This window comes from Janibacter zhangyanbonis, assembly GCF_050507325.1.
GTDB lineage: Bacteria > Actinomycetota > Actinomycetes > Actinomycetales > Dermatophilaceae > Janibacter.
Map to the genome: position 1 here is coordinate 1,461,365 of NZ_CP191481.1, position 56,249 is coordinate 1,517,613.

General features: G+C 72.3%; 54 protein-coding genes and 1 riboswitch (2 of these 55 running past the window's edge). Of the genes, 37 read left to right on the top strand and 17 right to left on the bottom strand.

Annotated elements, in window-relative coordinates:
- The 6 genes from ACQBJO_RS07125 to ctaE form a co-directional block, all read right to left on the bottom strand.
- Positions 1-248: the 5' portion of a metallopeptidase family protein gene (locus ACQBJO_RS07125; RefSeq protein ID WP_255186063.1), read on the bottom strand. It extends 133 nt beyond the left edge of the window; only the first 248 of its 381 coding nucleotides appear in the window; the start codon lies at positions 246-248; the stop codon falls past the left edge of the window.
- A gap of 1 nt (position 249) precedes the next feature.
- A complete protein-coding gene (locus tag ACQBJO_RS07130) occupies positions 250-1,512 on the bottom strand; it encodes a multidrug effflux MFS transporter (RefSeq protein WP_255186064.1) in 1,263 nt (420 codons plus the stop codon).
- A gap of 111 nt (positions 1,513-1,623) precedes the next feature.
- The gene (gene qcrB, locus ACQBJO_RS07135) at positions 1,624-3,330 is read right to left on the bottom strand and encodes a cytochrome bc1 complex cytochrome b subunit (protein ID WP_255186065.1); all 1,707 of its coding nucleotides are present in this window, start codon (positions 3,328-3,330) and stop codon (positions 1,624-1,626) included.
- Between the two features lie 2 nt (positions 3,331-3,332).
- The gene (qcrA, locus tag ACQBJO_RS07140; protein WP_421008572.1) at positions 3,333-4,457 is read right to left on the bottom strand and encodes a cytochrome bc1 complex Rieske iron-sulfur subunit; all 1,125 of its coding nucleotides are present in this window, start codon (positions 4,455-4,457) and stop codon (positions 3,333-3,335) included.
- A gap of 39 nt (positions 4,458-4,496) precedes the next feature.
- Entirely contained in the window at positions 4,497-5,279 is a 783-nt protein-coding gene (gene qcrC / locus ACQBJO_RS07145) for a cytochrome bc1 complex diheme cytochrome c subunit (protein WP_255186067.1), read from the bottom strand.
- A 53-nt stretch (positions 5,280-5,332) separates the two neighbouring features.
- Positions 5,333-5,938, bottom strand: a complete 606-nt coding sequence (ctaE, locus tag ACQBJO_RS07150) for an aa3-type cytochrome oxidase subunit III (RefSeq protein WP_421008571.1) — start codon at positions 5,936-5,938, stop codon at positions 5,333-5,335.
- Positions 5,939-6,085: 147 nt separating this feature from the next.
- Here ctaE and ACQBJO_RS07155 point away from each other — a divergent pair, with 147 nt between their 5' ends.
- Complete coding sequence (locus ACQBJO_RS07155) at positions 6,086-6,538, top strand: hypothetical protein (protein ID WP_421008570.1); 453 nt, start codon at positions 6,086-6,088, stop codon at positions 6,536-6,538.
- Positions 6,535-7,596, top strand: a complete 1,062-nt coding sequence (trpD, locus tag ACQBJO_RS07160) for an anthranilate phosphoribosyltransferase (protein WP_421008569.1) — start codon at positions 6,535-6,537, stop codon at positions 7,594-7,596. The genes ACQBJO_RS07155 and trpD overlap by 4 nt, the downstream gene beginning before the upstream one ends.
- A gap of 25 nt (positions 7,597-7,621) precedes the next feature.
- Here the strand turns inward: trpD and ACQBJO_RS07165 are convergent, their stop codons facing one another.
- Positions 7,622-7,900 carry an Lrp/AsnC family transcriptional regulator gene (locus tag ACQBJO_RS07165; RefSeq protein ID WP_255186070.1) on the bottom strand — a complete coding sequence of 93 codons (279 nt, stop codon included), beginning with the start codon at positions 7,898-7,900 and terminating at the stop codon, positions 7,622-7,624.
- Positions 7,897-9,588, bottom strand: a complete 1,692-nt coding sequence (locus tag ACQBJO_RS07170; RefSeq protein WP_421008568.1) for a DEDD exonuclease domain-containing protein — start codon at positions 9,586-9,588, stop codon at positions 7,897-7,899. The genes ACQBJO_RS07165 and ACQBJO_RS07170 overlap by 4 nt, the downstream gene beginning before the upstream one ends.
- 65 nt (positions 9,589-9,653) lie before the next feature.
- Between ACQBJO_RS07170 and ACQBJO_RS07175 the strand changes: the two genes are divergently transcribed.
- Entirely contained in the window at positions 9,654-10,691 is a 1,038-nt protein-coding gene (locus tag ACQBJO_RS07175) for a DUF2332 domain-containing protein (protein ID WP_421008567.1), read from the top strand.
- A gap of 263 nt (positions 10,692-10,954) precedes the next feature.
- Positions 10,955-11,230: a hypothetical protein gene (locus ACQBJO_RS07180; RefSeq protein ID WP_255186072.1), complete on the top strand. Its 276-nt coding sequence runs from the start codon at positions 10,955-10,957 to the stop codon at positions 11,228-11,230.
- Between the two features lie 39 nt (positions 11,231-11,269).
- Here the strand turns inward: ACQBJO_RS07180 and ACQBJO_RS07185 are convergent, their stop codons facing one another.
- On the bottom strand, positions 11,270-13,063 hold the full coding sequence (locus ACQBJO_RS07185; RefSeq protein ID WP_421008566.1) for an AMP-dependent synthetase/ligase: 1,794 nt from the start codon (positions 13,061-13,063) through the stop codon (positions 11,270-11,272).
- A 170-nt stretch (positions 13,064-13,233) separates the two neighbouring features.
- On the opposite strand from ACQBJO_RS07185, the gene ACQBJO_RS07190 reads away from it, so the two are divergent.
- The 7 genes from ACQBJO_RS07190 to ACQBJO_RS07220 are packed head-to-tail and all read left to right on the top strand — an operon-like array spanning position 13,234 to position 17,931.
- Positions 13,234-13,593, top strand: a complete 360-nt coding sequence (locus ACQBJO_RS07190; protein ID WP_255186074.1) for a hypothetical protein — start codon at positions 13,234-13,236, stop codon at positions 13,591-13,593.
- A 10-nt stretch (positions 13,594-13,603) separates the two neighbouring features.
- Entirely contained in the window at positions 13,604-14,050 is a 447-nt protein-coding gene (locus tag ACQBJO_RS07195; RefSeq protein WP_255186075.1) for an SRPBCC family protein, read from the top strand.
- A gap of 7 nt (positions 14,051-14,057) precedes the next feature.
- Complete coding sequence (locus ACQBJO_RS07200; RefSeq protein WP_421008565.1) at positions 14,058-14,978, top strand: ArsA family ATPase; 921 nt, start codon at positions 14,058-14,060, stop codon at positions 14,976-14,978.
- A complete protein-coding gene (locus ACQBJO_RS07205) occupies positions 14,971-15,291 on the top strand; it encodes a hypothetical protein (RefSeq protein ID WP_255186078.1) in 321 nt (106 codons plus the stop codon). Before ACQBJO_RS07200 ends, ACQBJO_RS07205 begins: the two co-directional genes overlap by 8 nt.
- Positions 15,288-16,247 (top strand): ROK family glucokinase, encoded by a 960-nt coding sequence (locus ACQBJO_RS07210; protein WP_421008564.1) that lies wholly within the window; start codon positions 15,288-15,290, stop codon positions 16,245-16,247. Before ACQBJO_RS07205 ends, ACQBJO_RS07210 begins: the two co-directional genes overlap by 4 nt.
- Positions 16,244-17,230, top strand: a complete 987-nt coding sequence (locus ACQBJO_RS07215; protein ID WP_421008563.1) for an ROK family glucokinase — start codon at positions 16,244-16,246, stop codon at positions 17,228-17,230. The genes ACQBJO_RS07210 and ACQBJO_RS07215 overlap by 4 nt, the downstream gene beginning before the upstream one ends.
- The gene (locus ACQBJO_RS07220) at positions 17,227-17,931 is read left to right on the top strand and encodes an endonuclease/exonuclease/phosphatase family protein (RefSeq protein WP_255186080.1); all 705 of its coding nucleotides are present in this window, start codon (positions 17,227-17,229) and stop codon (positions 17,929-17,931) included. The genes ACQBJO_RS07215 and ACQBJO_RS07220 overlap by 4 nt, the downstream gene beginning before the upstream one ends.
- Positions 17,932-17,937: 6 nt before the next feature.
- Here ACQBJO_RS07220 and ACQBJO_RS07225 read toward each other — a convergent pair whose 3' ends face one another.
- A complete protein-coding gene (locus ACQBJO_RS07225; RefSeq protein ID WP_421008562.1) occupies positions 17,938-18,465 on the bottom strand; it encodes a hypothetical protein in 528 nt (175 codons plus the stop codon).
- Positions 18,466-18,573: 108 nt separating this feature from the next.
- Here ACQBJO_RS07225 and ACQBJO_RS07230 point away from each other — a divergent pair, with 108 nt between their 5' ends.
- The 7 genes from ACQBJO_RS07230 (at position 18,574) to ACQBJO_RS07260 (ending at position 25,941) form a co-directional block, all read left to right on the top strand.
- Positions 18,574-19,383, top strand: a complete 810-nt coding sequence (locus ACQBJO_RS07230) for a lysophospholipid acyltransferase family protein (protein ID WP_421008561.1) — start codon at positions 18,574-18,576, stop codon at positions 19,381-19,383.
- 3 nt (positions 19,384-19,386) lie between these two features.
- Positions 19,387-20,577 carry a MacS family sensor histidine kinase gene (macS, locus tag ACQBJO_RS07235; RefSeq protein ID WP_421008560.1) on the top strand — a complete coding sequence of 397 codons (1,191 nt, stop codon included), beginning with the start codon at positions 19,387-19,389 and terminating at the stop codon, positions 20,575-20,577.
- Positions 20,574-21,254: a response regulator gene (locus tag ACQBJO_RS07240; protein WP_421008559.1), complete on the top strand. Its 681-nt coding sequence runs from the start codon at positions 20,574-20,576 to the stop codon at positions 21,252-21,254. Before macS ends, ACQBJO_RS07240 begins: the two co-directional genes overlap by 4 nt.
- A gap of 64 nt (positions 21,255-21,318) precedes the next feature.
- Entirely contained in the window at positions 21,319-22,671 is a 1,353-nt protein-coding gene (locus ACQBJO_RS07245) for a class II 3-deoxy-7-phosphoheptulonate synthase (RefSeq protein ID WP_255186085.1), read from the top strand.
- A gap of 398 nt (positions 22,672-23,069) precedes the next feature.
- Positions 23,070-23,184: riboswitch (SAM riboswitch) on the top strand.
- Positions 23,185-23,456: 272 nt separating this feature from the next.
- Positions 23,457-24,056: an NADPH-dependent FMN reductase gene (ssuE, locus tag ACQBJO_RS07250; protein WP_421008558.1), complete on the top strand. Its 600-nt coding sequence runs from the start codon at positions 23,457-23,459 to the stop codon at positions 24,054-24,056.
- The gene (locus ACQBJO_RS07255; protein ID WP_421008557.1) at positions 24,056-25,099 is read left to right on the top strand and encodes an ABC transporter substrate-binding protein; all 1,044 of its coding nucleotides are present in this window, start codon (positions 24,056-24,058) and stop codon (positions 25,097-25,099) included. The genes ssuE and ACQBJO_RS07255 overlap by 1 nt, the downstream gene beginning before the upstream one ends.
- Positions 25,096-25,941, top strand: a complete 846-nt coding sequence (locus ACQBJO_RS07260; protein ID WP_421008556.1) for an ABC transporter ATP-binding protein — start codon at positions 25,096-25,098, stop codon at positions 25,939-25,941. The genes ACQBJO_RS07255 and ACQBJO_RS07260 overlap by 4 nt, the downstream gene beginning before the upstream one ends.
- A gap of 82 nt (positions 25,942-26,023) precedes the next feature.
- On the opposite strand, the gene pknB is transcribed toward ACQBJO_RS07260, so the two are convergent.
- Complete coding sequence (pknB, locus tag ACQBJO_RS07265; protein ID WP_421008555.1) at positions 26,024-27,973, bottom strand: Stk1 family PASTA domain-containing Ser/Thr kinase; 1,950 nt, start codon at positions 27,971-27,973, stop codon at positions 26,024-26,026.
- A gap of 35 nt (positions 27,974-28,008) precedes the next feature.
- Positions 28,009-29,151: a LysM peptidoglycan-binding domain-containing protein gene (locus tag ACQBJO_RS07270; protein ID WP_421008554.1), complete on the bottom strand. Its 1,143-nt coding sequence runs from the start codon at positions 29,149-29,151 to the stop codon at positions 28,009-28,011.
- 206 nt (positions 29,152-29,357) lie between these two features.
- Here ACQBJO_RS07270 and ACQBJO_RS07275 point away from each other — a divergent pair, with 206 nt between their 5' ends.
- A complete protein-coding gene (locus ACQBJO_RS07275; protein ID WP_421008553.1) occupies positions 29,358-29,735 on the top strand; it encodes an Rv2175c family DNA-binding protein in 378 nt (125 codons plus the stop codon).
- Between the two features lie 3 nt (positions 29,736-29,738).
- Here ACQBJO_RS07275 and ACQBJO_RS07280 read toward each other — a convergent pair whose 3' ends face one another.
- Positions 29,739-30,824 (bottom strand): polyprenyl synthetase family protein, encoded by a 1,086-nt coding sequence (locus ACQBJO_RS07280; protein WP_255186332.1) that lies wholly within the window; start codon positions 30,822-30,824, stop codon positions 29,739-29,741.
- 161 nt (positions 30,825-30,985) lie between these two features.
- Here ACQBJO_RS07280 and ACQBJO_RS07285 point away from each other — a divergent pair, with 161 nt between their 5' ends.
- From ACQBJO_RS07285 to ACQBJO_RS07315, 7 genes are all read left to right on the top strand, one after another.
- Positions 30,986-31,303, top strand: a complete 318-nt coding sequence (locus ACQBJO_RS07285) for a DUF6504 family protein (protein ID WP_421008552.1) — start codon at positions 30,986-30,988, stop codon at positions 31,301-31,303.
- Between the two features lie 6 nt (positions 31,304-31,309).
- Positions 31,310-31,837 carry an SAV_6107 family HEPN domain-containing protein gene (locus ACQBJO_RS07290; protein WP_421008551.1) on the top strand — a complete coding sequence of 176 codons (528 nt, stop codon included), beginning with the start codon at positions 31,310-31,312 and terminating at the stop codon, positions 31,835-31,837.
- The gene (locus ACQBJO_RS07295; RefSeq protein WP_421008550.1) at positions 31,834-35,577 is read left to right on the top strand and encodes a DNA polymerase III subunit alpha; all 3,744 of its coding nucleotides are present in this window, start codon (positions 31,834-31,836) and stop codon (positions 35,575-35,577) included. The genes ACQBJO_RS07290 and ACQBJO_RS07295 overlap by 4 nt, the downstream gene beginning before the upstream one ends.
- Positions 35,578-35,713: 136 nt before the next feature.
- Entirely contained in the window at positions 35,714-36,073 is a 360-nt protein-coding gene (locus tag ACQBJO_RS07300) for a DUF4440 domain-containing protein (RefSeq protein WP_421008549.1), read from the top strand.
- A gap of 103 nt (positions 36,074-36,176) precedes the next feature.
- Complete coding sequence (locus ACQBJO_RS07305; RefSeq protein ID WP_255186099.1) at positions 36,177-36,956, top strand: class I SAM-dependent methyltransferase; 780 nt, start codon at positions 36,177-36,179, stop codon at positions 36,954-36,956.
- 7 nt (positions 36,957-36,963) lie between these two features.
- Positions 36,964-38,232 (top strand): DNA polymerase IV, encoded by a 1,269-nt coding sequence (dinB, locus tag ACQBJO_RS07310; RefSeq protein ID WP_255186100.1) that lies wholly within the window; start codon positions 36,964-36,966, stop codon positions 38,230-38,232.
- 80 nt (positions 38,233-38,312) lie between these two features.
- Positions 38,313-38,750 (top strand): DUF3040 domain-containing protein, encoded by a 438-nt coding sequence (locus ACQBJO_RS07315; protein ID WP_421008548.1) that lies wholly within the window; start codon positions 38,313-38,315, stop codon positions 38,748-38,750.
- A gap of 70 nt (positions 38,751-38,820) precedes the next feature.
- On the opposite strand, the gene ACQBJO_RS07320 is transcribed toward ACQBJO_RS07315, so the two are convergent.
- Both ACQBJO_RS07320 and ACQBJO_RS07325 read right to left on the bottom strand, forming a co-directional pair.
- The gene (locus tag ACQBJO_RS07320; RefSeq protein WP_255186102.1) at positions 38,821-39,336 is read right to left on the bottom strand and encodes a DUF456 domain-containing protein; all 516 of its coding nucleotides are present in this window, start codon (positions 39,334-39,336) and stop codon (positions 38,821-38,823) included.
- 13 nt (positions 39,337-39,349) lie between these two features.
- Entirely contained in the window at positions 39,350-39,574 is a 225-nt protein-coding gene (locus tag ACQBJO_RS07325; RefSeq protein WP_072624437.1) for a DUF7455 domain-containing protein, read from the bottom strand.
- 206 nt (positions 39,575-39,780) lie between these two features.
- On the opposite strand from ACQBJO_RS07325, the gene ACQBJO_RS07330 reads away from it, so the two are divergent.
- Both ACQBJO_RS07330 and ACQBJO_RS07335 read left to right on the top strand, forming a co-directional pair.
- Positions 39,781-41,916 (top strand): DNA gyrase/topoisomerase IV subunit B, encoded by a 2,136-nt coding sequence (locus ACQBJO_RS07330; protein ID WP_421008547.1) that lies wholly within the window; start codon positions 39,781-39,783, stop codon positions 41,914-41,916.
- A 142-nt stretch (positions 41,917-42,058) separates the two neighbouring features.
- Positions 42,059-43,498: an APC family permease gene (locus tag ACQBJO_RS07335; protein WP_255186104.1), complete on the top strand. Its 1,440-nt coding sequence runs from the start codon at positions 42,059-42,061 to the stop codon at positions 43,496-43,498.
- A gap of 59 nt (positions 43,499-43,557) precedes the next feature.
- On the opposite strand, the gene ACQBJO_RS07340 is transcribed toward ACQBJO_RS07335, so the two are convergent.
- Positions 43,558-45,993 carry a DNA gyrase/topoisomerase IV subunit A gene (locus ACQBJO_RS07340; protein ID WP_421008546.1) on the bottom strand — a complete coding sequence of 812 codons (2,436 nt, stop codon included), beginning with the start codon at positions 45,991-45,993 and terminating at the stop codon, positions 43,558-43,560.
- Between the two features lie 133 nt (positions 45,994-46,126).
- Between ACQBJO_RS07340 and ACQBJO_RS07345 the strand changes: the two genes are divergently transcribed.
- The 4 genes from ACQBJO_RS07345 to ACQBJO_RS07360 are packed head-to-tail and all read left to right on the top strand — an operon-like array spanning position 46,127 to position 51,280.
- Positions 46,127-48,811 carry a GNAT family N-acetyltransferase gene (locus ACQBJO_RS07345; RefSeq protein WP_421008545.1) on the top strand — a complete coding sequence of 895 codons (2,685 nt, stop codon included), beginning with the start codon at positions 46,127-46,129 and terminating at the stop codon, positions 48,809-48,811.
- Positions 48,812-48,823: 12 nt separating this feature from the next.
- Positions 48,824-49,429: a DUF5998 family protein gene (locus ACQBJO_RS07350; RefSeq protein ID WP_421008544.1), complete on the top strand. Its 606-nt coding sequence runs from the start codon at positions 48,824-48,826 to the stop codon at positions 49,427-49,429.
- Between the two features lie 8 nt (positions 49,430-49,437).
- Entirely contained in the window at positions 49,438-50,598 is a 1,161-nt protein-coding gene (locus ACQBJO_RS07355; RefSeq protein ID WP_421008543.1) for an alkaline phosphatase family protein, read from the top strand.
- A 1-nt stretch (position 50,599) separates the two neighbouring features.
- A complete protein-coding gene (locus tag ACQBJO_RS07360; RefSeq protein WP_255186109.1) occupies positions 50,600-51,280 on the top strand; it encodes a thymidine kinase in 681 nt (226 codons plus the stop codon).
- Positions 51,281-51,448: 168 nt separating this feature from the next.
- Here ACQBJO_RS07360 and sepH read toward each other — a convergent pair whose 3' ends face one another.
- Positions 51,449-52,786 (bottom strand): septation protein SepH, encoded by a 1,338-nt coding sequence (gene sepH, locus ACQBJO_RS07365; protein WP_421008542.1) that lies wholly within the window; start codon positions 52,784-52,786, stop codon positions 51,449-51,451.
- Positions 52,787-52,878: 92 nt separating this feature from the next.
- On the opposite strand from sepH, the gene ACQBJO_RS07370 reads away from it, so the two are divergent.
- The 5 genes from ACQBJO_RS07370 to ACQBJO_RS07390 all read left to right on the top strand — a co-directional run.
- Positions 52,879-53,988 carry a ferrochelatase gene (locus ACQBJO_RS07370; protein ID WP_421008541.1) on the top strand — a complete coding sequence of 370 codons (1,110 nt, stop codon included), beginning with the start codon at positions 52,879-52,881 and terminating at the stop codon, positions 53,986-53,988.
- A 1-nt stretch (position 53,989) separates the two neighbouring features.
- Entirely contained in the window at positions 53,990-54,865 is an 876-nt protein-coding gene (locus ACQBJO_RS07375) for an inositol monophosphatase family protein (RefSeq protein ID WP_421008540.1), read from the top strand.
- A gap of 129 nt (positions 54,866-54,994) precedes the next feature.
- Positions 54,995-55,294 carry a DUF4193 domain-containing protein gene (locus tag ACQBJO_RS07380; protein WP_068317285.1) on the top strand — a complete coding sequence of 100 codons (300 nt, stop codon included), beginning with the start codon at positions 54,995-54,997 and terminating at the stop codon, positions 55,292-55,294.
- 3 nt (positions 55,295-55,297) lie between these two features.
- Positions 55,298-55,780 (top strand): dUTP diphosphatase, encoded by a 483-nt coding sequence (dut, locus tag ACQBJO_RS07385; RefSeq protein WP_421008539.1) that lies wholly within the window; start codon positions 55,298-55,300, stop codon positions 55,778-55,780.
- Positions 55,780-56,249, top strand: the 5' portion of a protein-coding gene (locus ACQBJO_RS07390; RefSeq protein WP_421008538.1) for a DUF3710 domain-containing protein. It continues 262 nt past the right edge of the window; the window shows 470 of its 732 coding nt (coding positions 1-470); the start codon lies at positions 55,780-55,782; its stop codon lies beyond the right edge, outside the window. The genes dut and ACQBJO_RS07390 overlap by 1 nt, the downstream gene beginning before the upstream one ends.

A 56,249-nucleotide genomic window follows, 5' to 3' on the forward strand; every position in this document is an offset into this window, starting at 1 on the left:
AAGAGCACGATCCGGTCGGGCAAGGACCCGGCCCACCCGTCGGTGCGCTCGGTGAGCGGCACCCCGAGGTAGATGCCGAGCAGCTCGGCGTTGTCCTCGTCGGACAGGTCCGGGTCGGCGTGCTCGGGCCCCGGCTCGTCCTCGACGAAGAAGGCGACGTTGTCGAGCACGTCGAGCAGCTCGCGGGGCACTGCGTCGAGGGCGTCCTGCACGGCGAGCTCGAAGTCCTCGGCACTGATGTCGACCACGTCAGACCACCTCGGGCGAAGGGGGCGGCGCCGGCACCGCGCGCACGGGGCGTCGCGTCCCGTGCCGGTGCACGTGGAAGAGCACGATGCCGAGGGAGAGCAGCCCCAGGCTCGTCAGCGCCAGCCGCACGAGGGAGGTCGCGGCGACGGGCACGACGAGCGCGGTGAGCAGCGAGTTGAGGACGAGCATGCAGAAGGTCGACACGGAGGCCGCCGTGCCCCGGGCGTGCGGGACCGCGTCGAGCAGGGCCAGCTGGTAGACGGGCATCGAGATGCCGGTGCCGAAGGCGATCGCCGTGGAGCCGACGACGGCCCACGGCAGCACCGCTGTCGCGGGGAAGGTCGCCAGCGCGACACCCACGACGGCGCCGCTGAGCGCAACCGCCTGACCCCCGACGATGAGTCGCTCGCCGCTCACCCGCTCGGCCAGGCGGCCGTTGGTGAAGGAACCGAGGACCATGCCGGCGACCATCGGCACGAAGAAGACCCAGAAGTCCTGCGGTCCCTGACCGAGCAGGGTGACGACGAAGATCGGCGCCGCCCCGATGTAGAGGAACTGCCCGGCGAAGGAGAAGGCCGAGGCGGCTGTCAGGACGAGGAAGGGGCGCATCCGGGCGACCTCGACGACCCCGCCGACGACGGAACGCACGTCGAGGGGAGTGCGCCGCTGCGGCGGGTGGCTCTCCGGCAGGAGCAGCAGCACGCTGATCGCGATGACCGCCCCGAAGAGGGTGAGGAACCAGAAGACGAGCTGCCAGGGGCCGAGGAGGAGCAGCCAGCCGCCGACGATGGGGGCCAGGGCCGGGCCGATGCCGAAGATCATCGCGATCGTGCTCATCAGCCGCTGGGCACGTGGGCCCTCGAAGAGGTCGCGCACGACCGTGCGCGAGACGATCGTGCCCGCCCCGGCCGACATGCCCTGGAGCACGCGGAAGGCGAGCAGCACGGGCAGGGACGGGGCCAGGGCGCACCCGACGGAGGCCAGCGCGTAAACCGCGGCCCCTGTGACCATGACCGGCTTGCGTCCCACGGCATCGCTCAGCGGCCCGTGGAAGAGGCTCATCACGGCGAAGGCCCCGAGGTAGGCGCTGACGACGAGCTGCATCGATGCCTCGGAGGCGTCGAAGGCCTCGCCCATCTCCTGGAAGGCAGGGAAGGGGGTGTCGATGGAGAAGGGGCCGAACATGCCGAGCAGCGCGAGCAGGACGGTCGTGACCGCCAGGGGTGCGGTGCGCCGGCTGGCGGGTGCGTCGGTGGTGAGCATGTCGGGGACATCCTCGCACTGGCCGTGGACCCCCTTCGCGCTGGTCCGTGCCCGGGAACGCCGCAGGCCCCGGAGGAGAACCTCCGGGGCCTGCGGGCTGCGCTGACCAGGTCAGTGCGTGGAGACCTTGTCTCCTGACTCGATGGCCTCGTGGTGGCCGTGGTCGTGGTGGGCCGCCTCGAGCTCAGCCGGGGTGACCGGTGCGACGACGCCGCCGAAGTAGAAGTCGTGCAGACGCGCGCGCAGCTTGCGCTTGCGGGCACCCTTCTTGTCGACGCCGTTGGCATCGGTGGCGGACTCGAGCTCCAGCGGGGGAGCGCCCTCGTGCTGGACGAGAGTCCAACGGGTGTACTCGTCGAGCGGCTCGTGGATCTCCTCGAAGTCGCCCGCAGCACCGCGGTGGATGCGGCCGGTCTCGCGACCGTGGAGGACGAGGTCGCGGTCGTGCCGCTGCAGGCTCAGGCAGATCCGGCGGGTCGCCCAGAAGGCGACCACCGGGCCGATGAAGACGAGCGCCCGCAGAATGAGCGTGATGTCGTTGATCGACATGCCGAACTTGATGGCGATGATGTCGTTGCTCGCGGCGAACATGAGCACGCCGTAGAGGGTCATCGCCGCCATGCCGAGGGCGGTGCGGGTCGGGGCATTGCGCGGGCGGTCGAGCAGGTGGTGCTCGCGCTTGTCACCGGTGACCCACGACTCGATGAAGGGGTAGGCGATCATGCCCGCGTAGAAGGCCGGCATGACGACGAGTGCACCGATGACGACCGGCAGGGCCCAGGTGAAGCCGAACGTCTCGAACTCGAGCCAGCTCGGCAGCAGTCGCAGGGCGCCGTCGGGGAAGCCCATGTACCAGTCCGGCTGGGCGCCGGCCGTGGTGGCATTGGGCTCGTAGGGGCCGTGCACCCACACCGCGTTGATCTGGACCAGCGAGGAGATGAGGGCGATGCCGCCGAAGACGATGAAGAAGAAGCCACCGGCCTTGGCCGCGTAGACCGGCATCACCGGGAAGCCGACGACGTTGTCGTTGGTCTTGCCGGGCCCGGGGTACTGGGTGTGCTTGTGCACGACGACCAGCAGCAGGTGGACGGTGAAGAGGATGATCAGGATCGCCGGCAGCAGCAGGATGTGCACCGAGTACAGGCGCGGCATGATGTCCTCGCCCGGGAAGGTGCCACCGAAGAGGAAGTAGCTCAGGTAGCTGCCGATGACCGGTGCGGCGACCATGAAGCCCTGTGCCGCGCGAAGACCGGTGCCCGAGAGCAGGTCGTCGGGCAGGGAGTAGCCGGCGAAGCCCTCGACGAGAGCCAGCAGCGACAGGACGCAGCCGATGATCCAGTTGATCTCACGCGGCTTGCGGAAGGCGCCGGTGAAGAAGACGCGCAGCATGTGCACCGACAGCGCGACGATGAAGAGCAGCGCCGCCCAGTGGTGGATCTGCCGGACGAGCAGACCGCCCTTGACGTCGAAGGAGATGTCGAGCGTCGAGGCGTAGGCGCGGGACATCTCGACGCCCTGGAGCGGCGCGTAGCTGCCTTCGTACGTCGTGTGGCCCATGGACGGGTCGAACCAGAAGGTCAGGAAGACCCCGGTGAGCATGCACACGATCATCGAGTACATGGCGATCTCGCCGAGCATGAAGGACCAGTGGTCCGGGAAGACCTTCTTCATGAAGTAGTTGATGCCCTTGGCGGCACCGGTGCGGTCGTCGATCCAACCGGCGACCCCACCGACCTTCTTCATGCCGGGGGAGACAGGCGCCTTCGCCGGTGCGTCACCGGTGCGCAGGCCGTCTGCGGGACGAGCATTGGCGGTCACGATCAACCACGCTCCCAGAAGCTCGGGCCGACCGGTTCCTGGAAGGGCTGGTCAGCGATGAGGTAACCCTCGCTGTCGACGGTGATCTTCAGCTGCGGCAGGGGGTGCCCGGCGGGACCGAAGATCACCTCGCAGTCGTTGGTCACGTCGAAGGTGGACTGGTGGCAGGGGCAGAGCAGGTGGTGCGTGGTCTGCTCGTAGAGGCCGACGGGGCAGCCGACGTGGGTGCACACCTTGGAGTAGGCGACGATGCCCTGGTAGCCCCAGTCGCGGGCCTTGCGGCCCTTGTCGGTGTCCTGGAAGTCCTCGGGGTTGAGGCGCATGAGGAGCACGGAGGCCTTGCTCATCTCGTTGAGCTTGTCGTGCTCGAGCGTCAGCAGGCCCTCGGGCTGGATGTGGAAGACCGAGCCGATGGTCACGTCGCCCGGCTTGATCGGGGTGTCCTCGGGGTCGCGGTGCAGCCGCAGCTTCTTCGGGTGGTACTTGCCGTCCGGGCCCTTCTCGCCGTTCCAGAAGGTGACGGAGAGGTCGTTCTTGGGCAGCGGGCCGAGCGAGCCGACGAGCTGGACGAGCAGGGGGAGGGCGAAGAGGCCCATCGCGCCGGCGAAGGTCGCCTTGAGCAGCGGACGACGCGTCAGCTGCGCGGACTCGGCGCCACCCTGCATGACGTCGACGAAGTCGTCACGGTCGGCGTCGGCCGAGCGGATCGGGTGCCGCATCTCGACGCTCTCGGTGTCGGGCATGAGGGTCTTGGCCCAGTGGACCGCACCCAGACCGATGCCGAGCAGAGAGAAGGCCAGCCCGAGACCCAGCACGAGGTTGGACAGGCTCATCTCGTTGGTGAAGGGCACCCAGACCTGGTCCTCGACGTCGACGAGGAAGTAGGCGACGAGGAAGACCACGGTGCCGACGATCGACAAGCCGAAGAGCGCAGCCACCTGGCGCTCGGCACGCTTGGCCGCCTTCTCGTCGCGGTCGGCGTTGCGCAGCACGTGGGGCGGCAGCCCCGGGTTGCTGAATCGCTCCGGGATACCACCGGAGCCCTGCACGTGGCCCTGGTCGAGACGCACCGCATCGGAGCCCGAGGGCTCCTGCGGCGTCGCCCCTGTCGGGGGGTGCTCACTCATCTACGTCGTTCCTGTCTGTGTGGCGAGTTGTCAGGTCTGTCAGGCGGACTTCTGGCCGAGCCAGACGGCGATGCCCACGAAGAGGCCCAGGCCGGCGGTCCAGGCGAAGAGGCCCTCGGGCACCGGGCCGAGGCCACCGAGCGGGTTGCCGCCGGGGCTGCCGGCCTCCTGCTGGGCCTCGAGGTAGGCGATGACGTCGCGCTTGTTCTCGGGGGTGAGGTTCTTGTCGTTGAAGACCGGCATGCTCTGGGGGCCGGTGACCATGGCCTCGTAGATGTGCTTGCCGGAGACCCCGGTGACCTTGGGCGCGTCCTTGCCGCGGGTCAGGGCGCCACCCGCGCCGGCGCTGTTGTGGCACATGGCGCAGTTGACGCGGAAGATCTGGCCGCCCTTGCCCGGGTCGCCCTGCGCGCCGTCGGTGTACTCCTCGTCCGGCACGGCCGGGCCGGCGCCGAGGGAGGCGACGTAGGCGGCGATGTCGGAGATCTCCTCGTCGGTGAACTTCACCTTGATGTTGCCCGGCGCCTGCACGCCCGGCTCGGCCATCGGCATGCGGCCGGTGCCCATCTGGAAGTCGACCGACGCGGCGCCGACGCCGGCGAGGCTCGGGCCGGAGTCCTCGATGCCCAGGCCGTTGGCCCCGTGGCAGGTCGCGCAGTTGGCGACGAAGAGCTTCTTGCCGTTGGCGACGTCGTCGGAGCTGGTCACCGTGGCCTCGGCCTGCTTCGGTGCGACGGCCGCGTAGGCGGTGCCGGTGACGAAGAGGCCGAGCATGAGCAGCAGGGCGATCGCCGCGGGGTGACGGCGAGAGAGGGTCGGCATGGACGATCCTGTCCTCTGGGAGCGGGTACGGAGCAGGGGGAGGCGCATGGGGGTCACGCGCCCAGGAGGTAGATGGCGGCGAAGAGGGCGATCCACACGACGTCGACGAAGTGCCAGTAGTACGACGTGACGACCGCGCCGGTCTGCTGCGCGTGGCTGTAGCTGCGGGTCGTGTAGGTGCGGCCGATGATCAGCAGGAAGGCGATCAGGCCACCGGTGACGTGGATGCCGTGCAGGCCGGTCGTCAGGTAGAAGATCGAGGACCAGGAGTCGGTCGAGATGGTCACGCCCTCGGTGACGAGCGTGGCGTACTCGAGGATCTGGCCGGAGACGAAGACCGCGCCGAAGATGTAGGTGAGGACGTACCACTCACGCATGCCCCAGCCGGCGACGTTGAGCAGGGAGCCCGTGCGGGACTTCTGACCGTGCTCTGCCTTGAGCACACCGAGCTGGCACCACACCGACGAGACCACGAGGATCAGGGTGTTGGCGGCCGCGAAGGGCACGTTGAGCATCTCGATGTTGTGCTCCCACAGGTCCGGGCGCATCGACCGGACCGTGAAGAAGATCGCGAAGAGCCCGGCGAAGAACATCAGCTCGCTGGACAGCCAGACGATGGTGCCGACGGACACCATGTTGGGGCGGCTGACCGGACCCATCGCAGGATCGGCGGCGGTGTGCCCGGACACGTTTGAAGGCAGGGAGGTTGCAGTGGCCACGGGCCCATTATGTCCTCAACCGTGAGCGCGTGTGCGCCACCCCCCTCCGCGAGTCTCGTGGGGTGGGTCACCGCTACGCTCTGGGGCATGACCGGTACCTCGTCAGCCACCTCTTCCGCCCCGGCAGCATCGGCCGGAGAGGGCGCCACCGTCTCCGTGCAGGTGCTCCTGCACAGCGACAACATCACCACCCGTGACGCCGTGCGCGCCGCGGTGGGACGTCGCCCGGCGCGCGACGTCGAGATCTCCGGCTGGCGCGAGTGCGCCACGCCGGCGGCGGTCGTCGAGGCCGTCGAGGCCGGTGGGGTCGACCTGCTCGTCCTGGACGGCGAGGCGGCCAAGCTCGGTGGTCTGGGGCTGTGCCGTCAGCTGAAGTCCGAGATCCACGACTGCCCCCCGGTGCTCGTCCTCACCGGCCGCCCACAGGACGGCTGGCTGGCCACGTGGTCCCTCGCGGACGCCGCCGTGCCGCACCCGATCGACCCGATCGTCCTCGCGGACGCGGTGGCCGATCTGGCGCGGGGCGTGTCCGCCCGATGAGCCAGGCGGGCACCCACACCTGGTCGGGCGTCCTCACCCAGCTCCTCGCGGGGCACGACCTGGAGTCGGACGCGACCGCGTGGGCGATGCGCGAGATGATGTCCGGCGACGCGGCTCCCGCGCAGATCGCCGGCTTCCTCGTCGCGCTGCGGGCGAAGGGGGAGACCGTCACCGAACTGCGGGCGCTGGCTGACGTCATGCTCGAGCACGCCCTGCCGATCGAGGTCGACGGCCCGACCCTGGACATCGTCGGGACCGGCGGTGACATGGCGGGCACGGTCAACATCTCGACGATGTCGGCCATCTGCATCGCCGCGACCGGCGTGCGGGTCGTCAAGCACGGCAACCGCGCCTCGTCGTCGAAGTCCGGCTCCGCCGACGTCCTCGAGTCCCTCGGGGTCAACCTGACGTTGAGCCCCGCTGACGTGTCGCGGGTGGCCGGTGAGGCCGGCATGACCTTCTGCTTCGCCCAGACCTTCCACCCCTCCTTCCGCCACACGGCCGCGCCCCGGCGCGACCTCGGCATCGGCACGGCCCTGAACGTGCTCGGCCCGATGACCAACCCCTCGCGCCCGACCTACTCGGTCGTGGGCGTCGCCGACGAGCGGGTCGCGCCGCTCATGGCGGGTGTCTTCGCCCAGCGCGGGACCACCGCGCTCGTCTTCCGTGGGGATGACGGGCTCGACGAGCTCACGGTCGCCGACGGCTCGCACGTGTGGTGGGTCGCGGGCGGCGAGATCCGCGAGGTGCACCTGACGCCGGAGGACCTCGGCCTGGGTCGCAGCCCGCTCGACGCGCTGCGCGGCGGCGACGCGGACTTCAACGCCGACGTCGCCCGACGACTCTTCGCCGGGGAGCGCGGTCCGGTCCGCGATGCCGTGGTGCTCAACGCCGGTGCGGCGGTCGCCCTCGCGCAGCAGGGTGACCAGCAGCCGAGCGACCCGATCGCGACCCTGCGCGCGGGCATGGACACCGTCGAGGCGGTGCTCGACTCCGGTCGTGCTGCGGAGCAGCTGCAGCGCTGGGTCCGGGCGACGCAGGACGTGGCCTCGGCCTGACCCGCTGAGCCCGGGCCTGCGGGACCTACTCCAGGCCGATGCTGAAGGCGGCGTCGAGGTCGTGGCGGCTGTAGGCGCGGAAGGCGATGTGCGTCGACGTGTCGACGATCCCCTCGACCTTGTTGAGCCGGCCGGCGATGACGTCGTCGAGCTCCTCGTGCTCGTGGACGCGGACCATCGCGATGAGGTCGGCGTCGCCCGCCACCGAGTAGACCTCGCTGACGCCGTCGAGGTCGGCGACGGTCTCGGCCACCTCGGGGATGCGGGCGGTGTCGGCGTGGATGAGGACGATGGCGGTGATCACGAGGCCCACCCTAGAGCAGGCGCCAGCTCGCGGTGGGCGGCAGCGGCACCGCCCACGGGGCAGGTCCACTCGCCCTCGATGTCGACCAGCCGGGTGCCCTCAGCCTCGAGCCAGCGCAGGACGAGCTCGGTCTCATCGGGCAGGGCGCTCGTGCCCGGCCCCGCGGGCGGCGCGACCACCTCGGCGCTGGCGCGCAGGGCCGCGACGTAGGGCATCGGGTCGGCGCCGACGGGGGAGTGCGAGCTGCCGGCGAGCCGGCCGTGGCGCACGCAGACCAGGTCCCAGCCGCCGCGCGCGGTGCGGCGTGCCGCGACGAGCTCGGGGGCGGCCGTGAGCGGGGCGGCGCGCTGGCTGCGCGAGGCCGCCCGCACGAGGTCGGCGAGCCGGTCGCGCAGGGCGCCGGCCTCCTCGAAGCGCTCCTGGGCCGACAGCTCGGCCATGCGCTCCCGCAGCGCCGCGACCGCGGAGCGCGAGTCGCCGACGAGGACCTGGGCGGCCTCGGCGACGGTGACCGCGTAGTCCTCGACGGGCACCTCGCCGGTGCACGGGGCGGAGCAGCGGCCCATGTCGGCGAGCGCGCACGCGGAGGTCGGCCGCCGCGGCGACAGCCGGGTGAGGCACTGGCGCAGGGGGACGGCGTCGTGGAGCGCGGCCATGGCCTCCTCGGCGGTGCCACGCGTGCCGAAGGGTCCGGCGAAGGCCAGGTCGTCGGGTCCCACCGAGCGCACGATCGACAGCCGGGGGAAGACCTCGTCGGTGAGCTTGAGCCACCAGGCGCGCTCGGGGTGGCGCGAGCGGCGGTTGTAGCGCGGCTTGTGCCGGGCGATCAGCCGCAGCTCGCGCACCTGGGCCTCGAGCGTCGTCGCGCAGACGATCGGGGTGATCTCGGTGGCCAGCCGCACCATCTCGCCCATGCGCCGACGCTGCTCCGACGCGGTGAAGTAGCTGCGGGCGCGTGAGCGGATGTCGATCGAGGTGCCGACGTAGAGCGGCTCGCCGCGCTCGTCCTTGAAGACGTAGACGCCCGGCGCCGACGGCAGCCCGTCGGCGAGGTGGCGCTTGCGCCGCAGCTCGTCGCTCACCCGTGAGGTGTAGGAGCTCAGCTCCTCGAGGGTGTGCACCCCGACCGAGCCCAGCCGCCCGATGAGCGCGTGGAGGACGTCGACGGTGGCGCGGGCGTCGTGCAGGGCCCGGTGGTCGGGGGTCGTCGTGGCGCCGAAGTACCTCGCGAGGGTCCCGAGCTTGTGGTTGGGCACCTCGTCGCGCGAGACGACCTGCCGGGCCAGCCGCACCGTGTCGAGCACGGTCGGTCCCGGCCAGCGCAGGTCGTGGGCGGCGCACGCGGCCTTGAGGAAGCCGATGTCGAAGCCGGCGTTGTGGGCGACGAGGACGGCGCCGCGGGCGAACTCGAGGAAGCTCGCGACGGCCTCGCCGGTGCGCGGGGCGTCGGCGACCATCGCGTCGGTGATGCCGGTCAGCGACTGGATGAAGGCGGGGATCGGCTCGCCGGGGTTGACGAAGGTCTGCAGCTCGCCGAGCTCCTCGCCGCCGCGCACCTTGACCGCGCCGATCTCGGTGATGCCGCAGTCGCGGGCCGAGCCGCCGGTCGTCTCGAGGTCGACGACGACGAAGGTGACCTCGGCCAGCGGTGTGCCGAGATCACCGAGCCTGTCCTGGACGACCTCCATGACGACGACCGTAGGTCGCCCCACCGACAACGAGCGGGAGGCGCACGGTGTGACAGGGTGCCCGCATGCGGACCATGGATGATCTCGGGGACCCGGCCGACTTCTACCGCCATTTCGCCGAGCGCGAGGCGAAGGGGGAGTCCCGCACCTTCGAGGAGTGGGCCCGTGGCCTCGCAGCCGACCCCGAGGCGCTGGCACTCGTCGCGACGCTGCCGGTGCGCAAGCGCCAGCCCAACCTCGTCTTCGCGGCGGCCCGGTGGCACGGTGCGCGCACCCCGTCCGGCTACGACGACCCCGGTGCGCTGCGCGAGGTGCTGCTCGGGCAGTGGCCGCAGGTGCGCGAGACGGTCCTCGCCCGCTCGACGCAGACCAACGAGGTCGGTCGGTGCGCGACGCTGCTGCCCGTGCTCGCCGGTCTCGAGGGGCCGCTGGCCCTCATCGAGGTCGGGGCGAGCGCCGGGCTGTGCCTGCACCCCGATCTCTGGTCCTACCGCTATGTCGACGACACCGGCGCGCAGGTCGCCCGCATCGACCCCGCGACCGGTCCCTCCGGCGTCGTCCTCGACTGCATCGTGCGCGGGGAGGCGCCGATCCCCCCTTCGGCACCGCAGGTGGTCTGGCGTGGCGGGCTCGACCTCAACCCGCTCGACCTCACCCAGCCGGACACCGCCCGGTGGCTCGCGACGCTCGTGTGGCCCGAGCACGAGGACCGGCGGGCCCGACTGGCCGCCGCCTGCCGCGAGGTGGCCGACGTGCCGGTCGACGTCGTGCGGGGCGACCTGCTCACCGACCTCGACGCGCTCGTCGACCGGGCCCGTGCCCAGGCACCCGACGCGACGGTCGTGATCTTCCACTCGGCGGTCATCGCCTACCTCGACGACGCGGGCCGGCGCGCGTGGCAGGACCAGGTCACCGCCACCCTCGAGCGGGTGCGCGCCGCAGGCGGCCGCGCCCACTGGGTGTCCAACGAGGGCGCCCGCGTCCTGCCCGACGTCACCGCGACCGCACGGTGCGAGGGAGTCGAGAGCGACTTCTGCCTCGGCCTCGACGGCTCGGCCGTGGGCTGGACCCACGGCCACGGCCGCCGCCTCACCTGGTGCTGACGCGAGCCGTCGCCCAGGCCACACGCAAGCGGACGATGGGGACGGGTTGGTCGCGGACGAAGGGTGGGGCGACACTGCCGAAGTCCCTTGGTCCTCCTGCGGCCGCCGGTTGTCGTGCCGGACTTCGGCTTGACGTCGCCGCCCCACCCTTCGCCCGCTCCCGCGTCGATCCCACTCACCACCCGCGTCGAGAGGGCTGTCGGGGGTCGCTCCTAGCGTGGTCGGTGCCGGGAGGGACCCGGTGCGACGAGGAGGTGACGGACATGACCCGTCGACCCGGACTGCCCCTGACGATCGACTGCGGCACCTGCCCGGTCCAGCACGTCGGCTGCGCCGACTGCATCGTGACCGCGCTGGAGTCGCCGGCCACCCTCACGGACCCCGACCTGGCGCCCCAGCTGCCGCTCGACCGCCGCGAGCGCGAGGTCGTCTCGCGGCTCATCGCGGCGGGACTGGTCAGTGTCCAGGAGGCCAACGAGGCCCGCGCGGTCGCCGAGCCGATGGAGCACTACGACGACGTGCGCCGGTACGCGGGCTGAGCCCACGCACCGGCGCACGTCGATCGATCACCGGGGTGATCAGCTGCCGTAGAGCGCCTCCACGTCCTCCTCGAAGTCGCGCATGATGACATTGCGCTTGAGCTTCAGGGAGGGCGTCAGGGTGCCGTTGTCCTCGGTGAAGTCCTCGCTGAGGATGGAGAACTTGCGGATCGACTCGGCCTTGGAGACGGCCTTGTTGGCCTCGTCGACCGCGCCCTGGATCTCGGCGAGGACGGTCTCGTTGGTCCGGGCCTGCTCGATGGTCAGGGCGCCGAGGCCGTTGTTGGCCGCCCAGCCCGGGAGCATCTCCTCGTCGATGGTGACGAGCGCGGCGATGAAGGGCTTGCCGTCGCCGACGACGAGGCACTGGCTGATGAGCGGGTGCGCGCGCAGGCGGTCCTCGAGGACACCGGGGGCGACGTTCTTGCCGCCCGCCGTCACGAGGATCTCCTTCTTGCGGCCGGTGATCTTGAGGTAGCCGTCCTCGTCGAGCTCGCCGAGGTCGCCGGTGCGGAACCAGCCGTCGACGATCGCGTCGGCCGTCGCCGCGTCGTTGCCGTGGTAGCCGCGCAGGACGTTGACGCCCTTGATGAGGACCTCGCCGTCGTCGGCGATGCGCAGCGAGACGCCGGGCAGCGCCGGGCCGACGGTGCCGATCTTGACCCGGTCGGGCAGGTTGACGGTCGCCGGCGCGGTCGTCTCGGTGAGGCCGTAGCCCTCGAGGATGGTCACGCCGATGCCCCGGAAGAAGTGGCCCAGACGGGTGCCGAGGGGGGCGCCGCCGGAGACGGCGTACTGCACCTTGTCGCCCATCTTGGCCCGCAGCGTGCTGTAGACGAGCTTGTCGAAGACGGCGTGCTGGAGCTTGATCTTCAGCGGCACCGACCCGGTGTCCTGACCCTCGGACCAGGCGATGGCGACGTCGGCCGCGCGGGCGAAGATCTTGCCCTTGCCGCTTGCCGTGGCCTGCTCGTTGGCCTTGTTGAAGATCTTCTCGAAGACCCGCGGCACCGCGAGGATGAAGGTCGGGCGGAAGGCCTGGAAGTCGTCGAGGATGTTGGCGATGTCGGCGCTGTGACCCATGCGGGCCTCTGCCGAGACCGCGAGGACCTCGATGAAGCGGGCGAAGACGTGCGCGAGCGGCAGGAAGAGCAGCGTCGACGCGTCGGAGCGGTGGAGGACGTCACCGAGCTTGGCCGCCGCGTTCTCGGCCAGGCCGAGGAAGTTGTCGTGGGTCAGCTCGCAGCCCTTGGGGCGGCCGGTCGTGCCCGAGGTGTAGATGATCGTGGCGAGCGAGCTGCGGTCCTGCGCGGCGATGCGCTCGTCGACCTGCTCCTCGGTGACCTCGGTGCCCGCGGCGACGATCGTGTCGAGGTCGCCGTTGTCGATGACCCACAGCTTCTCGATGCCGCCGGCGAGGTTGCCCGCGGCCTCCTGGGCGATGGCCTGGTGCTTCGCCGTCTCGACGACCGCGAATCGGGTGCCCGAGTCCTTGACGATCCACTCGACCTGCTCGGCCGAGCTCGTCTCGTAGATCGGGACCGGCACGCCGCCGGCGACCCACGTGGCGAAGTCGAGGACGGTCCACTCGTAGCGGGTGCGCGCCATGATGGCCAGCCGGTCGCCGGGCTGCAGGCCCTCGGCGATCAGGCCCTTGGCCAAGGAACGGACCTCGAGGTTGAACTGCGCCGCCGTGACGTCGCGCCAGGCGTCCTGCTCCTTGACGGTGAAGGCGACCCGCTGCGGGTTGTTGTCCGCATTGCGCCCCGGCAGGTCCGCCAGGGAGTCGTCGGGGTTGCCCTCGATGAGTCGGGGCATCTGGCTGTCGTTCACGGGATCTCCTTCGTTCGCCGTCCGGTCCACCTGCTGGAGGCTGGGCTCGCGAGGAGCCTACCCGCGGGTTGGACGCTCCTCGGGGGGTCCTCTCGTGATGGTGGCCATACTCTTCCAGCGGGACCAGAGCTCCCGCCACCACCGCTCCCGAGCCACCCGAAGGACCTCCCGTGCCCCTGCTGCGCCCGGCCCCGCTCGTCGACATCGTCGACGAGACCTTCGTGCGCGCTGCCCCGGACGTGGTGCGTGCACGGCTCGAGGCCCCCGGTCTGCTCGACGGGCTGTGCCCCGGCGTGCGCCGGGAGGTCGTGCAGGACCGTGGGACGAAGGGGGTGCGCTGGCGGATCGAGGGTGAGGTCACCGGTCGCATGGAGGTCTGGCTCGAGGCCGCCCACGGCGGCACGATCGTCCACCACTTCGTCCACGGCGAGCACGGTCGGGGCTCGGCGCGATGGGCCCGGCGCTACCGGCGCCGGTGGAAGGGCGCGGTCCACGAGATCAAGGACCGCCTCGAGGGCCGCGCACGATAGTGTCGCCCGCATGGCCGACAGCACACGCTCCAGCACCGTCGTGGACGCCGCCCCCGGTGACGTCCTCGACATCATCGCCGACCTCGAGGCCTACCCCGAGTGGGCCAAGGAGATCACCCGGGTCGAGATCCTCACCGAGGACGGCGACGGCTGGCCCGACACCGCGTCCTTCACCCTCGATGCGGGCCCGATCAAGGACACCTACGTCCTCGACTACACGTGGGACGTCGACGAGGACGGCCAGGGAGTGGCCTCGTGGACGCTCGTCGAGGCGACGATGCTCAAGGTCATGGACGGCTCCTACACCCTCACCGCGCTCGAGGACGGCACGACCGAGGTCGTCTACGACCTGACCGTCGACGTCAAGGTCCCCATGCTCGGGATGCTCAAGCGCAAGGCCGAGAAGGTCATCATCGACACCGCGCTGCGTGACCTCAAGAAGCGCGCCGAGGCCTGAGAGGACCGTGCGCGCCCACCTCGTCGTCGGTGGCGGTGACCACGGTCCGGCCGTCGCCTCACGGGTGCTCGCCGCGCTGACCCCTCACCACGTGGTCGCGCGGCCGGCGCCCGACGACGGCCTGCCCGACCCCGTCGTCACCGCGCTCGAGGACCTGCTCGACCGGCTCCTCACGGCGCTGGACCTCCCTTCGCCCGTCGTCGCCGACCTCGTCTCGCGGATCCTGCCGCCGGAGCTGCCCGACCTGCTCCGCCTGGCGCGCCAGCTCGACCGGGCCGGGCGCGACGGCCACGAGCTCGTCCTCGAGGTCGACCTCGAGGTGGCCCGGCTGCTCGACGCGCCCCAGCGGGTGGCCCGCGCGATGAGCGCCTTCGTCCCCGTCATCGCCCGCTGGGAGGTGCTCGTCGCGCCCGACGGCGTCGGCAACCTCCCGCACCCCGACCCGCCGGTGCTCACCGCGCTGCGCGAGGGGGCGGCCCTCCTCGAGGCGCTCGACGCCGCTCTCGCCGACCCCGGCGAGACCACCCTGCACCTCGCCGCGCCCGCCGGGCCGGTCGGCGCCGCGCGCCGCGCCGACGCCGAGGTGCTCCTCGCGCTCATGGGACGGACGCTCACGGCCGTCCATCCCGAGGGCGGGGCCGGTGTCGAGCACCTGCCGGCCCCCGCCGGCGACCCCGGCGTGCGCGTCGAGCGTGCCGACGACGGCAGCGACGCCTGGCGCCTGCACATCGGGCTGCCCGGGGTGCGCGCCGCCGACCTCGACCTCGTGCGGCACGACGACGAGCTCGTCCTCGGGTGCGCCGGGCGCAGCCGTCGGGTGCTGCTGCCCTCGGTGCTGCGCCGCTGCGACGTCGCCCGCGCGGGCGTCGCCCACGGCGTGCTCACCGTGACGATGACCCCCGACGAGGCGGTGTGGCCGCGTGGCTGACGAGGACCTGCACGGTGACCCCCAGGACGTCGTCGTCCAGCTGCTGCGCGTGCTCTCCGAGGTCGACCTCGAGGGCCTGGGCGAGGACCTGCGCCACCTCGACGACGCGACGACCCGACGCGCCCTCACCGGCGCGAGCATGTTGGCCGAGGCGATCACCCGGGCGGCCTTCGGCTCCGACACCGTCGCCGGTGCCCTCGGGGTCACCCTCGACGAGGCGCCACCCCACGTGCCGCTGCGCTCTCGCGGCGAACGCATCGCGGTCCACGACGACGAGGCCGAGCAGAGCGGCGGAGAGGTGAGCGGGGCATGAGCGGCAGCGCGATCGGCATCGACATCGGGGGGACCAAGATCGCCGGCGCCCTCGTCGACGAGGCAGGCCGGATCACCGGGCGCGAGCAGGTCGCGACGCCCGCCGACGACACCGACGCGATCATCGAGGCCACGGCCGAGCTCGTGCGCACCCTCGAGGCCGCCGCCGACGGCCCGACGGTCGGCGTCGGCATGGCCTGCGCGGCCTTCGTCGACGCCCGGGCCGGCCACGTGTGGTTTGCCCCCAACCTGCCCTGGCGCGACCTCGACCTCGCCGACGCGGTCGGCTCCGCGGTGGGTCGCGAGGTCGTCGTCGACAACGACGCCAATGCCGCCGCGTGGGGTGAGTACCGCCACGGCGCGGGCAGCGAGCACGACGACATGGTGCTCGTCACCGTCGGCACGGGCGTGGGTGGTGGCTGCATCGTCGACGACCGCCTGCTGCGCGGTGCCTTCGGCATCGGCGGCGAGATCGGCCACGTCGCCCTCGACCCGAGCGGACCCCGGTGCGGCTGCGGCAACACCGGCTGCCTCGAGGTCTTCGCCTCGGGCACCGCCCTGGTCCGCACCGCCCGCGAGCTGGTGACCTCCCCTTCGCCCCTGGGTGCCGCCCTGCGGGAGCGGTGCGGCGGCGACCCCGAGGCCCTGTCCGGCCGCGACGTCACCGAGCTGGCCCAGGCAGGCGACGGCGCCAGCATCGAGCTGCTCGACGACCTCGGCACCCGTCTCGGCCAGGGACTGGCCTCGATCTGCGCGGTCCTCGACCCCGGCCTCGTCGTCATCGGGGGTGGGGTCGCCGACGCCGGTGACCTGCTCGTCGAGCCGACGCGCAGGTCCTTCGCCCGCCACCTCATCGGCCGGGGCAACCGGCCCTCGCCGGAGATCGTGCGGGCCACCCTCGGCAACGACGCCGGCATCGTCGGGGCGGCGACCCTCGCCCGGGAGGCGAGCACGTGACGACGGGCGACGCGACGAGCCTGGGCATCGACATCGGCGGGACCAAGGTCTCCGGCGGCGTCGTCGACGGCGAGGGACGCATCCTCGTGCGCACCCGGCGCGACACCCCCGACCGCTCCAACGCACCGCGGGTCGTCGAGGACACGATCGTCGAGGTCGTCGACGAGCTGCGCCACCTCGCCGAGGACGCCGGCGTGACGCCGCCGGGCACCGTCGGGGTGGGTGCCGCCGGCTTCGTCGCGGCCGACCGCTCGACGGTCGTCTTCGCCCCGCACCTGTCCTGGCGCAACGAACCCCTGCGCGAGGCGCTCGGCGCCCGCCTCGACCTGCCGATCTCCATCGACAACGACGCCAACGCCGCGCTGTGGGCGGAGCACCGCTTCGGCGCCGCCCGCGGCACCACCCACGCGGTGATGATCACCCTCGGCACCGGCATCGGCGGCGCGATCCTCGTCGGCGGCCACCTCGTGCGCGGTCGCTACGGCATCGCTGGGGAGTTCGGCCACATGCAGGTCGTGCCCGGCGGGCAGCGCTGCGAGTGCGGCAACCGCGGCTGCTGGGAGCAGTACTCCTCGGGCAATGCCCTCGTGCGCGAGGCCCGCGGCCTGGCGATGGCCAACTCGCCGATGGCGACCGATCTGCTCGCCCACGTCGGTGGTGACCCGGCCTCGCTCACCGGTCCGATGATCACCGAGGCGGCGAAGGGGGGCGATGCCATCGCCGTCGAGCTGCTCGCCGAGATCGGGCACTGGCTCGGCGTGGGCATCGCCAACCTCGCGGCCGCCCTCGACCCCGAGGTCTTCGTCATCGGCGGCGGCGTGAGCGCTGCGGGCGACCTGCTGCTCGGGCCGGCCCGCGACACCTTCGCCCGCCAGCTCACCGGCCGCGGCTACCGCCCGGCCGCACGGATCGTCGAGGCCCGCTTCGGTCCCGACGCGGGACTCATCGGCGCGGCCGCCCTGGGGGCGGAGGAGCAGGTGTGAGCCTGCGCGTCGCCTCCTACAACCTGCGAGGGCTCCAGGACGACGTCGCGGCGCTCGCGCGCACGGTGCGGGTCATCGACCCCGACGTGCTGTGCCTGCAGGAGGTGCCGTGGGTGGGTGCGGTCGACCACCGCATCGCCGACCTCGCGCAACGCTGCGGACTCGTGTGGTCCGGTCGCAGCCAGCGAGCCGGGCAGACCAGCGTGCTGACCAACCTGCGGACCCAGGTGCTGTCGGTGACCCACCACCGCCTGCCGACCCGCTCGTGGCGCGACCGGCGGGGCGTCGCGATCACCCGGGTCGCCCCCTTCGGCCGCACCTCGATCGCCGTCGCCAGCGTCCACCTCAGCCTCGACGCCGACGAGCGCCTCGCCCACGCCCGCGCCATCATGGAGCGGCTCGCGGCGGTGCCCGGGCCGGCGCTGCTCGCCGGCGACCTCAACGAGCAGGAGGACGGCGCGGCGTGGCAGCTCTTCGGGGCGGCGATGCGGCCGGTGAGCCCGACGGAGCCGACCTATCCCTCGGCGACGCCCGAGCGTCTGCTCGACGTCATCTTCGCCACGCCCGACGTCGAGGTGCTGCCGCACCGGGAGGTGCCGTGGGTGTGGGAGGACCTCAAGGCCGCGACCGACCACCGGCCGGTGTGGGTCGACGTCGAGACCTCGCCGCTGCCGGCGGGCGCCGCCACGTCGGGGGAGTGACGCCGGTCAGACCCGGGCGCCGTTCGTCGGGTCGTCGTCGCGACTCTCGGGCTGGCGCAGGACGAGGCAGACGAAGCCCCCGACGACCAGGCCGATGGCCACGGCGGTCGCCCAGCCGCCCACGGACGGGCGGGCGACGACGAGCCACACGAGCATCAGCGGGCCGAGGACGAGACCGAGCAGGGCGCCCCAGAAGAGCCGGTCGGTGCGCGGCGGCAGCGGGGCCGGGGGAGGCGGGGTGAAGCCCTCGCCGTCGTCGGCACTGCCCGGGTCGTCGTCCTGACCGAGGAGCGCATCGGCGACCGAGTGGGTCGGGTCGACGCGCCACGGCACCTCGCGCGCGGGCTCGGTGCGGGGCAGGTGGTCGCGCACGTCGCCCGTGCTCTGCCGTCGAGGTGGGAGCGGACGCGGCGGCTCGTCGGCGCGGTCGTGCTCGGGGGTGTCGGCCAGGGGCAGCTCGTCGTCCCAGCGGGCGACGATCGACGCGAAGGCCGCGTCGACGTCCTCCTCGTCTGGATGCTGTCGCTCCACCATGCCTGCTCCGTCGGTCCGTCCGCTCGTCCTCGCTCGTGGACAGTCTGGCACGCGTCACGGGGGCCGTCGTTACCGTAGAGTTCGCAGCGATCTGGAGGTGATGGAGCAGTGCTGTACTGGATTCTCAAGAGGATCGTCATCGGACCCGTGCTGAGGGTGCTCTTCCGACCATGGGTCGAGGGCCTGGAGCACATCCCCGAGGAGGGGCCGGCGATCCTCGCCAGCAACCACCTCTCCTTCTCCGACTCGATCTTCCTGCCCCTGGTCGTCGACCGCCGGGTGACCTTCCTGGCGAAGTCCGACTACTTCACCGGACCGGGCCTCAAGGGCTGGCTGACGGCGGCCTTCTTCCGTGGGGTCGGGCAGCTGCCGATCGACCGCAGCGGTGGCAAGGCGAGCGAGGCCGCGCTCCGCGCCGGCCTGCGCGTCCTCGAGGGCGGTGACCTGCTCGGGCTCTACCCGGAGGGCACACGCTCGCCCGACTCGCGCCTCTACCGCGGCCGCACCGGCGTCGCCCGCATGGCCCTGACGGCCGGCGTCCCGGTGATCCCCGTGGCGATGATCGACACCGACAAGGCGCAGCCGACCGGCCAGGTCATCCCCAACATCCGACGCATCGGCGTCAAGATCGGTGCACCGCTCGACTTCTCCCGCTACGAGGGCATGGAGGGCGATCGCTTCGTTCTGCGCTCGATCACCGACGAGATCATGTACGAGCTCATGCAGCTGTCCGACCAGGAGTACGTCGACATGTACGCCACGTCGATGAAGGAGAAGCTGCTCACCAAGGCCCGTCGCCGCGCCCGCGAGCTGCAGGAGGCGGCCCGTCCGGGCCGCGCCGTGCCCGAGCTCGAGGAGGGCCTCGACGCCGGCGACGCCAGCAACCCTTGGTCCGGCGAGGGCAAGGACGGTCTGTAGACCGTGGTCCTCGACCCCGGGGCGAGCGCGCTGCGTCGGCACTACAACCCGTCGCCGCTCATCGACAGCGCCGGAGGGCGGGGGCTAGCCCTCTACCGCTTCGTCGCACTCGTCTACGCGGCCGTGCTCGTCGGCGTCCACCGCGGTCACGTCGAGCTGTGGTGGCCGATCATCGCGTGGTTCGTCGTCGCGCTCGTGTGGTCGGTGGTCGCGCCGCTGCTGCCGCGACCGACCCGCATCGCCATCGCCGTCGAGCTGGCCATTGCGTGCGTCGGCATCTTCCTCACGAGCGAGGTCTACGACCCCGTCGAGGTCAGCGCCGGCATCTCGACCGTCCCGGGCGTGTGGAGTGCCGCGTCGGTCATGGCCGGCGCGCTGCTCACCGGGATCCGCGGTGGGGTCCTCGCGGCGACGGTCATCGCCGCCGCCAACCTCGTCCAGGCCGAGCACCCGGGCCAGCTGACCTGGCACAACATCTTCCTGCTCTACATCCTCGGCATCCTCGTCGGGCTCGCCGTGCAGCTCGCCCGCGAGAGCCAGAAGCGTCTCGAGCAGGCGCTCGCGATCAGCGAGCGGCTCGCCGAGCGCGAGCGCATCGGACGAGAGGTGCACGACGGGGTGCTCCAGGCCCTGGCGATGATCCACCGGCGAGGTCGTGAGATCGGCGGCGAAGGGGAGGCCCTGGCCGATCTCGCCGCCGACCAGGAGCGCTCCCTGCGCACCCTCATCACCCGCTTCGAACCGGCCACCTCCGGGCCGACCGCCGTGCCGGCGGACGAGGGCGACCGCCGTGACCTCGCTGCCGGGCTGGCCTCACTTCGCTCGGCCACCGTCGAGGTGGTCCTGCCCGCGGGACCCGTGCAGGTGCCGCAGCTCGTCGCCCGTGAGGTCGAGGCCGCCGTCGTCGCGGCGCTGGACAACGTCGCCCGGCACGCCGGTGACGGGGCTCGGGCCTGGGTGCTGCTCGATGCCGACGAGACCGGCGTCGAGGTCGTCGTCCGCGACAACGGTGTCGGCATGCCCGTCGACCGGCTCGTCCGGGCCGCCGACGAGGGCCGGCTCGGCGCGAGCAGCTCGATCCGCGGGCGGATGCTCGACCTCGGCGGCGACGCGAGCTGGCGCTCGCCGTCCACCGGCGGCACGACGGTGACCCTCACCGTGCCGACCACGCACATGGCAGGCTCCTCCTCATGACCGAGCCCGGCGCCCCCCTCACCGTCCTCGTCGCCGACGATCACCCGCTGTGGCGCGATGCCCTCGTGCGAGACCTCGAGGAGGCGGGCTTCGACGTCGTCGGCACCGCCGCCGACGGGCCCTCGACGGTGCGCCGCACGCGCGCGACGACGCCCGACGTGCTCGTCCTCGACCTCAACCTGCCGGAGCTGCGCGGCGACGAGGTGTGCAGGGCGATCAGCGACCTCGCGACCAAGGTGCTCATCCTCTCGGCGAGCGGCGAGGAGCACGACGTGCTCGCGGCGGTCAAGGCCGGCGCGAGCGGCTATCTCGTCAAGTCCGCCTCGCCGCAGGAGATCCGTGACGCCGTCACGGCGACCGGGGCGGGGGACGCAGTCTTCACCCCGGGCCTCGCGGGTCTGGTGCTCGGCGAATTCCGCGAGATGCGCACCCGCGCCCGCAGCGCGCCCGAGCCGGAGGCGAGCAGCTCGCCGGTGCCCGAGCTCACCGAGCGCGAGACCGAGATCCTGCGCTACGTCGCCATGGGCATGACGGCCAAGGAGATCGCGGCCGACCTCGTCATCTCGCACCGGACGGTGCAGAACCACGTGCAGAACATCCTCGGCAAGCTCCACCTGCACAACCGCGTGGAGCTGACCCGCTTCGCGATCAGCCGGGGTCTCGACCAGCCGGAGTGACCTCCCTTCGTCCTGCAGGTGGACGGGTCGCCGGTGCGGTGGCGGCTCGACCTATCCTTGGGTGGTGACCACCGCAGTGCCCACCTCCACGTCCGCCGCTGACGCCATCGCCAGCGACCTGCCCGCTGCCCAGCAGCCGAGCTGGCCCGACCGGGCCGCTCTCGACGACGTCGTGGCGACCCTCGGGAGCTATCCTCCGCTCGTCTTCGCGGGGGAGTGCGACGACCTGCGCGACCGGGTGGCCAAGGCCGCCGTCGGTGAGGCCTTCGTGCTCCAGGGCGGCGACTGCGCCGAGACCTTCGTCCACGCGACCGCCGACAACATCCGCGACCGGATCAAGACGATCCTGCAGATGGCCGCCGTGCTCACCTACGGCGCCGGCATGCCGGTCGTCAAGATGGGCCGCATGGCGGGGCAGTTCGCCAAGCCGCGGAGCAAGGACACCGAGACCCGTGACGGCGTCACCCTGCCCGCCTACCGCGGCGACATGGTCAACGACTTCGCCTTCACGCCCGAGTCCCGCGAGCCCGACCCCGAGCGGCTGCTGCGCGGCTACCACACGAGCGCCGCGACGCTGAACCTCGTGCGGGCCTTCACCCAGGGCGGCTTCGCCGACCTGCGCCGCGTCCACGACTGGAACGTCGGCTTCGTCTCCAACGCCGCCAACCGGCGCTACGAGGGGCTGGCCCGCGAGATCGACAAGGCCATGCGCTTCATGGCCGCGTGCGACGTCGACTTCGACGCGATGAAGACGACCGAGTTCTGGTCGGCGCACGAGGCGCTGCTCCTGGACTACGAGCGCCCGATGACCCGCGTCGACTCGCGCACCGGCGACCTCTACGACACCTCGGGGCACTTCCTGTGGATCGGCGAGCGCACCCGGCAGATCGACCACGCGCACCTCGACTTCGTCAGCCGGATCCGCAACCCCATCGGGATGAAGGTCTCCGACAAGGCCGACCCGGACGAGCTGCTGCGCATCATCGACCTGCTCGACCCGCACCGCGAGCCCGGCCGCCTGACCTTCATCACCCGGATGGGGGCGGGCAAGATCCGCGAGGCGATGCCGCGCATCGTCGAGCGGGTGCGTGACTCCGGCGCGATGGTCACCTGGATCTGCGACCCGATGCACGGCAACACCTTCGAGTCGGCGTCGGGCTTCAAGACGCGCGACTTCGAGGACGTCGTCGACGAGGTGCGCGGCTTCTTCGAGGTGCACCGCGCGCTCGGCACCGTCCCCGGCGGCCTGCACGTCGAGCTCACCGGCAACGACGTCACCGAGTGCCTCGGCGGCGCCGAGCGCATCCTCGACGAGGACCTCAACAAGCGCTACGAGAGCGTCTGCGACCCGCGGCTGAACCACCAGCAGAGCCTGGAGCTGGCCTTCCTCACCGCGGAGATGCTCAGCGAGGGCTGAGCCCTCTCGTTCGTCCTGCCGAAGACAGGGCCGCCCGCCGAAGGTGGGGTCGACGCTGGGGAAAAGTCCGGACCGCCTGGTCTGCCTCTCACGAGGCGCAGGCAGTCCGGACTTTTCCTTGATTCGCGTCGACCCCACCCTTCGTCGTGCTGGCGGCGGCGCCCCCCTTCGTCGTGCTGATGGTTGTGTGTTGAACCGGGAGTTCAGCGAGCCGGCGGCGCTCACCGGGCGCTTCCGGCACCCGGCGCTACCGGTTGACCACACAACCCAACCCGGGCGGGCTCTCCCCTTCGTCGTGGGCGGTCTCGTTGCGGGGCAAGGGGATTGGTGTCCCGGATGGCGAGACGCCCATCTCCTTCTCTTGCAGTAGGAGATAGTTCTGCGTAGGTTCGTCATCAGGTCACGAGATCCAGCGTCAAGCCCCGGCTTGCTGGGCGGCAACCCTCCACTCGCGGTGGGGTGCTCCGGGTGAGGACCTGGCTCCTGCCGTCGCGGCCGGAGCAAGCGCGAGGCACTCACCGGCCTCATGACAGGACGGACTCCCCATGAGCACCACCGCCCCGACCGCGCCGCGGTCGCTGCGTCCGGCGCTGCGGCGCCACGTCGACCTCCTGCGGGTCAACAGCGCCCTCTGTCGCTGACCTGAATCCGCATTGCCCAACGGCAATGCGCACCCCTGGCCGACCTCAGGGCTCTCACGCACCCTCCCACTCCCACCGCGGTGACGACCTCCCTTCGTCAGCCGTCGATCCGTCGTACCCACCTGCCCATCGAAAGGCACCCCCATGGCTGTCATCGCCACGATCTCCAGCTCACCCTCGACCACCTCCCGCACCGAAGCCGTGCTCGGCGACCTCGCCCACCGGGTCCAGCGCGCCGGGCACGTCGTGCACCCGATCGTCCTGCGGGACCTGCCCGCAGAGCCGCTGCTGCGGGCCGACGCCGAGCACGACGACATCGCCCGGGCCGCCTGCGCCCTGCAGCGGGCCGACGCCGTGATCGTCTCGACCCCGGTCTACAAGGCGGCCTACAGCGGACTGCTCAAGGCCTTCCTCGACCTCCTGCCGCAGACCGGGCTCAAGGACAAGGTGGTCCTGCCGATCGCCACCGGCGGCAGTCCCGCGCACGTCCTGGCGGTGGACTACGCCCTGCGGCCGGTCCTGGCGAGCCTGGCGCCGAGTGCGATCACGCCGGGGTGGTTCGTCCTGGCCTCCGAGGTCACCCGGTACGACGACGGCGAGGTGAGCATCGCCGACTCCGCGGCGGGTCCGCTCGCCGAGGTCACCCGCGTCTTCCTCGATGCCGTCGCCGGCCGCTCGCTCGTCGCGGCCGCTGATGCGGCGCACCGCGGTGAGCTCTTCGCGCACTCGGTGGCGGTGGCCTGATGAGCGCGCTCACCTCCCGCCGCACCGTCCTGCTCGGCCTCGCCGGTATCGCCACGACCTCCACCCTCGCCGGCTGCGCCCTGCCGTCGAGCGATGCCGCCGGCACCGCGCCCGGGGGCAAGGTCACCTTCCGCTACCAGGGCAGCGCCAACAACGTCACCTTCCCCGAGCTCGCCGACGACCTCGGCTACTTCAGCAAGGTCACCCTCGAGTACGTCGGCGCCACGGTGAGCGGTCCGCAGGACATCCAGTCCGTCGCGACCGGCCAGACCGACGTGGGTGGCGCCTTCTCCGGGGCCGTCGTCAAGCTCGCCGGGGCCGGCTCGCCGATCACCGCGGTCATCAACTACTACGGCTCGGACGAGACCTCCTACCAGGGCCTCTACGTGCGCAAGGACAGCAGGATCCGTGGGCCGAAGGACCTCGTCGGCGCGAAGATCGCCGTCAACACCCTGGGTGCCCACGCCGAGGCCTTCGTCGAGACCTGGCTGACGAAGGCGGGGCTGAGCGCCGCCGAGATCGAGCAGGTGCAGCTCGTCGTCCTGCCGCCCAACGACACCGAGGAGGCGATCCGCCGAAAGCAGGTCGATGTCGGCGCCCTGGGCGGGATCCTGCAGGACCGGGCCAAGGCCCAGGACGACATCCGCGAGCTGATCCGCGACGTCGACGTCCTCGGACGCGAGCTCAACGGCGGTCAGTACGTCCTGCGCGACGACTTCATCGCCGAGCACCCGGACGCGGTCCGCGACTTCACGACGGGTGTCTCCAAGGCCATCGAGTGGGCCCGCCGGACACCGCGCGCGCAGGTCATCGCCCGCTTCGAGCGGATCATCGAGGGCCGCGACCGCAACGAGACGACGGACAACGTCCGCTTCTGGAAGAGCACCGGCGTCCCGGCGAAGGGGGGAGTCGTCACCGACCGTGATTTCACCCAGTGGGCCGCCTGGCTCGAGAGCACCGGGATCGTCGACCGGGCCGACCTCGACCCCTCGAGCCTCTACACCAACGAGTACAACGACCTCGCGAAGGGGGAGCAGAAATGACCTCGAGCATCGAGCTGCGCCACGTCACCAAGGAGTTCGTCGTCCGCCCGACGAAGGACCAGCCCCGCGCGAGCGTGCTGCGGGCCCTGGAGGACATCAGCCTCACCGTCCCGGCGGGGGAGTTCCTCACCCTCGTCGGCCCGAGCGGGTCGGGCAAGACGACCCTGCTCGACCTCCTCGGCGGGCTGAGCACCCCGACGAGCGGCCAGGTCCTCGTCGACGGCGAGGCCGTCACCGGACCCGGTCTAAACCGCGGGATCGTCTTCCAGCAGTACGCCCTCTTCCCCTGGCGCACGGCGCTGGCCAATGTCGCCTTCGGCCTCGAGCAGCTGCCGCTCAGCCGCCGGGAGCGCACCGAGCGAGCCCGTCACTACCTGGCGCTCGTCGGCCTCGAGGGCTTCGAGGAGCGGCTGCCGCACGAGCTCTCGGGCGGCATGAAGCAGCGGGTGGCGATCGCCCGCAGCCTCGCCTACGAGCCGGGGATCCTCCTCATGGACGAGCCCTTCGCCGCGCTCGACGCCCAGACCCGCGAGCAGCTCCAGGACGAGCTGCTGCGCATCTGGCGCACGACCGGGACGACGGCCGTCTTCATCACCCACGGCATCGAGGAGGCGGTCTACCTCGGCCAGCGCGTCGCGGTCCTCTCCTCGCGGCCCGGACGCCTCAAGGCGGTCGTCGACGTCGACCTCGGCGACCGCGAGGGCGCGACGGACCTGCGCTCCGACCCCGACTTCGTCTCCTACCGGCACCAGGTCTGGAGCCTGCTGCACGACGAGGTCGAGCGCGCCCGCCGCGCCGGCCACTCCAAGATCCAGCCCGACGGCACCGAGAAGGCGGCCTGAATGAGCACCGCGACCCTGTCCCAGCCCACCACGGCACCGGCGGAGGTGTGGGTGTGTGGCACCGGGCGGCCACCTGACGGCGTCAGACGACGAGGATCGTGACCGTCGAGCCCTTGGGGGCGGTGCCGCCGCTCGGGCGCGAGGCGCGCACCTCGTCGAGCGGCCCGCCGAGGAAGGTCTGGACCGAGACCTTGAAGCCCGCCGCCTGCAGCTTGCTCGTCGCCGCAGAGCGGCTCAGGCCCTCGACCGACGGGACGGCGACCATCTCCGGGCCCTTGGAGACGGTGATCGTCACCGTCTCACCGGGAAGGAGGGTGCCGCTGCTGGGGGACTGGCTGATGACCGAACCCTTGGGCACGGTCGTCGAGTAGGCGTCGTCGGCGCGGGTGGCCTCGAGCCCGGCCTTCTCGATCGCGGTCGTCGCGGCCTCGGCGCCCTGCCCCGTCACCGTCGGCACGGCCACCGGCTCGGGGCCCTTGGAGACGACGAGGGAGACCTTGGCGTCGCGCTTGACCTCGGTGCCGGCGGCCGGCGAGGTCGAGACGACCTCGCCGGCCGGCACCTCGTCGTCGTAGGCCTCGGTCGTCGTGCCGAGCGCCAGGTGGCGGGAGCCGAGCGAGGTCCTGGCCTGCGCTGCGGTGCGGCCCGCCAGGTCGGGGACCTCGTAGCGCTCGGGACCCTTGGACACGACGACGGTGACGTCGGACCCCTTCGACAGCTCGGTGCCGACCGGCGGGTTGGACGTGATGACCTCGCCCTTGGGCACCTGCTCGTCGAAGGCCGTGGACTCGACGTAGGACAGGTCGCCGTCCTGCGTGACGCTGGCCTCGGCGTCGGCGCGGGAGAGGCCGGTGACGTCGGGGACGAGGACCGTGCTGCCGGGCCCCTCCTGCGTCCACCACCAGCCGCCGCCGACGGCGAGCGCGGCGACGAGCAGGAGTGCGGCAAGGGCTGCCGGCCACCGCTTCCGGGTCGAAGGGAGGTCCGCTGCGGTCGTCGAGGCACCGCCTCCGGCAGCACCACCGCCGTCGCCGGTCCGGATCGCCTGGGTCCGCTCGGGGCGCGGGTGCGCGACGGTCGCGGCCGCGCCGCTGCCACGCGCGGCGCCACCTCGTGACGTGCGGCCGCTGTCGTCGCCCTCGTCGGAGGGGACGACCTGCGGCCGTCGGTCCAGCTCCTGGGCCGACAGGCCGGCGCGCACGCGCTGCAGCTCGGCGAGGTAGGCGCCCGCGTCGCGCGGACGCTCGTCGGGGTCGCGGGCGGTGGCCAGCGCGACGAGGTCGTCGAGCTCCGACGGCAGGTCGGCCACCCGCTCCGACGGCAGCGGCACCGACCCGTGCACGTGCTGGAAGGCGACGTGGATCGGCGACTCGCCGTCGACCGCGCGCCCGCCGGTGAGCAGCTCGAAGAGGATCAGCCCGCACGCGTAGACGTCGCTGCGGGCATCGGCGATGCCGCGCTCGACCTGCTCGGGGGAGAGGTAGGCGACGGTGCCGAAGAGCACCCCGTCCTCGGCGGTCGTCGTCTGCGAGGTGACCGCCCGGGCCAGGCCGAAGTCGGCGACCTTGATGGCGCCCCGGTCGGGGATGAGGATGTTCTCGGGCTTGACGTCGCGGTGGATGTAGCCGGCCTCGTGGGCCGCGGCCAGCCCGGTGAGCACCGGCTCGAGGACGTCGAGCGCGGCGCGGACGGTGAGCGCGCCCTCGGCGTCGACCACGGCGCGCGCGGTGCGGCCCTCGACGTACTCCATGGCGAGGAAGACCTGACCGCCGTCCTCGCCCTGGTCGAAGACGGGCACGACGTTGGGGTGGCTCAGCCGTGCGGCCGAGCGGGCCTCACGACGAAACCTGGAGACGAAGGTCTCGTCCGCCGCGAGGTCGGGACGCATGACCTTGAGCGCGACCTCGCGGTCGAGCCGGGTGTCGGTCGCGAGCAGCACCGTGGCCATCCCGCCGTCGGCGAGGTGCCGCAGCACGCGGTAGCGACCGTCGACGAGGTCGCCGACGAGCGGGTGCGTGGATGCGGTGGTCACGCCCAAAGTCTAGGTTCGCCCCCTTCGTCAGCCCGTCACATCCGCGTCCGGAGTGCCTTGACGTTGGCGACGTACTGCTTGGTGTCGGCGTACATGCCGTGGGACTCGACCGAGGCGAGGCCCTGGTAGTAGCCGGCGATGGCGTCGGAGGTCGTGTCGGCCTGCTGGGTCAGGACCTTGAGCAGGAGCACGCCCGCGGTGATGTTGTCGTCCGTGTCGAGCAGGTCGAGCTCACGGCCCGCCAGCTGCGAGGTCCACTCACCGGTACTCGGGATGACCTGCATGGCGCCGACGGCATTGGCGACGGAGACCTGCCCCATGTCCCAGCCCGACTCCTGGTAGGAGATGGCCAGGGCGAGCGAGGGGTCGACGCCGTGCTGGCGGGCGATGCGAGTGATCTTGGCCCGGGTCTCGTCGCGGCTCGGCACACCGCGGGAGGCCAGGGTCGCGCGGTTGCGGTCGGCGGCGGAGACGATGTGGTCGGCGTAGGTGCGGCCGGCGAAGGTGTTCTTCGAGGTCTTCGCGGGGGTGGCCTTGCGCGGCGCGGAGCCGGTGACCTTGAGCTTGGTGCCCGGGTGGATGAAGTCGCTCGTGCTGATGTGGTTGAGCTTCGCCAGGCGGGTGACGCTCATGCTGCGGCGGGCGGCGATGCCGGAGAGGGTCTCGCCGGAGCGGACCGTGTGGGTCGACGTGGCGGCGGGGCGGGCCGTCGCCCGCTTGGCCGGCTTGGCGGCGACACCGGTGACGCGCAGCGTCTGCCCGGGGTGGATGAAGCCCTGGCCGAGGCCGTTGAGGCTGCGCAGCCGGTCGACGCTCATCCGGTGGCGGGCGGCGATGCCGGAGAGGGTGTCGCCGCTGCGGACGGTGTAGCCGCGGGTGCGGCCGGAGCGGGCCGGCTTGCGCACGGTGGACGAAGGGGAGGACGCGCCGGAGCGGCCCGGCACCGTCAGGCGCTGGCCCGGGTGGATGAAGTCGCTGGCGGCCAGGCCGTTGCGGGAGAGCAGGGCGCCGGGGGAGACGTGGTAGCGGGCGGCGATGTCGTAGACCGTCTCGCCGGAGCGGACGGTGTGGTGGCGGCCGCCGGCCGAGGAGGTGACGTGCGTGGTGGTCTCGGCGGTCAGGTCGACGGTCGGGGCCACGGGCGTGGCCGGCACGGGGACGATGAGCGGAAGGACCAAGGGGGACTCCGATGTTCGGGGCGCAGGGGACGCCCGGTGGGCAGCGGGGTGAGGTGCTGTGCCGAGACGCATGTTGTGCATGTGACTCGTGTGGCGTATGTGGTTTCGCTGTCGACGGTACCGAAGATCCGTGCCCGAGGCGGGATGAACGGCGTGGCGGGCCCCCTTCGTCGCTCGTGGCCGGGGCGGCTGACACACTGGCGGGCGTGGACGAGACCCCTGCCGTGGCCCCTGGACCGACCCCCGACGAGACGCAGTGGCTGACCCTGCCGGACGTCGCCGAGCGCCTCGGGGTGCGGCTGGGCGACGTGCGCCGCATGCTCGAGGAGCGTCAGCTGGTGGCGGTGCGTCGCGGTGAGCGCAAGGTGCTGTCGGTGCCGGTCGACTTCCTCGGTGAGGAGGGGCCGCTGCCGGAGCTCGCGGGGACCTTCACCGTCCTGTCGGACCATGCCTTCGCCGACGACGAGATCGTCGAGTGGATGTTTGCCCACGACGACACGCTGCCCGGTGGGTCGACCCCGATCGCGGCGATCCGCGCCGGCTTCAAGACCGAGGTGCGCCGCCGGGCGATGGAGGAGGCCTAGGCCTCAGGTGGCGCGGGCCGTCGTCGCGTCGACGAGCTCGGCGAGCACCTCGCGGGCCTCGTCGGCGATGCCGGTGGCCTGCTCGAGCGCATCGCGTGCGACCTGTGCGCCCTCGGCGATGTCGCGCTCGACGGCGTCGAGCGCACCCGTGGCGACGATGAGCTCGCGGAAGGCCTCGACCTCGTCGGTGCCCAGGTCCGGCGCGCCGAGCCACTGGTCGACCCGGGTCGCGGTGACGTCGTCGCCACCGGCGAGGGTGTGCGCGATGAGGACGGTGCGCTTGCCCTCGCGCAGGTCGTCGCCGGCGGGCTTGCCGGTGACCTCCGGGTCGCCGAAGACGCCGAGCACGTCGTCGCGCAGCTGGAAGGCCTCGCCGAGCGCCAGGCCGTAGCGGGAGAGGGCGGCGAGGTCGTCGGCGCTCGCGCCGCCGGCGGTCGCACCGATGAGCAGGGGGTGCTCGATGGAGTACTTCGCGCTCTTGTAGCGGATGACCTTGCGGGCCCACTCGATGCGCTCGTCGTCGGCGAGGTCGTGCCACGGGCGCATCGAGGTGACGATGTCGAGGAACTGCCCTCCCATGAGCTGGCCGCGCATCCGCTCGAAGACCGGACGGGCGGCGGCGAGGGCCGCGGTCGGCAGCCCGCTGTCGGCGTAGAGATCGTCGCACCAGCCGAGGCAGAGGTTGCCGGCGAGGATCGCGCCGGCGGTGCCGAAGCGCTCGGGGTCGCCGTGCCAGGCCCGCTCGGCGTGGGAGCGGGCGAGGGCGCGGTGCAGCGCCGGCTGGCCGCGTCGGGTCTCGCTGTCGTCCATGACGTCGTCGTGGATGAGCGCGGCGGCTTGGAAGAGCTCCATCGACGCCGCGAGGGTGATCGCCCCGTCGTCGTCGGGCTGCCCGGCGGCCCGCCAGCCCCAGTAGGCGAAGCCGGCGCGCAGCCGCTTGCCGCCCTGCAGCAGGCTACGGACGGGGGTGGTCAGGTCGACGACGTCGGGCCCGATCTCGGCGAGCTCGCCGCCCCAGCGGTCGAGCTCGGTGTCGATGCGGGCCTGGACGCGCGAGCGCAGGTCGGCGCGGTCCAGCGGGTGCGGCACGGGGGCTCCAGTGACGAAGGGGGCGGGGCGGGTGTCGGTGGTCCGTGGTCGGATCACCGGGTCGCGACCAGCCTACGTCGGGCGGGGTGGCCGGGGTTGACGGGGTGTCGGCACCCCGGGCTACTGTTGTTCGAACAGGTGTTCGAGCAGAAGGAGTGGTCATGGTCAGGCTCGTCGAGGAGGCCATCGAGGTGCGGGTGGGCGACCCGCAGCCGGCGGGTGGCGGAGCCCCCGAGCAGTTCCTGTGGCGGGGGCGGCTCTACCGGGTGACGGAGGTCGTCGACCACTGGCAGGAGCGGCACGCGTGGTGGCGCTCGACCGGTGAGAGGGCGCTCGCGCAGGTCCCGCTCGCCCGTGAGGTGTGGCGGGTGAGCGCCCAGCGGGGCCGGGCGAGCAGCCCGGGCGTCTACGACCTCGGGGTCGACGGCGACGGCACGTCGGGCGGGGCCGGCTGGCTCCTCCTGCGGACCCAGGACTGAGGCGCGATGGCTGCCGTCCCCGCCCTGCACCCCGAGCGCCTCGACGCCGCGCTCGACCTGCTCGCCGCCGCCGGCGAGAGTCTCGCGACCGCGCACATGGCCCGCACCGTCGTCGGGCGCAGCGCCGGCACCAAGCTCGCCGTGCTGCGGGCGGCCGCCGCGGTCCTCACCGTCCGCGGTCGGCCCGACCCGGTGGAACCACCCGGGCACGGCGCCGGTGGGACCACCCGTGGCCCGGTCGACGTGTGGCGCCTGCTGCCGCGGGTCGCGCCCGAGCTGACCGAGTGGGCCGACTTCTTCGCGACCGTCCTGCCCGAGGGCGGCGCCCGCCCCGGCGTCGGGGCGGCCGGGCCGATGAGCGTGCGCGAGGTCGACGACCTGCTGCGCCAGGGCGAGGACTTCGTGCGGATCGCGGCGGGCACCCTCGGGCTGCCCCCGGTCCGGGTCACCGCCGACCTCGTCGCCATCCCCCCTTCGCACGACCTCGAAGCGCACGACCTCAAGGACATGCGGCGAAGGGGGGAGGCCGGGTGAGCTTCGCCCACCTGCACGTGGCGTCGGGCTTCTCCCTTCGTCATGGCACGACGACACCGGAGGACCTCGTGGCCCGGGCCGCGGAGCTCGGGCAGCCGGCGCTCGCCCTCACCGACCGCGACGGGCTCTACGGGGCGGTGCGCTTCGTCCGGGCGGCGACCGCCGCGGGCATCGCGCCGGTGCTCGGGGTCGACCTCGCCGTCGACGGCGGGGGCCGGGCCCCGGCAGGTGCCCGGCGCACCCCGGTGCGCGGCGGCGCGCAGGTCGACCCGCGCCACCCCCGGGTCACCGTGCTCGCTCGTGGTGCCGGCGCCGGGGTGCCTCACGGGGTCGGCTGGGCACGGCTGTGCCGGCTCGTCAGCGAGGTGCACCTCACGGGGGAGCGCGGCGAGGCCGTGGCGACCGCGGCGATGATCGCCCGGCACGCCGCCGCGCCCGGACCCGACGAGCCCGCGCCGCTCCTCGTCCTGCTCGGCCCGACCTCCGACGTCGGCGCCGCGCTGCTCGCCCGCCGGCCCGACCTCGCCCGCGAGCGGCTGCGCGCCTGGCAGCGGCTGCTGCCGCCGGGCTCCGTGGCGATCGAGGTCGTCGACCACGGTGGCCCGCCGGGCACACCGGCCTCGACCGGGCACGCGGCCCACCTGCTCGGGCTCGCCGATGCCTGCGGGGTCCCGGCCGTGCTCACCGCCGCCGTGCGGCACCTGCACCCGCAGGACGCGGCGACCGCCGACGTCCTCGACGCGACCCGCCGCCTCGTCGTCCTCGACACCCGCCACCTCGACCGGGTGACGACGGCCGGGCACCTCGCCGACGACGCGACGATGGCCGCGCGCGCCGAGCGGGTCGCGGCCGTCCTCGGCGGGGGTGCCGGTGGCTTCGCCTGCGCCAGCCCTCGGCAGCGGGCCGCGGCGCTGCTCGAGGAGACGGCTCGCACGGCGATGGCGTGCGCGCTCGACGACCGCCGCGACCTCGGCATCGGCCGGGTGCACCTGCCCGAGGCGCGCGTCCTCGGGCTGCGCCCCGACGAGGATCCGCAGGCGGTGCTCGCGCAGCGCTGCCGGGCGGCCATCGGCGAGCGCTACCCCGACGCGTCGCCGGCGGTGCTGCGGCAGGTCGAGGAGCGTCTGGCCGACGAGCTCGACGTCGTCGAGGCGCTGGGCTACCCGACCTACTTCCTCACCGTCGCCGAGGTCGTCGACATCATCACCGGCGCGGGGGTGCGGGTCGCCGCCCGTGGCTCCGGCGCCGGCAGTCTGGTCAACCACCTGCTCGGCATCAGCGCGATCGACCCGATCCGGCACGACCTGCTCATGGAGCGCTTCTGCTCGCCGCTGCGGGCCGAGCTGCCCGACATCGACATCGACGTCGAGTCGGCGCGGCGCACCGAGATGTACGAGCTGATCCTCCAGCGCTTCGGGCGCGACCGGGTGACCTGCGTGTCGATGATGGACACCTACAAGGCGCGGCACGCGATCCGCGACGTCGGTGCCGCGCTCGGGGTGCCGCCGGCCGAGGTCGACGAGATCGCCAAGGCCTTCCCGCACATCCGGGCCAAGGACGTGCGCTCGGCGATGGCCGAGCTGCCCGAGCTGCGCACCCGCAGCCTCGAGGGTGGCCGCCTGACGACGCTCTTCGACCTCGTCGAGCGGCTCGACGGGCTGCCGCGGCACATCGCCCTGCACCCGTGCGGGGTGGTCCTGTCCGACGGCGGGCTGCTCGACCGCACCCCGGTCGAGTCGAGCTGGCTGGGCTTCCCGATGAGCCAGTTCGACAAGGACGACGTCGAGGCGCTCGGGTTGCTCAAGCTCGACGTCCTCGGCATCCGGATGCAGTCGGCGATGGCGCACGCCGTCGGCGAGGTCGAGCGGGTCACGGGGGAGCGGGTCGACCTCGACGACCGGTCCGACGTGCCCCTCGACGACCCGGCGACCTTCGCGATGATCCGCACGACCCGCACCCTCGGGTGCTTCCAGATCGAGAGCCCGGGGCAGCGCGAGCTCATCGGCAAGCTCGCGCCGACCGTCTTCGACGACCTGATCATCGACATCTCGCTCTTCCGCCCCGGTCCGGTGAAGTCCGACATGATCCGGCCCTTCCTCGAGGCGCGGCACGGGTGGAGCCGGCCGCAGTTCCTCCACGACCGGCTCGTGCCCGCGCTCGCCGAGACCGAGGGGGTCGTCGTCTTCCACGAGCAGATGCTGCGGATCATCGCCGAGACGACCGGCGCGACCCTCGCCCAGGCCGACGAGGTGCGCCGCACGATGGGCAGCCCGCAGGGGCAGGAGCGCATCGAGGCGTGGTGGCGGCCGGCGGCCGCGGCCCGCGGGTACCCGCCGGAGGACGTCGACCGCATCTGGGCGGTGCTCGCGGCCTTCGCCTCCTTCGGCTTCTGCAAGGCGCACGCGGCGGCCTTCGCCATGCCGACCTACCAGTCGGCCTGGCTCAAGGCGCACCACCCGGCGGCCTTCCTCGCCGGCGTGCTCACCCACGACCCGGGCATGTACCCTAAGCGGCTGCTCCTCGAGGAGGCCCGCTCGCTCGGCATCACGGTCCTCGGCGTCGACGTCAACGCGAGCACGGGGGAGTACCGCGTCGAGCGCGCCCCCGTCCCCGGCCGGGTGCCGGACGACCCCGACCTGCCCGACGGGTCGCCGTGGGCGATCCGGCTCTCGCTGGCCGACGTCAAGGGCATGAGCGAAGGGGAGATCGCCCGCGTCGTCGCCGGGGCCCCCTTCGACTCGCTCACCGACTTCTGGCAGCGGGCCCGGGTGAGCCGGCCGGTCGTCGAGCGGCTCGTCCTCGTCGGGGCCTTCGACTCCGTCCACGGCACCGGTGCCGACCGCGGTGGGCCGGGGCTCGGCCACCGGGGGCGGCTGACCCGGCGCGACCTGCTGCTCCACGTCGCCGAGCTCGACCGGTGGTCCCGGGCGACGGCGACCGGGCGCTCCCGGGGCCGGGGTGCGCGGGGGCGGTCGTCCGAGGCGCCGGCGTGGGCCGCGGGGCAGCCCGGGGCGCAGCAGGTGCGCACGAGCACGACGCCGACCCCGGTCGCGAGCCAGCTGACCCTCGACCTCGGTGACTCGCCGGAGCTCGGCGAGGGCGTCGGCCTGCCCGAGATGAGCGTGCCCGACCAGGTGGGCGCCGAGCTGGAGATCCTCGGGCTCGACGCCTCGCGGCACGTCATGGACTTCTACGCGCCGATGCTCGAGGCGCTCGGGGTGACCCGCAGCGCCGACCTGCTCTCGGTGCGCAGTGGTGCCCAGATCCTCGCCGCGGGGGTCAAGGTCGCGACCCAGACCCCACCGATCCGTTCCGGGCGTCGGGTCGTCTTCCTCACCGTCGACGACGCGACCGGGCCGGTCGACGCGACCTTCTTCGAGGACGTGCAGGGGCCCTACGCGGCGACGATCTTCCACTCCTGGCTGCTCCTCGTGCGCGGCACGATCCGGCGCGCGGGGCCGCGCGGGGTCTCGGTGCTCGCCTCCGGCGCGTGGGAGCTGTCGACGCTGTGGGAGGCCTGGCAGCGCGGCGGCATCACCGCCGTGCACGCCGCGCTCGACGAGGCCGACGACCTCGCCCGCGCCCGCGACGCCGCGCACCAGCAGCCTGCCGGGCACCGGGTGCTCGTCCACGCGTCGGGCTTCCGCCAGTCGCCGTGGGCCGACACCCGCCCCGCCGGCACCGGCGTCGAGCCCCCGCGCAAGCTGTGGCACTCCTCGCCCGGCAGCTCGGGCCACTGAGGGGCGTCGACCGGCCGGGTCAGCCCCCTTCGCCCTGGGTCGAGGTATCCCCGACCGGATAGTCGGTCGCAGGTACCTCGACCCCGAGCGGGGAGGCGCAGCGGGTGTTGGTGGCGACCTGTACTTGAATGTCCACATGGATGACTTGGCGCTGATCACGGTCCTGGACCTCGAGCGCGAGCTGCAGTCGCCACAGACGCGGGCCGATGCCGGGCGTCTGCGCGACCTCATCGCCCCGGACTTCGAGGAGGTCGGGGCGTCTGGTCGGGTCTGGGACCGCGACTCGATCCTTGCGATGCTCGAGTCGGAGTCCGCGGACCCCGACTCGTCGACCATCGAGATCGACGACCTGCGAGCCCGGGTCATCGCACCGGGCGTCATCCGGGTCTCGTGGACGTCGGCCCAAGGAGAGCGCCGCGCGCGGCGCACGTCGATCTGGTGCGCACGAGAGGGCGGCTGGCGCCAGGTCCATCACCAGGGGACTCTCCTCACCTGACGGTGGATCGAGGTATCCCCGACCGGATAGTCGGTCGCAGGTACCTCGACCCGGAGCGGGGAGGCCGAAGGGGGTGTCGGCGGCGGCGACTAGGGTTGGGGCCATGAGTGAGGAGCGTGCGTGGCGACGAGGCGGCAGCGGAGTCGAGGGCAATGTCCGGACGGCAGCCGTGTGGTCCCAGGTCCGCACGCTCAGCGAGTCCCGGCAGCGTGAGCTCTCCCGGCCCCTGCGCGTCCTCGACCTCGGCGGCGGCACCGGCGGCCTGGCCGTCGCCCTCGCCGAGCAGGGGCACACCGTCACCGTCGTCGACCCCAGCCCCGACGCCCTGGCCTCGCTGAGCCGCCGGGTCGCCGAGTCCGACGCCGCCGCGCGCATCAGCGCCGTCCAGGGCGACGCCGACACCCTCGCCGGCACCGTCGCGCCCGGCAGCATCGACCTGCTGTGCTGCCACGGCACCCTCGAGTACGTCGACGACCCCACGGCCACCCTCACCCGCATCGCCGAGGTCCTCGCCCCCGGCGGGCACCTCTCCCTCGTGACCGCGCAGCGGGTCGCCGCCGTCATCGCGCGCGCGATCGCCGGGCGCTTCGACCAGGCCAGGGCCGCGCTGACCAGCGCCGACGGCCGCTGGGGCGACGACGACCCGATCCCGCGCCGCTTCGACCGCGACGAGCTCGGCGAGATGCTCACCCGGGCCGGCTTCACGACCCTCGAGGCCCGCGGCGTGCGTCTCTTCAGCGACCTCGTCCCGAGCGCCTTCGTCGACTCCGACGCCGAGCGGGCCGCCCTGCTCGAGCTCGAGGAGCTCGCCTCGGCCGACGACGGCCGCACCGGTCTGGGCGGCCTGGGGGCCGCGGTCCACCTCGTCGCCCGCCGCGACTGAGGCGACGATGAGCCGGCGTCAGTACCGGCCCCCACCGCGGGCCGGCCAGGGCCCCCCGGACGACACCGGGTGCACGATCCTGCACGTCGACATGGATGCCTTCTTCGCGTCCGCCTCCCTCATCGCCCACCCCGAGCTCGTCGGCACCCCCGTCATCATCGGTGGCGGCAACCGCGGCGTCGTGCTCTCCGCGACCTACGAGGCCCGGGCCTTCGGGGTCACCTCGGCGATGCCGATGGGCCGTGCCCGGCGGCTGTGCCCGCAGGCGACGGTCCTGCCACCCGAGCACGAGCTCTACTCGCGCATCTCCTCGGCCATCATGGCGACCTTCGCCGACATCACCCCCTTCGTCGAGCCGCTGAGCAGCGACGAGGCCTTTCTCGACGTCGCCGGAGCCGTGCGCCTCATGGGCTCGCCGGCGACGATCGCCCAGCGCATCCGCGACACCGTCGCCGACGAGCAGGGGATCACCTGCTCCGTCGGGGTCGCGAGCACGAAGTTCGTCGCCAAGCTCGCCTCCGGCCTCGCCAAGCCCGACGGGCTGCTCGTCATCCCCGCCGACGAGGTCGTCACCTTCGTCCAGCAGCTGCCCGTCGGCGCCCTGTGGGGCGTGGGGGACAAGACCGAGGAGGCCCTCGCCAGGCTGGGCCTGAAGACCGTCGCCGACATCGCCCACACCCCGCGCCAGACCCTGGTCCGCGCCCTCGGCGAGGCCACCGGCAACCACCTCCACGACCTCGCCTGGGGCCGCGACCACCGCTCCGTCGAGCCGGTGCGCCGCGAGCGGTCCATCGGCAACGAGCGCACCTACGACCACGACGTCGACGACCCCGTCGTCGTCCACCGCACCCTGCTCGCCCTGAGCGACAAGGTCGCCTCCCGGCTGCGGGGCGCCGGCCTCGTCGGCCGCACCGTGAGCATCAAGGTGCGCTTCGCCGACTTCACGACGATCACGCGCTCCCGCTCCCTTCGCGATGCCACCGACGTCTCCCGCGACATCGCCGCGCTGGCGCGTGAGCTCTACGACGCCCTCGGCCTGCAGCGGGCCCGGGTCCGGCTCGTCGGCGTGCGGGTCGAGCAGCTCTCCGAGGCCGCGTCGACGCCGGTCCAGGTCGCTCTCGACGAGCCCGAGCACGGCTGGCGCGAGGCCGACCGGGCCGTCGACCGGGCGAGCGCGCGCTTCGGCGCGGGCAGCGTGCGGCCGGCCAGCCTGCTCGGGGATCGCAGTCGACGGCAGTCCCCACCTACCGCGGGCCCCGGACGCGACCTATCATGAGAAGACCACGGCGGTACTCCCGTCGTGTGCATCCCGCGGGCACGAGCCCGCCAGACAACAGGCGTGGTCAGGAGGTCACCGTGGCGCTGTCGGAGCGCGAGCGGCAGATGCTCGAGGAGATGGAAGAAGCCATCCGGGCTGAGGACCCTCGATTTGCCTCGCAGATGAACGGCTCACGCGCGGTCGGGGGAGACCGCCGTCGCCTCGCCGTCGGCATCGTCGGTGCCCTCGCTGGTCTCGGCCTCGTCCTGCTCGGCATCAACACGATCATCTGGGTCGGCGTCGCCGGCTTTGTGCTCATCGTCGCGTCGGTCGCGCTGGCGCTGACCCCCGGGCGGCCCCGCGAGCAGCACGGTCTGGGCGTCGTCGGCTCCGACGACACCGTCCGCAGCGCCAGGCCCCGCGGCTCCCGGATGAAGGGGGGCGCTCGCCCCGCCCGGGCGAAGCGTCAGGGCAGCTTCATGCAGCGTCTCGAGCAGCGGTGGGAGCACCGCCGCCAGCAGGGGCAGGGCTGGTAGGTCCCCGTCGAGGGCGCCTGCGGGGGTCTCGAGGGCTCGCTGGCGCTGGCCACCTCGACCATCGGGAGTGTCAGTGCGCGAGGACCCCGACGGTCCAGGTCAGCGCGATGAGGGTGGCGGCCGACAGCTCGATGCCCATGCTGTGCAGCACGCCGCGCAGGGCTGACTTCGTCGCCTGCCAGGCCCGCTCGAGGTCACGGAAGCGCACGTACTCGGCGGCGAAGACGCCGAAGACGAAGCCGATGGGCAGGCCGATGCCCGGGATGACGAAGAGGCCGACGATCGCGCCGACAATCCCGAAGCCGAGCGTCATGCCGCCGACTCCCTCGCGCTTCATGCGCCGGCCGGGGATGAGGAACTGCAGGAGCAGGGTCACCGCGTAGATCGCCGCGACGACGCCGAAGGTCACCCACGCGGTCGTGCCGCCGGTGTAGCCGGCCCAGACGAGCACTCCCGCGACGCACAGGAGCAGCCCGGGCAGCACGGGGACGACGATGCCGAGGACACCCACGACGAAGAAGAGGATGCCGATCGCGAGAGCGATCGACGTCGGGTCGTGGGTGGCCTCGGCAGCCAGGGAGAGCACGGCCGGGGGCCGCTCAGCGCTCGTCGACGGGGGCCGACGCGGGGGTGCTCTCGTCGAGACGGGCGGTCTCGTCCTCGATGTCGGCGAGGTCCTTCAGTGCCGGGAGGTGCTCACGCCCATGGTGGGCGCAGAAGAGCAGCTCGCCGCCCGCGTGGAGGCGGGCGCGCACGTAGGCCTTGGCTCCGCAGCGGTCGCAGCGGTCGGCTGCGGTCAAGGGGCTGGCCAGGGTCGCGTTCACGTGTGCCTCATTTCCTGCAGTGTTGCGTGGACGTCTCGGTCAACAGTCAAACACGCGAAAGCCTTCCCGTCCCGCACCCGTTCCGCGCGGCGTGACCGAGGGCACACCGTCGCGGCGCCACCGGCGGTGCCTCCCGGGCGTCGTCGGTGGCGCGGTCTACCCTGCGAGGAGCCCACCGACCCGACGACGCAAGGACGGCCCCCTTCGTGCCTCCGGTAGACACCTCCGCGAAGAAGACCGCGAGCAGCAAGTCCGCGAAGGACTACACCGCGCACCATCTCCAGGTGCTCGAGGGCCTCGAGGCCGTGCGCAAGCGCCCGGGCATGTACATCGGGTCCACGGACCAGCGCGGCCTCATGCACTGCATGTGGGAGATCATCGACAACGCCGTCGACGAGGCCCTCGGTGGCCACGGCGACCGGATCGAGATCGTCCTGCACCCCGACGGCTCCGTCGAGGTCCACGACAACGGTCGCGGCATCCCCGTCGACATCGAGCCGCGCACCGGCCTCACCGGTGTCGAGGTCGTCTACACCAAGCTGCACGCGGGCGGGAAGTTCGGCGGCGGCTCCTACACCGCCTCCGGTGGTCTGCACGGCGTCGGCGCCTCGGTCGTCAACGCGCTGTCCTCCCGCCTCGACGTCGAGGTCGACCGCGGCGGCAAGACCTGGGCCATGAGCTTCCGCCGTGGTGAGCCCGGCACCTTCTCCGACGATGCCGGGGCGAAGGGGGAGAAGTCTCCCGACCACGACTTCGTCCCGTACGACAAGGGCAGCGAGCTGCAGGTCGTCGGCAAGCCCAAGCGCGGCGTCACGGGCACACGAGTGCGCTACTGGGCCGACCCGCAGATCTTCCTCAAGGGCGCCGGCATCGACCGAGAGGCCCTGGCCGCCCGGGCCCGCCAGACCTCCTTCCTCGTGCCCGGCCTGACTCTCGTCGTGCGCGACCTGCGCGGCGACGAGCCGCTCGAGGAGGTCTTCCACCACGACGGTGGCATCAGCGAGTTCGTCGACTTCCTCGCGCCCGATGCCCCGGTCACCGACGTGTGGCGGCTCGAGGGCACGGGGACCTTCACCGAGACCGTGCCCGTGCTCGACGACAAGGGGCACATGACGCCGACCGAGGTCGAGCGCCAGTGCGGCGTCGACATCGCCCTGAGATGGGGCACCGGCTACGACGCGAAGATGTCCTCCTTCGTCAACATCATCGCCACGCCCAAGGGCGGCACCCACGTCGCGGGCTTCGAGCAGGCGCTGCTCAAGGTCTTCCGCAAGCAGCTCGAGGTCAACGCCCGCAAGCTCAAGGTCGGCAACGACAAGGTCGACAAGGACGACGTCCTCGCCGGCCTGACCGCGGTCGTCACGGTGCGACTGGCGGAGCCGCAGTTCGAGGGCCAGACCAAGGAGGTGCTCGGCACCAACGCCGTGCGCTCGATCGTCTCCAAGGTCGTCGAGACCGAGCTGACCTCGCAGCTGACGTCGACCAAGCGCGGCGACAAGCAGATGGCCACCCAGCTGCTCGAGAAGGTCGTCGCCGAGATGAAGTCGCGCATCTCCGCGCGGCTGCACAAGGAGACCCAGCGCCGCAAGAACGCGCTGGAGACCTCGTCGCTCCCGCCGAAGCTGCGTGACTGCCGCAGCAGCGACGTCGAGGCCACCGAGCTCTTCATCGTCGAGGGCGACTCCGCGATGGGCACGGCCAAGGAGGCGCGCAACAGCGAGTTCCAGGCGCTCCTGCCGATCCGCGGCAAGATCCTCAACGTGCAGAAGGCCGCCGTCGGCGACATGCTCAAGAACGCCGAGTGCGCCTCGATCATCCAGGTCATCGGGGCCGGGTCCGGGCGCAGCTTCGACCTCGACGCCGCCCGCTACGGCAAGGTCATCATCATGACCGACGCCGATGTCGACGGCGCGCACATCCGCACCCTGCTGCTCACCCTCTTCTTCCGCTACATGCGCCCGCTCGTCGAGGCCGGCAAGGTCTTCGCCGCGGTCCCGCCGCTGCACCGCATCGAGGTGGTCAACCCCGGCTCGAAGAAGAACGAGCTGATCTACACCTACTCCGAGGCGGAGATGCGCAAGAAGCTGTCGTCGCTCAGCTCGCGCGGCAAGAACATCAAGCAGCCGATCCAGCGCTACAAGGGTCTGGGCGAGATGGACGCCGACCAGCTCGCCGAGACGACGATGGACCCGCGCCACCGGATGCTGCGCCGGGTGACGACCGAGGACCTCGAGATGGCCGAGCAGGTCTTCGAGCTGCTCATGGGCAAGGACGTCGACCCGCGCCGCGACTTCATCGTCTCCTCGGCCGACCAGCTCGATCGGGAGCGCATCGACGCCTGAGGCCGGGCTGCTCCGGCACGACGCGCCCGTTTGGACACGATCTCGGCGCGTCGCCGCGTCGGTGGTTGCACGCGGACGTGCTCTGGGTCACGGTTAGGGGATCGGTGCGCGCACCCGTGCACCCCCGACCCAGGGAGGACCCATGTCCGACGTCGCCACCTCGGACCATGCCGCAGGTGAGGACAACACCGAGCTCAAGAGGGTCATGGGCCCCAAGCTCCTGCTCCTCTTCATCGTCGGAGACATCCTCGGTACGGGCGTCTACGCCCTGACCGGCGCGGTGGCCGGCGAAGTCGGCGGCGCCGCGTGGGCCCCCTTCATCGCGGCCTTCGTCGTCGCGACGATCACGGCCTTCTCCTACCTCGAGCTGGTGACGAAGTACCCGAAGGCCGGAGGTGCGGCGACCTTCATCCACAAGGCCTTCGGCCTGCACTTCCTCACCTTCATGGTGGCCTTCGCCGTCATGTGCTCCGGTATCACCTCGGCGTCGACCGCCTCCAACGCCTTCGCCGGGTTCCTCAGCGACGGACTCGGCCTCGACTGGGGCCCGAACCAGCTCCTGATCGCCGCGCTGGCCTTCATGCTCGTCATCGCGCTGGTCAACTTCCGCGGCGTCGGAGAGTCGGTCAAGGCCAATGTCGTGCTGACCCTCGTCGAGCTCTCCGGTCTGCTGCTCATCATCTTCATCGGCCTCTACGCCGTGACCCAGGGCAAGGCCGACTTCTCCCGCGTGATGGTCTTCGAGAGCGCGAGCGACAAGAACACCTTCTTCGCCATCACCATGGCGACCTCGCTCGCCTTCTTCGCCATGGTCGGCTTCGAGGACTCGGTCAACATGGCCGAGGAGACGCACGAGCCCTCGCGGATCTTCCCCAAGGTCATGCTCACCGGACTCGGCATCACCGGTGTCATCTACGTCCTCGTCTCGATCACCGCGGTGGCCCTGGTCCCCGTCGGCGACCTCACCGACCCGGACAAGGCCTCGGCCCTGACGCAGGTCGTTGCTGCCGGAGCGCCCGGGCTGCCCTTCGACAAGATCTTCCCCTTCATCGGGATGTTCGCCGTCGCCAACTCGGCCCTGATCAACATGCTCATGGCCTCGCGCCTCGTCTACGGCATGGCCCGCCAAGAGGTCCTGCCTCCCGGCCTCGGCGTGGTCCACAGGACCCGTCAGACTCCGTGGGTGGCCATCATCTTCACCACGCTGATCTCCTTCGGACTGATCAGCTACGTCGTCCTCGACAGCGAGTCGCAGGTCGTCGCGCTGCTCGGTGGCACGACCTCGCTCCTGCTGCTCGCGGTCTTCACCATCGTCAACATCGCGGTGCTGGTGCTGCGTCGCGACAAGGTCGGCCGCGAGCACTTCAGGGCCCCGACCGTGCTGCCGATCATCGGTGCGATCGCCTGCGCCTTCCTCGTCGGCCCGTGGGCCCGCAGCGAGGAGCAGCAGCAGCAGTACGAGATCGCCGCCATCCTGCTCGGTCTGGGCATCCTCCTCTGGGTCATCACCTGGTTCATCAACCGCGCGGTCTACGCCAAGAAGACCTACATGCGCGACCCGGAGCACATCGACCACGACTGAGCTCCACGACGCGAAGGGGGCGACACCGGCGATCCGGTGCCGCCCCCTTCGTCATGTCCTCAGAGGGAGCCGATGCCGCCGATCACGGCGGAGGCGGGGGTGCCGGAACCGTCGCGGCGGCCGTCGGCCTCGGGCAGGGTGATCGCCACGCCGTTGGGCTGTGCGGCACGGGCGCCGGCGCGGCCCACCCAGGCGGTGACCAGCGCGTCCTCGCCCTTGAGGAAGCGGTGCGCGCGGACGCCGCCCGTGGCGCGACCCTTGCCGGGGTACTCGTCGAAGGAGGTGACCTTCCACGAGCCGGCATCGGTGCCCGGCAGCGCGTCGGAGGAGCCCGAGACCGTGACGACGATGTTGTCGAAGTTGAGGTCGGCGGCGCCGAAGAAGACGACCTGGGCCCCGTCGGTGAGCCGGATGCCGGCGACACCGCCGCCGCCGCGTCCCTGGGGGCGCACGTCGGCCGCGGAGAAGTGCAGCAGGCTGGCCTGGCTCGTGACGAAGACGAGCTCCTCCTCGCCGGTCGTCAGCTCGACGGCACCGACGACGCGGTCGCCCTCCTTGAGCGAGATCGCCTCCCAGGAGTGACCCTTGGGATAGTCGGTGGTGACGCGCTTGACGATGCCGTGCGCCGTGCCCAGGGCCAGCCCGGGGGAGTCCGGGGACAGACTCATCAGGGTCAACGGGGTCTCGTCACCGGGCAGGTCGACGTAGGCCGCGAGCGGGGCACCGCCGGAGAGGGTGGGCGCTCCGTTGGAGGGCGGCAGGGTCGGCAGCTCGAGTGCCCCGAGACGCACGATCCGGCCGGCCGAGGTGACGACGGCGACCTCGCCGCGCGCGCTCGTGCGCACCGCGGCGACGATCGCGTCGTGCTTGCTGCGCCCGCCCTCGCGGCTGAGCGGCTCGGCGTCGCTCGTGCGGGCGAGCAGGCCGGTGCTGGAGAGCAGCACCCAGCACGGGTCGTCGGCGACCTCGAGCGGGGTGGTCGCGGTCGCCGGGGCGCCCGCGGACTCGAGCAGGACCGTGCGGCGGGGGTCGCCGTGCTTCTTCGCGACCTCGGCGAGCTCGCCGGAGATGAGCCGGGTCATGACCTTGTCGTCGCCGAGGATCTCCTCGAGCTCGGCGATCTGGGCGAGCAGCTCGCTCTGCTCCTTCTCGAGCTCGAGCTTGGAGAACTTCGTCAGCCGGCGAAGCTGCAGGTCGAGGATGAAGGTCGCCTGCACCTCGGAGAGGTCGAAGACCTCCTGCAGCCGGGTGCGCGCGATCGTCGCGTCGTCGCTGGAGCGGATGACCTGGATGACCTCGTCGATGTCGAGGATCGCGATGAGCAGGCCCTCGACGAGGTGCAGCCGCTCGCGGCGCTTGGCGAGCCGGTACTCGCTGCGCCGGCGCACGACGTCGCGCCGGAAGTCGACGTAGACGGTGAGCAGCTCCTTGAGACCCATCGTCCGCGGCTGGCCGTCGACGAGCGCGACGTTGTTGATGGAGAAGGAGTCCTCCATCGGCGTCAGCTTGTAGAGCTGCTCGAGGACCGCCTCGGGGTTGAAGCCGTTCTTGATCTCGATGACGAGCTGGAGGCCGGACTCGCGGTCGGTGAGGTCCTTGACGTCGGCGATGCCCTGCAGCTTCTTCGAATGGACGGAGTCCTTGATCTTCTCGATGACCTTCTCGGGGCCGACGAGGTAGGGCAGCTCGGTGACGATGATGCCCTGGCGGCGCGGCGAGACCTTCTCGATCCGGGTCGTCGCCCGCGTGCGGAAGCTGCCGCGGCCGGTGAGGTAGGCGTCGCGGATGCCGTCGAGGCCGATGATCCGGCCACCGCCGGGCAGGTCCGGGCCGGGGACGAACTTCATCAGGTCGTCGAGGCTGGCATCGGGGTGGGTCAGCAGGTGGCGGGCCGCCCCGATGACCTCGACGAGGTTGTGCGGCGGCATGTTCGTCGCCATGCCGACGGCGATGCCGGTCGTGCCGTTGACGAGGAGGTTGGGGTAGGCCGCCGGCAGCACCTCGGGCTGCATCAGCTGGTCGTCGTAGTTGGGGACGAAGGGGACGGTGTCCTCGTCGAGCCCGGTCACCATGAGCAGCGCAGCCGGGGCCATGCGCGCCTCGGTGTAGCGGCTCGCGGCGGGGCCGTCGTCGAGCGAGCCGAAGTTGCCGTGGCCGTCGACGAGCGGCAGGCGCATGGAGAAGGGCTGGGCCATGCGCACGAGGGCGTCGTAGATCGCCGAGTCGCCGTGGGGGTGGTACTTGCCCATGACCTCGCCGACGACGCGCGAGGACTTCACGTGGCCGCGCTCGGGCCGCAGGCCCATCTCGCTCATCGAGTAGAGGATGCGGCGGTGGACCGGCTTGAGGCCGTCACGGGCGTCGGGCAGGGCCCGCGCGTGGATCACGGAGTAGCTGTACTCGAGGAAGGCATTGCGCATCTCGTCCGCGACGTCGATGTCGACGATCCGCTCGGGGACGTCGGGCGTCGCGGGGGTGGCGGAACGGCGGGCCATGCTGGCGGTGCACTCCTCGGTGGACGGGTGTCGAGCCCGTCCATCCTCACCCCTGGGCCCGCTCTGCCGCGGGACCGACACACGCCCGGTGGGCGCCCGGTCGGGCGAGGGAGGCCGTGGCAGGATTGGGGCCATGACGGAGCTCCCTCCGGGGTACCCGGTCCATGCGGAGGCCGATGTCGTGCTGCGGGACGGCTCGGTCTGCCGTCTGCGTCCGATCAAGCCCTCGGACGCCGACGGTGTCCGTCGCTTCCACGCCGGCCAGTCCGACGAGTCGATCTACCTGCGCTTCTTCGCCCCGATGCGCACCCTCAGCGACCGCGACATCAAGCGCTTCACCGAGGTCGACTACGTCGATCGCATGGCCCTCGTCGCGACGATCCGCGACGACATCATCGGCATCGGCCGCTACGACCGGGTGAGCCCGCACAGCGCCGAGGTCGCCTTCAACATCTCCGACCACTACCACGGCAAGGGCATCGGCTCGGTGCTGCTCGAGCACCTCGCGGCGATCGCCTATGCGACCGACATCACCGAGTTCGAGGCCGAGGTCCTGCCGCAGAACCGCAAGATGCTCAGCGTCTTCTCCGATGCCGGCTACCAGGTCAGCCGGCGCTTCGAGGACGGTGTCGTCACCCTCCACTTCGCCATCGAGCCGACCGCCGAGTCGCTGTCGGTGCGCTTCGCCCGCGAGCACCGCGCCGAGGCGCAGAGCGTGCGGGCGATGCTCCACCCGGACTCCGTCGCGGTCATCGGCGCGAGCCGCCGGGAGCGGGCGATCGGTCACCAGGTCCTCAAGCAGATCGTCGACGGCGGCTTCACCGGGCGGGTCCACGCGGTCAACCCCGAGGCCGGGACCGTCCTCGGCCTGCAGGCCGAGCGCTCCATCGGCGAGATCGAAGGGGGCGTGGAGCTGGCGGTCATCGCGGTGCCGGCGGACAAGGTCCCGCAGATCGTCGGCGAGTGCGCCGCCGCGGGGGTCAAGACGCTGCTGATCATCTCCTCGGGCTTCGCCGAGGTGGACGAGGAAGGCGCGCGCATGCAGCAGCAGGTGCTGCGGCTGGCCCGCACCCACGGGATGCGGGTCGTCGGGCCCAACTCCTTCGGCCTGATCAACACCGACCCCGCGGTCAGCCTCAACGCGACGCTCACGCCGATCATCCCCGAGCCCGGCCACCTCGGGCTCTTCTCGCAGAGCGGTGCGCTGGCCATCGCCAACCTCGACTCGGCCGCCCGACGCAACCTCGGCATCTCGGTCTTCGCCTCCGCGGGCAACCGCACCGACGTCTCGGGCAACGACCTCATGCAGTACTGGGTCGAGGACGAGCGCACCCACGCCGTCGGCCTCTACCTCGAGTCCATGGGCAACCCGCGCAAGTTCTCCCGGATCGCCCGCCACCTCGCGTCGAGCAAGCCGGTCATCGTCGTCAAGGCGGCGTCGGCCAACTTCAGCGCCCCGCCCGGGCACCGCGTGCGCCGACCGAAGGTCAAGCCGCACGCCTTCACCGCGATGCTCAACCAGGCGGGCGTCATCCGCTGCGAAAACGTCCACCAGATGTTCGACGTGGCCCAGCTGCTCGTCCACCAGCCCCTGCCGAGGGGCCGCCGGGTCGCCGTCGTCGGCAACTCCAACCAGCTCGTCGCGCTCTCGGCGGACAACGCCACCTCGCGCGGGCTCGAGGTCACCCACGGGCCGGTGGCCGTGCGCACCGAGGCCTCGGCGGCGGAGTTCCGCCGGGCCGTCGACGCGGCCTTCGACGACGAGCAGGTCGACTCGGTCATCGTCTGCTTCATCCCACCCGTCGGCGCCCTCGAGCAGGACGTCGTCGACGCGGTGCGGCACGCCGCCTCACGCTCCGACAAGCCCTGCGTCGCCACCCTGCTCGGCATGCGCGGCGTCGACACCGGCGGCGAGAGCGCTCACTTCGCCAACGAGTGGGGCGAGACCGAGGAGGGGCAGCCGCGCCAGGCGATCCCGATCTACCCGATGCCCGAGGAGGCGGTGCGGGCGCTCGCGGCCGCGACGGACTACGGCGCCTGGCGGGACAAGGACAAGGGTGAGGCGGTCGTGCGCGAGGGGATCGACCGATGGGCCGCTCGGGCCCTGCTCGACCGGGTGCTCGCCGAGGACCCCGAGGGGCGGGCCCTGACGGCCGACGAGTCCCAGGAGCTGCTCGCCGCCTATGGCATCACCCTGTGGCCGCGGCGCGAGGTGGCCACCGCCGAGGAGGCCGTCCTCGCCGCCGAGGAGGTCGGCTACCCCGTCGTCGTCAAGTCCCTCTCGCCGCTCGTGCGCGGGCAGGCCGTCCTCGAGGGCATCCGCGTCGACCTGCACGACGCCGATGCCGTCCGCGTGGCCTTCGAGACGATGGACCGGCGCCTGGCGCCGCTCGACGCCAACTACTTCGTCGTGCAGAAGATGGCCGGTACCGGCGTCTCCACGGTCTGCTCGTCGATCGAGGACCCGCTCTTCGGGCCGGTCGTCTCCTTCAGCATCGCCGGGGCGACGACGACCCTGCTCGACGACATCGCCTACCGGATCCCGCCCCTGACCGACGTCGACGTGCGCGAGCTCGTCGAGGACCTCAAGTCGGCGCCGCTGCTCATGGGGCACGGGGGAGCGGCGCCGGTCGACCGGGCGGCGCTCGAGGATCTCCTCGGTCGTCTGTCGCTCATGTCTGACGACTTCCTCGAGCTGTCGTCGGTGGAGCTCAACCCGGTCATCGCCCACCCCTCCGGCCTGACGGTCCTCGGCGCCGACGTGATGATCGCCCCCGCGCTCCGCCGGATCGACGCCAGTGCGCGGAGCCTGACCTGAGGCTGGGGCACAATGGCGGGCATGCCCGCACACGCCGACCTCACCGCGATCAGCCTGCCTGACGTACTCACCGCCGACATCGAGCGGGCGGGCTACTACCCGGCGCTCGTCGGCGACGTGGTCAAGGCGGCCGTGGGCACCGAGGAGGTCCACGGGCACCTCGTCCACCAGGAGACGACCTTCGACCAGGACACCGTGCGTCGGCACATCACCGTCTTCGCCCGCACGGCGACCCGCCTGGTCGTCGCGCACGCCGACGACTACCCCGACCACTTCTCCGGCGCGCAGGAGATCGCGACGGCGACGACCGAGTGCATCCCGCTGTCGTCGGTGCGCGGCGTGATGCTCACGCACGTCGTCGGCGACCCATCCCGCTACGTGCCGGGTTCCCTCGGTCGCGAGCTGACCCTCACCATCGGCTGGGGTGCCGTCAGCCGGGTCGACCTGCTCCCCGCGCTGTGCAACGACCCCGACTGCGACGGCGGCGACCACGGCTACGAGGGCACCATCGCGAGCGACGACATCGCCCTGCGCATCAGCGCCGAGGCCGAGGGTCGGGTCGCGCTCGACCGGGCCATCGAGTTCGCCCGGGACCTCTCGGCGAGCATCGGCCACTGATCCGGCGCATGGCCCACCACGACCACGCCCACGGACCGCTTCTGCCGACCACCCCGCGGCTCGACCGCGTCCTGCCCGCCGTCGCCACGAGCCTGGGAGTGCCCGGGCTGACCAAGGCGGGGGACCGCCCCCTTCGTCCCGCCCGCCGGGCCGTCGTCGTCCTCGTGGACGGGCTCGGTGCCGCGCTGCTGGCCCGACGCGGCGGGCACGCGCCCTTCCTGCGGCGGCTCCTGCAGGACCCGCAGGCCGCCGTGACCATCGACTGCGGCTTCCCGTCGACGACCGCGACGTCGATGGGCACCTTCGGCACCGGGGTCCTCGCCGGTGTCCACGGGCTCGTCGGCTACGAGGCCTACGACCCCGACACCGACAGCGTCTTCAACGAGCTGTCGTGGGAGGACGGGCCGCAGCCCCACCGGTGGCAGCCGACCCCGACGGTCTTCGAGGCGGCGCAGGCGGCCGGGGTGGCCGTCAACCGCGTCGGACCGGGCTTCTTCGACGGCTCCGGGCTCACCGAGGCGGCCCTGCGCGGTGGCCGCTTCACCGCAGCCAACAGCCTGGCGGCCCGCGTCGACGCGACCGTGACCGCCCTGCGCGCAGCGCCGCGCTCGCTCGTCTACCTCTACTGGGGCGATGTCGACAAGGTCGGCCACGTCCACGGCGTCGGCTCGCTGGAGTGGGGCGAGGAGCTCGAGGAGGTCGACGCGCAGCTCGCCCGCCTCGCCTCCCTCCTCCCGCGCGACACGGCGCTGCACATCACCGCCGACCACGGGATGGTCGACGTCCCGCTCGAGTCCCGGCCCGACCTGGCGGACGACGCCGAGCTCGACGCCGGCGTGCGGCACGTGTCGGGCGAGCCGCGCTGCCTGCAGCTGCACGTCACCCCGGGTGCCCGTGACGACGTGCTGGCGACCTGGCGCGGGCGGCTCGGCGACGACGCGCTCGTGCTCGACGCCGACGACGCGATCGCCCGCGGGTGGTTCGGTCCCGTGAGCGAGACGGTGCGGCCGCGGATCGGCGACGTCATCGCCGCGATGACCGGCCCTGTCGCCGTCGTCGACTCGCGACGCCACCGCCCGGAGCTGCGGGCGCTGCTCGGCGTGCACGGCTCGATCACCGCCGACGAGGTCACGATCCCGTGGCTCGTCCTCGACGCCCAGGAGCAGTGACGTGGCAGAGCTGAGCTTCTTCGCCGGGACGATGGACTGCGGCAAGTCCACGCTCGCCCTGCAGATGGACCACAACCACCGGGCCCGGGGGCGGGTCGGCATCATCCTCACCCGCCTCGACCGCTCCGGCGAGGCCGTCCTCTCCTCCCGACTGGGTCTGTCCACCCCGGCCGTCGAGGTCGCCGAAGACCTCGACCTGTGGGACACGGTCGTCGCCCAGCTGACCGCCGGCGGCCGTGTCGACTACCTCATCTGCGACGAGGCGCAGTTCTACACCCCCGAGCAGGTCGACCAGCTCGCGCGGATCGTCGACGAGCTCGACATCGAGGTCTACGCCTTCGGCATCACGAGCGACTTCCGCACCCAGCTCTTCCCGGGCAGCCAGCGGCTCATCGAGCTCGCCGACCGCACCCAGGTGCTGCAGGTCTCGGCGCTGTGCTGGTGCGGGCGCCGGGCGACGCACAATGCCCGCGTCGTCGACGGCGTCATGGTCGTCGAGGGGGAGCAGGTCGTCGTCGGCGACACCGCGAACCCGCAGCACGAGGCCGAGGTCGAGTACGAGGTGCTCTGCCGACGGCACCACATGCGACGGATGAGCTCGCGCGCCGCACGAGCCGTCGCGCAGTCGGCGGACGTCCTGCCCTTCGACCTCGACGCCTGCCCGGTCCCGCCGCCGACCTGACGTCGGAGTCCGAACTCCGCACAACCCTAGGGTTTTGCAGGGTTGAGAGGGCGAGCCCCGAACTCTGCAAGACCCTCGGGTTGTGCAGAGTTAGCAGGGGCCGTGCACAGCCCTGGGGTTGTGCAGAGTTCAGCAGGGGCCGGGCGCAGCCCGGGTGCCGGCGTCGGGTCAGTCGCGGGTGGTCCCGAACATCACGTCGTCCCAGCTCGGCACGCTGGCGCGGCCCTTGCGGCCCCGCCCCTTGCCCTGGGGCTCCTGCTGCTCGGCGTCGTCCTGCTGCGTGTCGTCTTGCTCCGGTGCGTCGTCCGATGCCTCGGAAACGGTGTCGGCGCTGTCGGCGGGCTCGGCCCCGGCGGTGGGAGTCGAGTCCGACTCGTCAGCCTCCACGTCGGCCGAGGGCTTCTCGTCGGTGGACGACGAGTTGGAGGCAGTCTTGCCCGACGGGTCGGCGCCCTCGCCCGCTGATTGGTTGGCGCGGGAGACCTGCTGCGGTGCCTCGTCGTCGGCGACTGCCTGCTCGGCCGGCTCGGTCTGCTCCGGCTCGGGCTCGGGCTCGGCCTGCCCGCGCTCCGGCACGGCCGGCTCGGGCGTGGCAGCGGCGGCCGCAGGGGCACGGCGCTCTGCGGCGGCCGGCCGCGGGGCAGAAGCACCGGAGTCGGCAGGCTCCTCGTCACGCGGGTGCGTGCCGCCGGCCGGGGGCGGCAGCTCGTCGAGGGGGAGCGCGACATCCGTCGGCTGGGCGCCGGTCGGCTCGGCTGAGCGCTTGCGTCGCCCGCCGCGCCGGCGGCTCTTGGCGCCGGAGTGCTCGCGCATGGAGTTGATCAGCTCGTCGGTCGATGCGCGGCTGGCGCGCTCGGCCTTGGTCTCCTCGACCTCGACGTCGAAGACCGCGGTCGGCCGGTGCACGGCCGTCGGCACGGGCCCCGCAGCGGGGGTGTCGGCCTCGGAGAGCCACTTGGCCTCGTCGTTCTTGGCGACGACGCTCATGCCGGCGAGGTCGAACCACCACGTCGCCGTGCGGTCCCGGCCGCCAGCGGCGAAGACCGCGGAGACGGTCCACTGGCCCTCGGCGTCGCGGAAGGCATCCCACTCGACGGAGGACGGCTCGACGCCGCGGCCGGTCAGGCGCGTCGCGGCACGCTGGGCGAGGGTCTCCGGGGAGCCGGCCTGGTTGGTGCCGCGCATGCGCACGGTCTGGGCGCGGCTGGCTACGTGCTCGCGCTCGGCGAGCACCGGCCCCTCGAAGCGGGCGATCTTGTCGAGGTCCCACCCGGTGCGGGCGGCGACCTCGTCGGCGCTGGCGCCGGCGCGGATCATGGCCTGCACCTCGCGCGGGCGCACGTTGTTGTCGATCGCGATCTGCAGCTGGCCCAGCCGCGGGCGGTCACGGCGCGCGGCGGCGCGCAGGGGCTCGTCGATGCGCAGGCGGTACTCCTCGCCGGCATCGTCGGTCACCACGAGGTGCTCGCCGTCGTCATGCACCCCGATGAGTCGCAGGTCGCGCATCAACAATCCCTCTCGTCTTCGTGCTCGGCACGACTCTGCCACCTGCCGCGCCCGATCCGGTGACGCACACGCCGCAGGGTTACCTTGTGTCCATGCCCGACCCCATGACCGATCACCCACTTCGCCCCTACGACGCGGTCCTCGTGCAGTCCTTCGGCGGTCCCGAGGGGCCCGACGAGGTCCTGCCCTTCCTCCGCCGGGTGACTGCCGGTCGGGGCGTGCCCGACGAGCGTCTCGTCGAGGTCGCTGCCCACTACGAGCGGGTCGGCGGCGTCAGCCCGCTGCCGGCGCTCAACCGGCGCCTCGTCGCCGACCTCGTCGCCGAGCTCGCCGCCCGCGAGTGCCCGCTGCCGGTGGTCCTCGGCAACCGCAACTCCACCCCCTTCGTCACGGAGGCGCTCGACGAGCTGGAGGCCGGCGGTGCCCGCCGCGTCCTCGTCGTGCCGACGAGTGCCTGGCGCAGCTATTCGTCCTGCCGTCAGTACCGCGAGGGCCTGGCCGATGCGGTCGAAGGGAGGGAGGGTCTCGTCGTCGACAAGGTCCGGCCGTTCGGCGAGCACCCGGGCTTCGCTGCGACGCTCGCCCGGCACACGCTCGACGCCGCCCGTGGTGCCGTGGAGCGCGTCGGTGCCGACGGGGTCGCCCTGCTCTACGTCACGCACTCGATCCCCGACGCGATGGACGAGACCTCCGGCCCGGGAGACGGGGACGGGCGTGCCTACTCCGCCGACCAGGCCGAGCTCGCCGCGGCGATCACCGCCGAGGTCGACGCGGTCCTGGGCACGGACCTGCCGGCGGGGCTCTCCTTCTGCTCCCGCTCGGGCTCGCCGCGCACGCCGTGGCTCGAGCCGGACGTCAACGACCGCCTGCGCGAGCTCGCCGACGAGGGGCTGCGGCACGTCGTCGTCGTGCCGATCGGATTCGTCTCCGACCACATGGAGGTCACCCACGACCTCGACGTCGAGGCCGCCGAGACCGCGGCAGAGGTTGGCCTGGGGATGACCCGGGTGCCGACCCCCGGAGCTGACGGCGACTTCGTCCGCGGTCTTGTCGACGTCATGCTCGAGCGGGCCGCCCAGGCCCGCGGCGAGCAGCCGGTGCGCGCCACGTGGCGCGACCTCGACTCCCACCCCGCGGTCTGCCCGGCCGGCTGCTGCCCCAACCTGCGCGAGGCGCGTCCTGCGCTGTGCGGATCGGACTGACATGACGGCGCCCACCCCGCCCGACCTGCCTGCCGGGGTCGACCCCGCCGACCTCGCCCGCACGGCCCTGGCCGTGGCGCTCGAGGCGGGCGAGCTGATCACCGCCGGGCGCCCCCGCGACCTCGGCGTCGCCGAGACCAAGAGCTCGCGCACCGACGTCGTCACCGTCATGGACCAGCGCAGCCAGGACCACCTGCTGAGCCGGCTGGGGGAGCTGCGTCCGGACGACGGCTTCGCGGGGGAGGAGCGGGGCGGTCGGGCCGGGACCTCCGGCATCACCTGGGTCGTCGACCCCATCGACGGGACGGTCAACTACCTCTACGAGATCCCCGCCTACTGCGTCTCCGTCGCGGCCGTCGTCGGCGACCCGACGCGCGACGGCGCCTGGCGACCGGTGGCCGGTGCCGTCGTCAACCCCGTGACGGGGGAGCGCTACAGCGCGTGGAGCGGCGGCGGTGCCTGGCGCGCCGTCGGCGACGGCACCCCGCAGCGCCTGCGCGTCGCCGAGACCGACCTCGGCCTCGCCCTGTGCGGCACCGGCTTCGGCTACGACGCCGACGGGCGCGCCTGGCAGGCCGCACTGCTCACGCACGTGCTGCCCCGGGTCCGCGACATCCGCCGCCTCGGCAGCGCCGCCCTCGACCTGTGCCGGGTGGCCGAGGGGAGCCTGGACGTCTACTACGAGCGGGGGCTCAACCCCTGGGACATGGCCGCCGGCTGGCTCGTCGCGACGGAGGCCGGCGCGCTCGTCACCGACCTCGACGGGCAGGCTCCCCGGGAGGCCATGACGGTCGCCGGGGCGCCCGGCCTGCACGCCGATCTGCTCGCGCTGCTCGTCGACGGAGTGGGGCGGGTCGGACCACGATCCGGTCGGTGACGTCATAGAGGTGGCTTTCGTCACCGCAATGGGGCACAATCCGGCGCGCCGGGCACAAATTCAGCATTCGCTGCGTTGATGACGGCGCATCACGATTTCAGCCCTGCTACCCCCAAGGAATCAGGAGAGATGGCGACCGATTACGACGCCCCTCGCAAGACCGACGACGACCTGTCCGAGGACTCCATCGAGGAGCTCAAGTCCCGTCGCGGCGACGCGACCTCCGCAAACGTCGACGTCGACGAGACGGAGATGGCCGAAGGCTTCGAGCTGCCCGGCGCCGACCTCTCCGGCGAGGAGATGTCGGTGCGGGTCGTCCCGCGCCAGGCCGACGAGTTCACCTGCACGAGCTGTTTCCTCGTCCACCACCGCAGCCAGCTGGCGAGCGACGGCAAGAACGGTCCGGTCTGCACCGAGTGCGCCGCGTGAGCCGTGGCTGACGGAGCCCGTCAGGTCCCGGTCCCGGTGCACCTCGTGCACCGGGACGCGGTCCTGCCCGCCTACGCCAAGCCCGGCGACGCGGGTGCGGACCTCACCTCCGTCGAGGAGGTGACCCTCGCACCGGGGGAGCGTTCCCTCGTGCCCACGGGCGTCTCGATCGCCCTGCCCGCCGGATGGGTGGGGCTCGTGCACCCCCGCTCCGGCCTCGCGGCGCGCCACGGCATCTCCGTGGTCAACGCGCCCGGCACCGTCGACTCGGGCTATCGCGGCGAGATCCTCGTCAACCTGGTCAACCTCGACCCGCGCGAGAGCTTCACCGTGCACGTCGGCGACCGGATCGCCCAGCTCGTGCTCCAAGAGGTCGGCGAGGGCCGCTTCGAGACGGTCGATTCGCTTCCACCCAGCCCCCGGGGTGAGACTGGACACGGATCCAGTGGGGGCTTCGGCCCACAGTCGACGACAGGACGTGAGTGATGTTCGGGCGCAAGAAGAAGGCCGCCTCCTCCGAGGCGAGCACCGAGCAGGACACGACGACGCAGGCCGGCGCCGAGGCGACCGGCCCCGCGAGCGGTGGCCTGTCCACCGACGGACCGCACGACTTCGGCGACGTCACCGACGTCGACCACCTCGTCGACCTGGGCTCCCTCCTCATCGCGCCCGCCCGCGAGGGCATCGAGCTGCGCGTCGAGGTCGACCAGGAGTCCAACGAGGTCACCGCCGTCCAGCTCGGTGACGACCACGGCGCCGTCCAGCTGCAGGTCTTCGCCGCCCCGCGCTCGGCCGGCATCTGGGGCGACATCCGCGACGAGATCTCCGAGATGATCTCCGGCAGCGGCGGCACGGTCGAGGTCGTGAGCGGTCCCTTCGGCGACGAGCTGCGCAGCCGGCTGGCCCAGCCCGGGCCCCAGGGGCGCACCGTCTTCGCCCCGGCCGTCTTCGCCGG

Excerpts from the sequence above, each read along its gene's own strand:
- ACQBJO_RS07130 (WP_255186064.1), bottom strand. The coding sequence starts at position 1,512 with ATGCTCACCACCGACGCACCCGCCAGCCGGCGCACCGCACCCCTGGCG.
- qcrA (WP_421008572.1), bottom strand. The coding sequence starts at position 4,457 with ATGAGTGAGCACCCCCCGACAGGGGCGACGCCGCAGGAGCCCTCGGGC.
- qcrC (WP_255186067.1), bottom strand. The coding sequence starts at position 5,279 with ATGCCGACCCTCTCTCGCCGTCACCCCGCGGCGATCGCCCTGCTGCTC.
- ctaE (WP_421008571.1), bottom strand. The coding sequence starts at position 5,938 with ATGGGTCCGGTCAGCCGCCCCAACATGGTGTCCGTCGGCACCATCGTC.
- ACQBJO_RS07155 (WP_421008570.1), top strand. The coding sequence starts at position 6,086 with ATGACCGGTACCTCGTCAGCCACCTCTTCCGCCCCGGCAGCATCGGCC.
- trpD (WP_421008569.1), top strand. The coding sequence starts at position 6,535 with ATGAGCCAGGCGGGCACCCACACCTGGTCGGGCGTCCTCACCCAGCTC.
- ACQBJO_RS07170 (WP_421008568.1), bottom strand. The coding sequence starts at position 9,588 with ATGGAGGTCGTCCAGGACAGGCTCGGTGATCTCGGCACACCGCTGGCC.
- ACQBJO_RS07175 (WP_421008567.1), top strand. The coding sequence starts at position 9,654 with ATGCGGACCATGGATGATCTCGGGGACCCGGCCGACTTCTACCGCCAT.
- ACQBJO_RS07180 (WP_255186072.1), top strand. The coding sequence starts at position 10,955 with ATGACCCGTCGACCCGGACTGCCCCTGACGATCGACTGCGGCACCTGC.
- ACQBJO_RS07195 (WP_255186075.1), top strand. The coding sequence starts at position 13,604 with ATGGCCGACAGCACACGCTCCAGCACCGTCGTGGACGCCGCCCCCGGT.
- ACQBJO_RS07210 (WP_421008564.1), top strand. The coding sequence starts at position 15,288 with ATGAGCGGCAGCGCGATCGGCATCGACATCGGGGGGACCAAGATCGCC.
- ACQBJO_RS07225 (WP_421008562.1), bottom strand. The coding sequence starts at position 18,465 with ATGGTGGAGCGACAGCATCCAGACGAGGAGGACGTCGACGCGGCCTTC.
- ACQBJO_RS07240 (WP_421008559.1), top strand. The coding sequence starts at position 20,574 with ATGACCGAGCCCGGCGCCCCCCTCACCGTCCTCGTCGCCGACGATCAC.
- ssuE (WP_421008558.1), top strand. The coding sequence starts at position 23,457 with ATGGCTGTCATCGCCACGATCTCCAGCTCACCCTCGACCACCTCCCGC.
- ACQBJO_RS07255 (WP_421008557.1), top strand. The coding sequence starts at position 24,056 with ATGAGCGCGCTCACCTCCCGCCGCACCGTCCTGCTCGGCCTCGCCGGT.
- ACQBJO_RS07260 (WP_421008556.1), top strand. The coding sequence starts at position 25,096 with ATGACCTCGAGCATCGAGCTGCGCCACGTCACCAAGGAGTTCGTCGTC.
- ACQBJO_RS07285 (WP_421008552.1), top strand. The coding sequence starts at position 30,986 with ATGGTCAGGCTCGTCGAGGAGGCCATCGAGGTGCGGGTGGGCGACCCG.
- ACQBJO_RS07290 (WP_421008551.1), top strand. The coding sequence starts at position 31,310 with ATGGCTGCCGTCCCCGCCCTGCACCCCGAGCGCCTCGACGCCGCGCTC.
- ACQBJO_RS07300 (WP_421008549.1), top strand. The coding sequence starts at position 35,714 with ATGGATGACTTGGCGCTGATCACGGTCCTGGACCTCGAGCGCGAGCTG.
- ACQBJO_RS07305 (WP_255186099.1), top strand. The coding sequence starts at position 36,177 with ATGAGTGAGGAGCGTGCGTGGCGACGAGGCGGCAGCGGAGTCGAGGGC.
- dinB (WP_255186100.1), top strand. The coding sequence starts at position 36,964 with ATGAGCCGGCGTCAGTACCGGCCCCCACCGCGGGCCGGCCAGGGCCCC.
- ACQBJO_RS07335 (WP_255186104.1), top strand. The coding sequence starts at position 42,059 with ATGTCCGACGTCGCCACCTCGGACCATGCCGCAGGTGAGGACAACACC.
- ACQBJO_RS07340 (WP_421008546.1), bottom strand. The coding sequence starts at position 45,993 with ATGGCCCGCCGTTCCGCCACCCCCGCGACGCCCGACGTCCCCGAGCGG.
- ACQBJO_RS07345 (WP_421008545.1), top strand. The coding sequence starts at position 46,127 with ATGACGGAGCTCCCTCCGGGGTACCCGGTCCATGCGGAGGCCGATGTC.
- ACQBJO_RS07350 (WP_421008544.1), top strand. The coding sequence starts at position 48,824 with ATGGCGGGCATGCCCGCACACGCCGACCTCACCGCGATCAGCCTGCCT.
- ACQBJO_RS07355 (WP_421008543.1), top strand. The coding sequence starts at position 49,438 with ATGGCCCACCACGACCACGCCCACGGACCGCTTCTGCCGACCACCCCG.
- sepH (WP_421008542.1), bottom strand. The coding sequence starts at position 52,786 with ATGCGCGACCTGCGACTCATCGGGGTGCATGACGACGGCGAGCACCTC.
- ACQBJO_RS07370 (WP_421008541.1), top strand. The coding sequence starts at position 52,879 with ATGCCCGACCCCATGACCGATCACCCACTTCGCCCCTACGACGCGGTC.
- ACQBJO_RS07375 (WP_421008540.1), top strand. The coding sequence starts at position 53,990 with ATGACGGCGCCCACCCCGCCCGACCTGCCTGCCGGGGTCGACCCCGCC.
- ACQBJO_RS07380 (WP_068317285.1), top strand. The coding sequence starts at position 54,995 with ATGGCGACCGATTACGACGCCCCTCGCAAGACCGACGACGACCTGTCC.